This window comes from Streptomyces sp. AC555_RSS877, from assembly GCF_019049245.1.
Lineage (GTDB): Bacteria > Actinomycetota > Actinomycetes > Streptomycetales > Streptomycetaceae > Streptomyces.
On the sequence record NZ_JAGMUK010000016.1, the window covers coordinates 53938 to 111328 of the forward strand.

Sequence of the window (57391 nt, forward strand, 5' to 3'; positions counted from 1 at the left end):
GCCGTCGGCGAGCAGCCGCAGCGCGAAGCGAGTGGCGGCCTGCCAGGCGGCGCCGGAGGGATGCGTCGGCTCCGCATTGGCCAGGGCGGAGACAGCGACGGCGACAGGCAGCGCGTAACCCTCGACCCTGCGCCGCCTGACCGAGCGGCCGTGCGGCAGGACCAGCTCCACCGCCTCGGTCTCAAGGCCGGTGGGCGCCCTACTGTCTCGGGCTGCTGCCCCCGTCGGCCTCCACAGCAGCAGCCGCCCAAGGCGGGCGGGCTCACCGGGCAGGAACACCGCCGCCCAGCCGGCGCCGAGCAGCTCCCTCACGAAGGCGGATGTTTCCTGCCGGGCCAGCGGCGGCGCGCTCCTCGCGCCCGTACTCGGCTCTCGTACGACGACTCGTGCCACTGTCTTCCGCCCTGTCGCTTGCCGGACCCTCCCCTGGGCCGCGCTCACTACCGAACCCCACCAGGCAACGCCACACGCCGGCAACCGCGAGCCTTGGCTTGACTGCTGGCGACGGCGCCACGACGGATACACCGCTGCTGAACACACCGGTCCTCAACCGTACGGTGCGGCGCTACGGTGAGGCCGTGAGCACCTGGGACCCAGTCGCGCTGGAGGCGTTGATCGAAGAGGCCACCGTCGACGCCTACGGCGAGGATGAGCAGGTCACCGGCTTCTTCACGATGATCGAGGAGAGCCTTGCCGTGCCGTTCAGCACGACTGTTCTCGGCGTCGACGTGAGCGTGGTCGGTGTCGATCTGGCCGAGGACGGGCGCGTGGTCGCACGCTGCGCCCGGGGGCCGGTCCGACAGGACATCGGAATTCTGGACCTGCCGCTGCCGGAACCTGCCCCCAAGGGCTGGCAATGGATCGAGGCATACCGCTACTGGGCCCGCTGAACCGGCGCGTCGCACAACTGCCCGGCTGAGCTCCAGCTCGAACGTACAGTCGCCCCGACTGCCGCTGACCGGACCGACTGCGGGGAACAGAGAGCACGCAGCGCGCATACCGCAGTATGCTTGCCGCTATGGCTGACACCACACGCATCACGGTGACACTCCCCACCGAGCAGGTGGCGGAGCTGAAGAAGATCACGGACAACATCTCCGGCTACGTGGCCGAAGCGGTCGCCAGGCAGATCCGGCACCAGCTCCTGGGGGCCGACATGCGCAGCCACACGGACGAGCACGGGGCCTTCAGTGAGGAAGAGCTGGCCGAGGCGCGGGCGCGGATCTTCGGTACGACGTCGGCCGCCGGCGGCGCGAGCGCCGCGTGAGCGGGCACATCGAGACCGTCGTCCTGGACAGCGAGGGGCTGTCGGCCTGGGTGGCGCAGGACCGGAAGGTCCTGGCGATGTTCCAGGTGTTCCACGACATGGGAGCGGACCTTGTCGTCAGCGCCAACACCATCGTGGAGGTGAGCCACGCCAGGGTGAACCTGTCCCGACTGCAATGGGCGCTCTCCCGGGTCAAGGTGGAGCCGATCACGGAGGCAGCGGCCAAGGCGGCGGCCCAACTGCTCAAGGGCGCCGGTCTGCATGGACACAAGTACGCGATCGACGCCACCGTCGCGGAAGCGGCCTTGCGTCAGCCTGGCCCGGTCGCCATCCTCACGTCGGGTGTCGATGACATGACCCGGCTGTGCGGCAGCAAGGTCCGGATGATCGGGCTATGACCGCGACATCGTCCCGGGACCATGGACAGATCCGCGTGGATCCGCCGAGACCAGAGTCGCCGCAGGCCAACCCGTGATGGGTGAATCAGGCATCGACGGATGCTGGGGCATGACTGCGTTCGATGCCGAAGCTCCTCAGGGCGCAACACCTGCTGGCGGCTCAGGGCGGCGACTGCCTCTTCGTCTACGCCGTAGAGGACGGCCAACTCATCGTGTGGGTTCTGGCGGCCGGTAACCGTCGTGACGTATCCCGTCAGATGGTGTGGCTCCCCGCAGTCTGCGCCGGTCGACCCATAGGACGTGAGCGTGCGCCTTTCCTGCTTGAGGCAATGTCCTAAATGTCGCCTATAAATGCAACCGGAACTGCAACCAAGGCATGCCGAAGAGCCGGACCGCAATGAACGGTCCAGCTCTCCGTTTCGCCTGGTCAGGCGGCTGCGAAGGATACGAGATTCGAACTCGTGAGGGGTTGCCCCCAACACGCTTTCCAACTGTCCGCATGGCCGTTCCGGGCCGTCCGTGGACGTTCGCGTGGCAGTTGAGGCGGCTCGCCTGAACGGACGTGAACCACGGCGCATGTCCACACGCTGGACAAAGACCAGGACAACGGCCCGACCGGAGTCCGGTCAGAACTTCAGCACCTCGCGGTCGAGCGGATACCGCGCACGGTGAGGGCCCTCGTACGGCGAGGGCGTGATCGGCAGGACGCCGGTCGGCTGCAGGCCCAGGTTGTCGTCCCAGAGCCGGGGTTCGACCTGTCCGAGGACGCGGAAGTGCCGGAAGGTGAACGGCGGGCTGTCGGTCGGGAAGGGCTCGGCTGTGGTCATCACCTGGAAGTGCAGGTGTGGCGTGGAGGAGTTGCCGCTGTTGCCGATCAGCGCGAGGACCCGGCCGGATTCGACCCAGTCGCCCTCCCGGACGGTGAGCGAGCCGGGTTTCAGGTGGGCGTAGAGCAGATAGCGGCCCGGCGCGACTTCCACGGTGACGTGGTTGCCGACGGTTTCCTCGATCGGCGGGGTGGGCGGTGTGAGGGGCGGTGGTTGGTCCGGGAGTCCGTCCTGGACGTCCACTACTCTGCCGCCGGCCGAGGCCACGACCGGCTGACGGTAGCTCAGGTAGCTGGTGAGCTGTGTGGGGTCGCCTTCCCAGGTCTGCCCCCGCCTGCCGACGCGGTACCAGTCGATCGCGAAGCGCTGCGGCACGTAGAAGCGACCGTTGATCGCGGCGAGGCCGCGCCGGTGGTGGGTGTTGCCGCAGCACGACTCGCTGGAGTACCAGGTGCCGGGGCGGACCGGCGGGCTCAGGTTCAACGGCGGGGTACCGGCGATCCGGGTGGCCTGCACCGTCTCCTCGAAGGCGGCGGGGCCGGAGGGGGCCAGGATCGCACCCGAGAGGTGGTGTTCGAGGACCTTGGGCGCCATCTGACCGCGGCTGAGGATCAGGTCGAGCCAGATGATCCACTTCTGGGAGCCCTGGATGACGGTCGGCGTCGGCGCCGGGGGCGCCGGGGTGTACCCGTCCGCACCCGGCAGGGGGTCGCCCACCGGATTGGCGGCCTCGGCCAGCGCCCGCCCGCTCAGCGAGCCGATGACCCGGTGCGTGCGGGCGTCTCGGACGTCGACACGGTCGAGCCGCACCGGCGTGCTGCGGGGCAGGGAGCTCGTGGTGAGCAGTTCGTACGAGAGGTGCGTCTTCCCGTCCGTGGCGACGAACGGCGTCGGGTGGGTCATTACTGCCGCCGTCAACGGCGTGAACTGTGCGTCGGGCGCCGGAGTGGCCGCGCCGGTTCCGTATCCGGGTCCCGCTGAGGCCACCAGCATGCCGCCCGCGAGCAGGGCAGCGGCGAGCCCGCGAAGTAGCGGGCTGCGGCCTGTGCGGTTGCGAGGGTCGCGCTCTGCCATTGCGCTCTTCCATTCGTCGGATCCGGGGCCGTGAAGGCCCCGGCACGCCCCGCGCAGAGGCGCAGGCCCATGTAATCCGGCCCCGCGTCGCTCCGGGCGGAGGGCGCCGGAGTCAGGTGCCGGACTGCACCCGTCCAGCCGCATCGACCACGGAGTCCTCGCCTCACGGCAGCTTCGGGGCGTCGCACGTATGGACAACGAGGTCTGAGAAACGTCGAAGGGCCCCACCGCGAACGGTGGGGCCCTTCGACATCGTGCCCGGTGAGGCACTGGCGGAGGATACGAGATTCGAACTCGTGAGGGGTTGCCCCCAACACGCTTTCCAACTGTGGTGGTGTTTCGCTGGGCCGCGTACAGGGCCGTTCACCTGCGTTCATGGGCGGCCGGTCGCTGGAGCGGCTACGGGCTTCGGTCTCGTCTGAACGGCCGTGAACGGCGCTGAATGAGACGGAAACTGAGACGGACGGGGCTCACCAGGTTTTCGCGGCGGCCAGCAGGTGCTCGCGGACGAGTGTTACGTGTGGATTGGTGGAGCTGCCCGGGCGCTGGACGAGGTAGGAGGTGTTGATTGGCGGGTCCTCCGGCTGGTGCAGCAGACGGAGGACGCCGGAGGCGAGTTCGGTGCGGCACAGATAGCTGGGCAGGACGCTCCAGCCGGCGCCGACGGTGACGGCGGTGAGGACGCTGCGTAGGTCGGGGACTGTGATGGCGGCCTGGGCGTGCAGGCGGCGGTCGAAGACGTGGCGCCAGTAGCGGCGGGCGATGGGCAGATCCTCGGCGTAGGCGATCAGCGGGAGGCTCTCCAGGGCAGTGGGCAGCTCCTGCCCCTTGAGCCGTTCTGCCCATACCGGTGCGGCGACCAGGACGAACTCCTCGTCGCCGAGGAGTTCGGCGTGCAGCGTCCGGCCACGGGGCCGCCGGGTGGCGATGACGAGGTCGTGGCGTCCGGCCCGCAGTTCTTCGAGAAGTGATTCGGTCAGCCCGGTGGCCACCCGCAGCCGGACGCCCTTCGCGACCAGCTGGGCCAGCACCGTGAGGCCGAGAGTGCCCAGGAACTCCGCGGGTCCCGCCAAATGGACCGGCGCCACGGTGCTGCTCGGTTCCTCGCCGGTGATGACGGCCAACTGGTCGAGGGGCGCCGACAGCCGGGCGGCGAGTTCGTCCGCATGGGGCAGCGGAGTGACGCCTTGCGCCCGGCGTTCGAACAGCTCGCGACCCAGGCGCCTCTCCAGTGCCCGGATGTGCGTGGTGACGGTGGACTGCGACAGGCTCAGCTGACGCGCCGCGGCGGTGAAGGAGCCCAGGCGGTGCACCGCGAGGAAGGTGCGCAGCAGATTCAGGTCCAGCGGACCGGACCCATGAATGTCGTGATCGCTCACGGCTTCGAGCCTACGAGGTAGGCATGCCGGCCAGGTCCCGTATGTCCCCGGACCAGGCATCGGTTCTTCGATACCCGGTATCGGGCTCTTCATTGGCGCCGATACATCAACAGCTTTAGCTTCGAAACCACGGGCCGCCCAGGAGACGAGGGAAAAGTGAGACAGAAAAAGATTCTTGCGGTCGTGACCAATCAGGCCACCTATGGGGCGAGCAAGCACCAGACCGGACTGTGGCTGGGCGAGCTCGTCCATTTCTACGACAAGGCGGTGAAGGCCGGTCACACGGTGGACGTGGTGAGCCCGGCGGGCGGAGTAGTGCCGCTCGACCCCCGTAGCCTCGGTCGCTTGTTCGTTGACCGGACGGTTCGCGGGTATCTCGACGACCCGGCCTTCATGGACGCCCTGAAAGCCACCCCTTCCGTTGCCGACACAGATCCGGACGACTACTCCACGATCTTCTTCACGGGTGGTCACGGCACCATGTGGGACTTCCCCGACAGCGCCGACCTGCAGCGAACGGCCCAGGCCATCTACGCCGACGGCGGCATCGTCTCCTCGGTATGCCACGGCGCCTGCGCCCTCATCAACCTCCGCGACACCGACGGAAACCCCCTGGTAAGGAACCGCACCGTCACCGGCTTCGCGACGGTCGAGGAACGACTGGCCGGCGTGAAGAGCAGGGTGCCGTTCCTCCTGGAGGACGAACTGCGCGCGAAGGGCGCCAAGTATGTGCGCTCCACTGTCCCGATGACGCCGCACGCCGTGCGCGACGGCCGCCTGATCACGGGACAGAACCCGGTGTCCACCAAGGCCGTCAGCGACTTGATCCTCGCTGCCTTGGCCGGCACCGAATAACGACCCAGCTAAACCCGGCTCTAGGAGACCGCACCATGTCGAAGATCCTTTTCGTGATGACCGGCGCCGACCACTGGACGCTCGCCGACGGCACCAAGCACCCGACCGGCTTCTGGGCAGAGGAGGCCGTGACCCCGTACCAGGCGTTCACCGCCGCCGGCCACGAGATAGTCGTCGCCACGCCCGGCGGCGTCGTGCCGCCCCTGGACCAAGGAAGCCTGGCGCCGCAGTTCAACGGCGGCGAGGAGGGCGCGAAGAAGATGGCGGACGCCCTCGCCTCGATCAGCGAGATCCAGCACCCCATCAAGCTGGAGGACGTCGACCTCGACGACTATGCCGCCGTTTTCTACCCCGGTGGCCACGGCCCGATGGAGGACCTGGCCGTCAACGCCACCTCCGGCAAGCTCCTCATAGACACCCTCGCCTCGGGCAAGCCGCTCGGCGTGGTCTGCCACGCCCCGGCCGCGCTGCTGGCCGCCACCGAGGCCGACGGCGGCAACGCCTTCGCCGGCTACCGGCTCACCGGTTTCAGTAACGCCGAGGAGATCCAGAGCGGTCTGGCGGCCGGCGCCAAGTGGCTGCTCCAGGACCGCTTGGTCGAGATCGGCGCGGATTACCAGGAGGGCGAGCCGTGGGCCCCGAACGTGGTCGTCGACCGCAACCTGGTCACCGGTCAGAACCCCGCCTCCGCCGGACCCGCCGCAGCTGAAATGCGCAAGAAGCTAGCCTGACCCACGGCTTCGGGATGACCATCCCTGGCGCGTCCTGACTGGGCGGCGCGCCGAACAGGCGGGGGGTCTTGAGGGGTTTTCCTCAACTTAAGGCACGCAGGGGGCACGGCGCCTCAAATTGGACTAGACAATAAACAAACCCCAGGCCACTGACCTGGGGTTTCTCTCTGGAGCGAGTGACGAGAATCGAACTCGCGCTCTCAGCTTGGGAAGCTGCGATCATTTGCGGCTGGTTCTGGCGCTGACCTGCACGAATGGTTGCCCCGGAGTCGCGTCGCGCTCGGCTGCTTTCACCGTGGTTCCCCGCTGCTCCCCGCTCGATCTGGTGCGCTTGTGGTGCGGCCTAGCGTCTGCTTCGACCATGGCTCGCAGGCACGGCGTGGTCCCTTCGCCCCATCGACTTCAACATGGGGTCTCAAAGCCGGACGAGGTTACGAACACCCACTGTCAGACCCTTCGACCACAATCACCGTATGAGTGTCAGGTCAGACTTTTCATTGGAACTTCAGGTGGAGAAGGTCCTTGAGGAAGCAGCCCATCCGGAGGTGAAGGCCGCCCTCGCCTCTGCTCGCAAGCACATGAAGAGTGGGAAAGGGGGCCATCGCAGAGGCGGGCAAGTACTCATCCAACTCCTGGAAACGGCTCGCCAACGGGCGGCGGATGCCGGTGAATGGCCAGTCGTACGACTCGTACAGGATTCCCTGGATTATGCCGAAGGGCGGATCCTGCAACCTGACTTCGATGAGCGTTATCGCCTCTTTCAGGACGGTGTGCGCAGCGAGAGGCTACGGAAGCACGTCGGGAACATCCTCTCGATCAACTACAGGTACATCGCTGAGGCTGGCCGTGAGTACATGGACGAGCACCCCGAGGCGAGTGTGGACGACCTGATCGCGTACTTCGGCACACTCAGCGAGGACGCGCGGTTCCTCGATGCACCGGAGGACCGACCTGGGCGCTACCGCCTTCTTCGTGGGCGGGCGGAGAGAGCCGTGTGGCTGGAGCGTGTTCTCCAAGAACGTGTAGACGTTGAGGATGCGGCCGAAGCCGCTCACCGAATCGTCAGCACACCGGAGGCCATAGCCCTACTTGCTGCTGATACGGAAGGGCAGATGGTTCTCAGGGCGACCGAGTTGCACCGGCGGTCGACCGGCCTGGCGGCCTTGCGCAAGGTGGTCGAGGACCCCACTGCTTCGGAACTCGAACTGCAACGCGCTCTGGAGGGGCAACACTGGATCTTCGGAGGGCGGTTCGTGGGAGAGGCCGCCCACCGCAGACTGGTGCCGGGTGACGAGGTCGACATACCTCTCATCCGCGGTGACGGGGCACTCCATGTGGTTGAGCTGAAGCGTGCCGCAAGCCTTGCCGGCAATCTGGTGAAGAAGTACCGAGGGTCATGGGTGCCTACCGCCGAGGTGCACAATGCAGTCGGTCAGGCTGTGAACTACCTGGTGAACCTGGACGAGAACCGCCACCGGATCCGCAAGGAACTGGGCATAGAAACCCGCCGAGCGAGCGCAGTGGTGCTGATCGGACACCCGTCAGTCCAACCTTCCGTACCCGAGCAATCGATCAACGAGGCGCTTCGCACCCTCAACACTCACGTGAACCGTGTAGAGGTGCTCACTTATAAGGAACTGATTGACAATGCCGAGCGCTCGTTGGGGTCTGTGCCGTTGGGGTAGCCGTCACTCTGCGTGGAGCCTAGGCGCGGGGACCGATGCTCGAAGCGGGCCGCTAAAGGACCCGGACCATGATCGGTCCGGGGGCTTTTGGCTGGTGCCCCCGGCAGGATTCTTGCAGATGAGTACCGCATACTTGAGGGCGCGTGCATCCGTTGGTGACGGTTTGATCGCCGGGTGCTCGTAGACGCTGTCCGGGTAGTCGACAGCGTCGTGCAGAGGTGTAAAATATACGGTTTGCTGGTGCCTTGCATCGACGTCTGCCGGTTTACTCAAGAGTCGCACCTCAATATTTCGATGACGTCAAAGGGTCACCCACATAGTTACTCTCTAATCTTCGCCCCCGTCAGCATTTTCTTGCTTTTTTAGGTGCTCCTCCACCAATTTGAAAAAATCCCCAAAAGGAACGGCGCGGACTTCTGCCTGCCACCAGATCATAGGGCTGGGGTCAACTCCTCCCGTGGTGCAAAATCTGATTCTACGCGAATACAGAATGTAGCCGTTATCTGCGCACTCCTTCAAGATGGCATCCATGCGCTTCCTTGCGTTTCGCTGTTCTGTCATGGTTTCAATGAACTCGCTCATCTCCATCCACTCCTTAAGCTCTTCTAGCAGCCCAAGAACCTGCTCCACTTGTTCGTCTTTTTGATTCTCCTCCGAATAGCTGGGAAGGAAAGACTAGGCATCAGAAATGAGGTTCCATAGCTCTGCTCCTGAATTGATCATATAGAATTTTTCTTTTTTTGGATCAGGCCCACTCGGATCGACAGTGACGCGGAGAGGCCTGCGCGTAAGAGTCTCCGCGACCCACGTTTCGTGGTCTGCCTTGAGTTTCTTCATCCTTTCCACGGGCCAGCCATTTTCCTGGTCGTCGACTACCTTGTGATGGTTTCCGCATAACAGAACTAGATTTGAATGGTGATCCCTATTTCCGGTGAAAGGTACATTTCCTCTCGGTCCACCGGGCGACTGCGGGTAAATGTGAGCCATTTCTCCGATGACTGAATGGTCATCCAGTTCGACCTCGCGTGGAACTACGAGTGTGGTTCTGCAGATAGCACAGCAGCCGCCGCTGAGGGCCCAAAGGATCTTCATGGATTTCTCTGAAATCGCCACGGGTCAGATCATATCTGCGGCCTGAGTTGGCCGAACTCTTCCTCGTCGCCACGAAGAAGGAGGAAGAGCGCCGGGACGAGATGGTCACCCAGCTCATCCGCCTCGCCCAGCTCGGCCGCGCGGCCGGCATCTACCTGGAGGTCTGCGGACAGCGCTTCGGCGCCGAACTCGGCAAGGGCGCCACCATGCTCCGGGCCCAGCTCACCGGCCGCGTCTGCCACCGCGTCAACGACGAAGCCTCCGCCAAAATGGCACTCGGCGACATCGCCCCCGAAGCGGTCTCCGCCGCCTGCGCCATCGCACCCGAACGCCCCGGCCTCGCCGTCGCTGGTGACACCTCCGGCGGCTGGTCCCGCATCCGCACGCCCTACCTCTCCCTCGCCGATTCCGCCGAGATCTGCCACGAGTCGGCCCACCTGGCTCCCGACATGCCCGCGCTCAAGCCCTTCCGGCCCGACGTGCCCGTACGGCCGGTCGACTCCCCGGCGCCGGTCGTCCAGCCACGCCCAGTGACCGACTGAGCCGCCGTCCCTTCCTCCGGTCGGCGCGACCGCCTCGCGCCACGTCCCTACCCCTCCCACGCCTGAATCCGGAAGGAGCCGCAGCATGCGCGCCCAACTGGCCCGTATCGATGCGGTACTCGTCCAGGCCGTCATCGCCGCCGCCCTGTCCTTCGCCCACCTCCACGACATCGCCTCCGCGGCCGGACAGGACGGGTGGAAAGCGTGGGCCTACCCGATCTCGGTCGACCTGCTGCTCGTCGCCGCCTGGCGCCGACTGCGGACCGGCGACGCGAAAGCCTCCGGGTGGTGCTGGTTCGTCATCGCACTCGCCGCCTCCCTCGGCGCGAACGTCGCCACCGCCGGACTCCTCGACCTCAACGACGTACCGGCCTGGCTGCGCATCCTCGTCGCGGGCTGGCCTGCGGTCGCCTTCCTCGGCGGCACGCTGCTCGCGCACTCGGCACCCGTCCCCGCCGAGGAACCAACGGCGGACCAGGAGGACGCCGGTGACCCCGCGCCCGAACCTCCCGCTGAGCAGGACGTGAGCCCAACCCCGGCCCCGCCTGTATCGGTCCCGACCGCGCTCGTCGAACACGCCCGCAAGGTCGCCGCCGAGCACCACACCCGCACCGGCACACCCATCGACACCCCCACCCTGCGCGCCCGGCTCGGCGTCCCCGCACCCATGGCCGACGCCATCGCCGCCCACCTCTGAAAGGAGTCTGGATGACCGCCAACCGCCGCTTCCGCAACGTCACCCGCATCGGCCCCGTCCAGGTCGGCACGTCGTACGACGATCGCGGCCGCGAGAAGCACACCGCCGCCTGCACCGCCCCGCGCTGCGGCTTCTCCTGCGACTACGACAGCCGCGCCGCCGCAGAACTCGCCGCCCGCACACACCGCTGCCCCGTCCGCTGAAAGGACCCGCACACCGTGACCGTCAGCCTGCCGCTCGTCCTGGTCCTCGGCTTCTTCGCCTGGGGAGCGGTCAAGTTCCTCGGCGTCCGCACGTGGATCGTCGTCCTGGTCGCCCTCTTCGGCTTCTGGCTCTCGCACACCTTCATGGCCCCGGCCATCGAGTCCGGCACGCGCTCCGGCGTGGACGTCATAAACGGCTCACACGACTAGACGAGTAGATAAGGAGACCTCCCGTGTTCCTGCCCAAGTACCCCGACAGCCCCACCCCGCCGCCCCGGCACACCCACGCCCCGGCCGACCCGGCCCCGGTACAGCGCACGCCGTTCCCTCAGGTCTCCATCAGCACCGGCGCGATAGCGACCGTGCTCGTAGGCGGCGTCGTACTGACCGCCCTCCTGGTCGCCGTCGCCGTCACGGCCATCTCCGTAGCCGTCGCCGCCGTAGTCCTGCGCTCCATGCTCCGCGACCACCACCGGCGCTGAACGCGCCCGGCTCCCGGGGCGGCTCGACACGACCAAGCATCCGCCGCCCCGGGAGTCCGTCACTCCTGACCGAGCCAGTCAGAAGGAGAGAGCCATCCTGACCCGCACCACCCCGGCCCCACTCCCGGAACTCGCCAAGCTCGCCTCGCACGGCACCCTGCCCGGTATCCTCCGCCAGCTCTCCGGCCTCGGAGGCTGCACCAACCCCATACGCCTCGACGGCCACCGCACCGAGTACGACGTCAACACCCGCACCGGCGAGATAGGCAACGTCCTTCACCACCTCGACTCATCCGACCTCCCCGCCGGCCACCTCCTCGTGCGCTGCAACAACCGCCGTACGACTCGCTGCGCGGCCTGCTCCGAGGTCTACCGCCGCGACACCTTCCACCTGATCACCTCCGGCCTGCGCGGCGGCAAGGGCACCCCGGAACGCGTCGCCACTCACCCCCGCGTCTTCGCCACCTTCACCGCTCCCGGCTTCGGCCCGGTCCACAACCGCCCCACCGGCCCGGCCGGTTCCGTCCGCCGCTGCCGCTGCGGCACCCTCCACGACCAGGACGACGACACACTCGGCACCCCGCTCAACCCCGACACCTACGACTACGACGCCGCCGTCCTCTGGAACGCCCACGCCGGACCGCTCTGGCGCCGCTTCTCGATCTACCTGCGCCGCGAGGTCGCCAAGCGAGCTGGGCTCACTCAGCGGGCCTTCCGCCAGCACGCCCGGGTGTCCTTCGCCAAGGTCGCCGAGTACCAGAAGCGCGGCGCCGTCCACTTCCACGCCGTCATCCGCATCGACGGCCCCGAGGGCGGCGACACCCCGCCACCGGCCTGGGCCACGGCCGAACTGCTCACCGATGCCATCCGCACCGCAGCCGCCCACGTCCGCGTGGACGGCCCGGTCATCGACGGTCGCCCGTACGCCTTCACCTTCGGCCGCCAACTCGACGTACGCACCATCCGCAGCGCCGACTTCGACGGGGGCCAGGAACTCACAGAGCGCGCCGTCGCCGCCTACATCGCCAAGTACGCCACCAAGGGCGCCGAGACCGCCACGGGAGCTCTCGACCGCCCGCTGAAGTTCCTCGCCGAACTGGCCCAGCTCGACATCAGCGACCATGCCCGCCGTCTGATCCCAACGGCCTGGACCCTCGGCGCCCGCAAGGACCTCGAACACCTCCGCCTGCGCGCCTGGGCCCACATGCTCGGCTTCCGCGGCCACTTCTCCACTAAGTCCCGCCGCTACTCCACCACCCTTGGCGCCCTCCGTACCGCCCGAGCCGAATGGCGCCGAGCCCAAGCAACCACTTCCGAAATTTCGGAGGTGGTGAACACGACGCTCGTCCTCGCCCACTGGGTCTACGCCGGAACCGGCCTCACCGACGCAGAAACCTGGCTCGCCGAAACCATCGCCCCCGCCCCCGGAACGGAAGGAGAACCGACCCATGCCTGAGGCTCAGGCCACCGCCACTGAGCTGGATCCCTTCGACCCCTCCTTGGCCCTTCTGACCGTCGAGGAGGCGGCCCGGCGGCTCCGTATCGGCCGTACGACGTGCTTCCGGCTCGTGCTGGCCGGAGAGATCGAGTCGGTGACGGTCGGGCGGCTGCGAAGGGTCCCCGCCGATGCCATCCCCGCGTACGTGGCCAAGCTGCGCCACCGACCCGCCCAAGCGGCCTGAGAGGACGGGCATGCCAGAGAACAAGCGCACCCGACAGCCCAACGGGGCCTCGTCCATCTACCTCGGCAAGGACGGGAAGTGGCACGGCCGGGTGACCGTCGGCGTCCGCGATGACGGCAAGCCTGACCGCCGTCACATCGAGCGGAAGACGAAAGCCGAAGTGACCAAGGCTGTCCGCGAGATGGAGCGGGCCCGCGACGACAGGAAGCTTCGGAAGCCGGGTAAGGGCTGGACCGTCCAGAGCTGGCTGGAGCACTGGGTCGAGAACATCGCCCAGCCGTACGTCTCCGAGAACACGTACGCCGGGTACGAGGTCGACGTACGCGTTCACCTCGTCCCCGGACTGGGCGCTCACAAGCTCGACCGCCTGGAGCCCGAGCACCTCGAACGCTTCTACCGGAAGATGCAGGCGTCCGGGAGCTCCGCCGGCACCGCCCACCACGTCCACCGGACGATCCGGGTCGCCCTCGGTGAGGCCGTGCGGCGCGGGCATGTCGTCACCAACGCGGCTGAGATCGCCAAGGCTCCCCGCCTTGAAGAGGAGGACATCGAGCCCTACACGATCGAGGAGGTTCAGAGCCTGCTCGTCGAGGCGGCCAAGCTCCGCAACAGCGCGCGTTGGGTCGTCGCCCTGGCGCTCGGTCTCCGGCAGGGTGAGGCGCTCGGCCTGCACTGGGAGGACGTCGACCTTGCCTCGGGGTACGTCCGCATCCGCAGGAACCGGCTCCGCCCCAAGTACGCGCACGGCTGCGGCCCCAACCCGTGTGGCCGGAAGGCGGGCTACTGCCCCAAGCGGGAGCAGACCCGTCGCGAGCACAAGTCCACCAAGTCCCGAGCTGGGCGGCGCACCATCGGCCTGCCTGATCCGCTGATCAAGATTCTCCGCCAGCACCAAGAGGCACAGGAGCGGGAGCGAATCGCGGCCGGTGCGGACTGGGAGGGCAAGGGATACGTCTTCGCGTCGCCGATCGGCGGGCCGCTGAGTCCGAACACAGACTTCCACACCTGGAAGCGACTGCTTCGGGATGCCGGTGTCCGGAACGGCCGTCTTCATGACGCTCGCCACACCGCCGCGACCGTGCTCCTGATCCTCGGTGTCCCGGACGTCGTGATCGACTCGATCATGGGTTGGGAGCCCGGGGGAGCGGCCCGGATGCGGGCTCGGTACATGCACGTGACCGGGACCATGCTCCGCAAGGTCGCCCAGCAGGTCGGAGATGCTCTCTGGGTGCTGCCCGGCACCGACGCCGACCGCCAGGAAAAAACCAACTGAGACGGAAACTGAGACGGAAACCGTCGAAGGGCCCCACCGCGAACGGTGGGGCCCTTCGACATCGTGCCCGGTGAGGCACTGGCGGAGGATACGAGATTCGAACTCGTGAGGGGTTGCCCCCAACACGCTTTCCAAGCGTGCGCCCTAGGCCACTAGGCGAATCCTCCGCCGCAAACAATACAAGACGTTGAGGAGTGCTCGCGAACTCGTACCCCCTGGCCGGCATCGGGTACTGTTGGCGCAGCCCCTCACGCGGCGCTATCTGACTGAACTCCCCCAGGGCCGGAAGGCAGCAAGGGTAGGTTGGCTCTGGCGGGTGCGTGGGGGGCGCTTGCGTTGTCAGGGCGAGACCTGCGGGCGGGGTCCGTTGTCAGTGGGCGCCTATAACCTCGTATGCGTGTCGTCTCTCGCGTTGTACCGCCGCTATCGCCCGGAGTCGTTCGCCGAGGTCATCGGGCAGGAACATGTCACCGACCCGTTGCAGCAGGCGCTGCGGAACAACCGGGTCAATCACGCGTACCTGTTCAGCGGTCCGCGCGGATGCGGCAAGACGACCAGCGCGCGGATCCTGGCCAGGTGCCTGAACTGCGAGAAGGGGCCCACGCCGACGCCGTGCGGGGAGTGCCAGTCCTGTCAGGACCTCGCGAGGAACGGCCCGGGCTCCATCGACGTCATCGAGATCGACGCCGCTTCGCACGGTGGTGTGGACGACGCCCGTGACCTCCGGGAGAAGGCCTTCTTCGGGCCCGCCGGCAGCCGGTACAAGATCTACATCATCGACGAGGCCCACATGGTCACGTCGGCCGGCTTCAACGCACTCCTCAAGGTCGTCGAGGAGCCGCCCGAGCATCTGAAGTTCATCTTCGCCACCACCGAGCCCGAGAAGGTCATCGGGACCATCCGGTCGCGCACCCACCACTACCCGTTCCGGCTCGTGCCGCCCGGAACCCTGCGCGAGTACCTCGCCGAGGTGTGCGGGCGGGAGGGGATCCCCGTCGAGGACGGGGTGCTGCCGCTCGTCGTGCGCGCCGGTGCCGGGTCCGTGCGTGACTCGATGTCCGTCATGGACCAACTGCTCGCCGGAGCGGGGGCGGACGGTGTGACGTACGCCATGGCGACCTCCCTGCTCGGCTACACGGACCTGTCGCTTCTCGACTCCGTCGTCGAGGCTTTCGCGACCGGTGACGGCGCCGCCGCCTTCGAGGTCGTCGACCATGTCATCGAGGGGGGCAACGACCCCCGGCGGTTCGTCGCCGACCTGCTGGAGCGGCTGCGGGACCTGGTGATCCTCTCCGCCGTGCCGGACGCCGCGGAGAAGGGGCTCATCGACGCCCCCGCCGACGTCATCGATCGGATGCAGGCCCAGGCCGGCACGTTCGGCGCCGCGGAGCTCACCCGCGCCGCCGACCTCGTCAACGCGGGGCTGACCGAGATGCGCGGCGCCACCTCCCCCCGCCTCCAGCTCGAACTCATCTGCGCGCGCGTGCTGCTGCCCGCCGCGTACGGCGACGAGCGCTCGGTCATGGCCCGCCTGGACCGTATCGAGCGCGGCGTGAACTTCTCCACGGGCGGCGGCGCGCCGGCCATGGGGTACGTACCGGGGCCGGACGCGCATGCGCACGGGGGAGCGGTGGGAGGAACGGCGGCCGGGGTTGCGCCGGTTCCGCCGGGGGGCGGTCCGGCCGCGGTTCGGGCCGCCGTACGGGCTTCCGGGGCGCCCGCCGGCGCCGCGGCCGCCGTGTCGGGGGCGCCCTCTGAGCAGGGGACCCCGGCAGGAGTGGGTGGGGCTGGAGCAGCTGCCGCTCCCGTCGACCGCCCGGCCGGTCCCGACCACGCCCAGCAGCCGCCCCAGCCCGAGAACCCGCAGGCCCCGCAGGCCCAGCAGAGCCCACAGCCTCAGCGGCCCGAGCCGCAGGCCCAGACCCAGTCGCCGCCCGCGGCAACCGGCTCCGCCCCCGGCGCCTGGCCCACCGCCGCGCCCGCGGGCGGGGGTCGACGACCCGGCGGCTGGCCCACCGCGACGCCCGCCGGCGGCGGACAGCCCACGGCCGCACAGAGCAGCCCACCCGCGCCTGCCCCCGCCCTCACCCCTTCCGCACCGGCAACCCCCCAGGCTGCGGCCCCCGCCTCCGCCTACGCCCCTCCGGCCGGCGGCCTCGACCCCCGCACGCTCTGGCCGAACATCCTGGAGGCCGTCAAGAACCGCCGCCGGTTCACCTGGATCCTGCTCAGCCAGAACGCGCAGGTGACCGGCTTCGACGGCACCACCCTCCAGCTCGGCTTCATCAACGCCGGCGCCCGTGACAACTTCTCCGGCAGCGGCAGCGAGGACGTGCTGAAGCAGGCGCTGGCCGAGCAGTTCAACGTGCAGTGGAAGATCGAGGCGATCGTCGACCCGTCGGGAGGCTCGGCACCCCCGCCGGCCACCGGCGGCCCCACGGGCAGCGGTGGCGGAGGGGGCGCCGGCTACGGCGGTTCAGGAGGCGGCGGATACGGCAGCTCAGGCGGCGGTTACGGCGGTGGCGCCACGGCCCCCCAGCGCCCGGCGTCCCCCCAGCCCACGTCCGCCCAACCCACGACGGCCACCTCGCCACCCGCCTCCACCTCCCCTTCCACCGGCGCACCCGCCCCCCGGCCGTCCGCCCCGGAACCGCCCCCGGTCTCCCCCGAGGACGACACCCCGGAGGACGACGACCCCGATCTCGACGAGTCGGCCCTGTCCGGCCACCAACTCATCGTGAGAGAGCTGGGAGCGACAGTGGTGGAGGAGTTCTCGCACGAGTAGGGGGGTGTCGCTCTGGAGAAACCATCGCGTTGGAGAAACCCACAACTCACCACCTCCCACCCCTTCGGAAGCCCGCACAAACCAGCACGCCTCCCTCCGGATAGGCTGACCCCCGTGAAGGTCCTCGTCATCGGCAGCGGTGCCCGCGAACACGCCCTGTGCCGTTCTCTGTCCCTCGACCCCGACGTCAGCGCGCTGTACTGCGCTCCCGGCAACGCCGGCATCGCCGAGGTCGCCGAGCTGCACCCGGTCGACGCGCTCGACGGCGCGGCCGTGTCCGCGCTGGCCGTGGAGCTCGGCGCCGACCTGGTCGTCGTAGGCCCGGAGGCGCCGCTGGTCGCCGGGGTCGCCGACGCCGTACGGGAGGCGGGTATCCCGGTCTTCGGCCCCTCGAAGGAGGCCGCGCAGCTCGAGGGCTCGAAGGCCTTCGCCAAGGAGGTCATGGCGGGAGCCGACGTACCCACCGCGCGGTCGTACGTCTGTACGACCCCGGAAGAGGTTGCCGAAGCTCTCGACGCCTTCGGCGCCCCTTACGTCGTCAAGGACGACGGGCTCGCCGCCGGCAAGGGCGTCGTGGTGACAGGCGACATCGAGGAGGCCGCGGCGCACGCCAACGCCTGCGAGCGCGTGGTCATCGAGGAGTTCCTCGACGGCCCCGAGGTCTCCCTCTTCGCCATCACCGACGGCGTGACGGTCCTGCCCCTCCAGCCCGCCCAGGACTTCAAGCGCGCGCTGGACGGCGACGAGGGCCCGAACACCGGCGGCATGGGCGCGTACTCCCCGCTGCCCTGGGCCGACCCGAAGCTGGTGGACGAGGTCATGGAGACCGTCCTCCAGCCCACCGTCGACGAGATGCGCCGCCGCGGCACTCCCTTCTCCGGGCTGCTGTACGCCGGTCTCGCGATCACCAGCCGCGGGGTCCGGGTCATCGAGTTCAACGCCCGCTTCGGCGACCCCGAGACCCAGGTCGTGCTCGCCCGGCTGCAGACCCCGCTCGCCGGCCTGCTGATGGCCGCCGCCACCGGCAACCTCGCCGACCTGCCGCCCCTGCGCTGGAGCGACGAGGCCGCGGTCACCGTGGTCATCGCCTCGCACAACTACCCTGGCACTCCGCGCACCGGCGACCCGATCACCGGCCTGGACGAGGTGGCCGCCCAGGACGCCCCGCACGCGTACGTCCTGCACGCCGGGACCCGGCAGAAGGGCGACGCCGTCGTCAGCGCCGGCGGACGCGTCCTGTCCGTCACGGCGGTCGGCGAGGACCTCACCGAGGCCCGCGACCGCGCGTACCGGGCCGTGGCCCGCGTCAACCTCGAGGGCTCCCAGCACCGTACGGATATCGCGGCGAAGGTCGCGGGGGCGTAAGTCCCGGCATCCGGGAGTCCGGCGGTCCGGAACCCCGAGAGTCTCCGAAGCGCCCGAAAACCCCGGTATTCCCTGGCATTCCCAGACGCCGATGAACCCATCAGGCCCCGTATCCGTCTCAGGATCCGGGGCCTGATCTTTGCGGTCCGTCATCCACCTCTCCCCAAAGCCATTCCATCGAGTGACCGATGCCCCATCCGGCTGACGGGGGCCGGGGCCCCAACTAGGGTGCGGCGCAAGCGGTCCGGCACTTGGCCCACCGGCATTGCGATGTCAGGGGTCGGTGCCACAGTGGGGGAGTGAGCAACACCAGGAGAGCCGGGCGGACAGCCGGGCGGGCAGGACGGCAGGGAGGGGGCGAGGTCCGGTCATGACCGGTATGGGTGTGGAGGCGGGCGCGCAGGCAGCGCGTTCCCGAGCTCTGGCCGTGCTGCGCATCCGCAGCCGGGCGCTGGCCGTCGCGCTGCTGCCCGCGGCCGTCGCCGTCGTGCTGCTCGCCGGTGACTCCACCGGCCACCTCGTGGGCCCCGGCTGGGACGCCGCGCGGTGGACGATGTCCGTCGCCGCCGTCCTCGTCCTGCTCGCCGCCGCCGGCATCGCCCTGGTCGTCGCCCGCGCCCGGCCCGCCGTCAGCCCGACGGTCCCGATCGCCGAGGCGTCGGCCCCCGACCTCTACCGCATGGTGCGCGACCTCGCCGACCGCCTCGACGTCCCGGTGCCCTCCGCCATAGCGCTCACCCCGGACTGCGACAGCTGGCTGGAGGACCGCACCCACCCGGCCCACGGCCCGCCCGCGCGCGAGGACCACGACGAGATAGCGGGCGTCCGCGGCTCCCACCGGCGTGCCGCCACAGCGCCCGTCCTCGTCATCGGCTCCCCGTTCCTGTGGTGGATGCGCGTGGGCGAGCTGCGCGCGGTCCTCGCCCCGGTCGTCGCCGGTACAGGACCTTCGGCCCACCCGGACATAGCGGCAGCCCGACGCTTCGTACGGGGCCTGGACGCGGCGGTGGCCGTCACCTCGGCGACCGGCCGCAACGCCCTCGTGCGCCCGGTGCTCGCGGGTGTCGGCTGGGTCGCCCGTCTGCTGCTGCGCAGCTGCCGGGGCCATGCCGGCGAGATGGAGCGCGGGGTCGCCGCCGCGGCGGCCGAGCGTGCACAGGCTGTGGACTACGGCCTCCGGATCGTCGCCCAGGAACAGGTGGGCCTGGCGTACGCCGGCTGGGACCGGCTGCTGACCCGGGTCGCGCTGCCCGCCTGGCGGATGGGCCGCTGGCCCTCCCGACTGGACGCGGGCGTCGTCGCGGCCCTCACCGAACTGTCCCGGCGCGACCGGCTGGCCGAGGGCTTCGCCTCCCGCCTGGGCGAGCGCCCCGCCTGCGACCTGCTCGAAGAGCCCGGCACAGTGGACGAGGCGACCTCACTGCTGGCCGCCCGCCTCTTCCACGGCGGCCCCGCCGAGCCCGGCCGTGACTGGGCCCCGGTGGACTGGCAGGAGTACCCGGACGAGGTCGTCGACCGCAAGTGGCGCACCGACGCGGCTCGCCTCCACCGCGTCCTGGACGCCCTGGGCGTACGCCGCACCCCCGACCCCTCCTCCCCGGAGCCCGACGGCGGCCCGACCCTGGCCCGCGTCATGGACCACCTGACGGAACCCACGGCCACGACGTCGGCGCCTCAGACAGAAGCCGACCGCCAGTGGGGCGGCCTCCTGGATGACGCGCCGAGCCGAGCCGCGGACGGCAGACAGAGGCCGGCGACCTCAGACGCCCCAGACACCCCAGACGCCCCAGACACCCCAGGGGCCTTTCCCGACGAGGCCGGGCAGAGCACCGAGACCCGCCCCGACGAAGACGCCCAACGCACAGCGCCCCACCCCCACGAGCTCACCGAGCCGACCGGGACCACATGGCCGACAGGGACAGCAGGGCCGACGGCCCCGACTGACCTGACCGAGCCCACCGCCCCCCACGCCGACGCCACCCCAGCCCCCGGCACCGATCCCAGCACCGATCCTGGCTCCGGCACCGGCATCGGCACCGGCATCGACCCCGGCATCGACCCCGACGACGACCTCCCCAGCACCGAACGCAGCTCCGCCCTCGCCGCCCGCCTCAGCGCCGAGATCGCCCGCGAAGAGGCATCGGCAGCCGCGGACACCCCCACGGCCGGCGGTCCGCCCGCGCCCGGCCAGGGCAGCGTCGGCAGCCCCGACACCGCCCTCTGGGACGACGGCACGCTCCCCCTCTTCCCCCTGCAGCCGCCCCGCACCGCCCGCGAGCTGCTCACCGACCACGTCACCGCGATGGTGTGCTGCGCCGCGATGGACACCGCCGGCGCGACTCCCGGCCTCGACTGGCTGGACGGCCCGTCCCTCATGGTCAACGGCGAACGTGCGGCAGATCTGGCCCCCCGCGTGCTCAGTCTGGTGGAGGACGGCGATCCCGCCCCTCTGCAGGCGTGGCTGGTCAAGTCCGGGATACGCCCGGAGAAGCCGGTCCGCCTCGTCTGACCGCCGCCCACCCAAGCGGCGAAGGCCGGTGCGAACCGCGCCCTCTCATACCGGACTCAGTAATTCCACTTCTGGCCAATTCGCAACGAGTAGTGACCGTCTGCGTGCGTAATGTGATGTGCTGGGAACGATCGGGCACACGGCAAGGGCCTACGGCACACGACAGCCACATGGCACAAAGCCACGTGACACAGGTGGCACAGGTGACACAGGCGTACGGGGGCGTGAGGGAGGGGAGCCACCATGGGATCGGAGCAGATCCGCCGCTGGGAGTCGGGAGCACTCGCGCACGCCGTGACGGACCCCTTCGGTCAGGGCCCCGTCCCCTGGCTCCGCGGCGCTGAGACGTACTTCGACGACACCGGCCAGATGGTCCCCTGGTACGTGGACGCACCTCAGCAGCCGACGCGGAAGGATCCCCGCCTGCCCGCCCCGCGAGCGGCCGGAGGCCCCCGCTCCGCCGACGACGTCCGCCGCCAGATCAAGGGCTTCATCTCCACCGGCGCGGTCGCCCCCGGCGAGGCCGTCGACTTCCACATCACCGTCGACCCGCCCCAGGAGTTCGGCGTCGACATCTACCGCATCGGCCACTACGGCGGCGACGGTGCCGCGAAGATCACCACCAGCCCTCGCCTGTCGGGGATCGTCCAGCCCCCGCCGCTGACCGCGGAGCGTACGGTCTCCTGCCACCACTGGTGGCTGTCCTGGCGCCTGCAGATCCCGAGCTACTGGAGCATCGGCGCCTACGTCGCCGTCCTCACCACCGCCGACGGCCACCGCTCCCACATCCCGTTCACCGTCCGCGACAACCACCCGGCCGACCTGCTCCTCCTGCTGCCCGACATCACCTGGCAGGCGTACAACCTCTACCCGGAGGACGGCCGTACCGGTGCCAGCCTCTACCACGCCTGGGACGAGAACGGCCGCCTGCTCGGCGAGGCCGACGCCGCGACGACCATCTCCTTCGACCGCCCGTACGCGGGCGCCGGTCTGCCCCTTCACGTGGGCCACGCCTACGACTTCATCCGCTTCGCCGAGCGCTACGGCTACGACCTCGCCTACGCCGACGCCCGCGACCTGCACGCCGGCCACGTCGACCCCACCCGTTACCGTGGCCTGGTCTTCCCCGGACACGACGAGTACTGGTCGACGAACATGCGCCGCACCGTGGAACGCGCCCGCGAGAGGGGCACGAGCCTGGTCTTCCTCTCCGCCAACACCATGTACTGGCAGGTGGAGTTGGGCCCGTCGCCGTCCGGCGTCCCGGACCGCCTGCTCACCTGCAGAAAACGCCGGGGGCCGGGCAAGCCCGTGCTGTGGCGCGAGATCGACCGGCCCGAGCAGCAGTTGGTCGGCATCCAGTACGCCGGCCGCGTGCCCGAGCCCCACCCCCTGATCGTGCGCAACGCCGACCACTGGATGTGGGAGGCGACCGGCGCGCACGAGGGGGGCGAGATCGAGGGCCTGGTCGCGGGCGAGGCCGACCGCTACTTCCCGCGCACCCCGCTGCCCGAGCACGACGACCGCATCCTGCTCGCCCACTCCCCGTACGCCGACAGCGAGGGAGTCCTCCGCCACCAGGAGACCTCTCTCTACCGGGCCCCCTCCGGAGCCCTGGTCTTCGCATCCGGGACGTTCGCGTGGTCACCGTCACTGGGCCGCCCGGGCCACGTCGACCCCCGGGTCCAGCGCGCCACAGCAAACCTCCTGGACCGCATCTGCAAACACGACTGAGCCCCGCTCCACACACCCCGGACCAAGACCGATCCCCGGCATACGGGAGAATCGAGCCACTTGGACATCACCACGGGGAGGAACCGTGTCCGGATTCGTAGAAAAGCCCGAGCCGCTCCAGGTTCCGGGCCTGGTACACCTGCACACCGGCAAGGTGCGCGACCTGTACCAGAACGAGGCGGGCGACCTCGTGATGGTCGCCAGCGACCGCCTCTCGGCCTTCGACTGGGTGCTGCCCACCGAGATCCCCGACAAGGGGCGGGTCCTCACCCAGCTCTCCCTGTGGTGGTTCGACCAGCTCGCCGACCTGGTCCCCAACCACGTCCTGAGCACCGACCTGCCCGAGGGCGCCCCCGCCGACTGGGCCGGCCGCACCCTGATCTGCAAGTCCCTCCAGATGGTCCCGATCGAGAGCGTGGCCCGCGGCTACCTCACCGGCTCGGGCCTGCTCGAGTACAACGAGTCCCGCACGGTCTGCGGCCTCGCCCTGCCCGAAGGCCTCGTCGACGGCTCGGAACTGCCCGCCCCGATCTTCACCCCGGCCACCAAGGCCGAGGTCGGTGAGCACGACGAGAACGTCTCCTACGAGGAGGTCGCCCGGCAGGTCGGCGCCGACACCGCCGCCCAGCTGCGCCAGGCCACCCTCGCCGTCTACACGCGGGGCCGGAACATCGCGCGGGACCGCGGGATCATCCTCGCGGACACCAAGTTCGAGTTCGGCTTCGAGGGGGAGACCCTGGTCCTCGCGGACGAGGTCCTCACCCCGGACTCCTCGCGCTTCTGGCCGGCCGACCAGTGGCAGCCGGGGCGCGCGCAGCCGTCGTACGACAAGCAGTACGTCCGTGACTGGCTCACCTCGGCGGAGTCCGGCTGGGACCGCAAGAGCGAGCAGCCCCCGCCGCCGCTGCCCGAGCAGGTCGTGACCGCGACGCGCGCCAGGTACGTGGAGGCGTACGAGCGGCTGACGGGAACGAGCTGGTCGTAGCTCCCACGCGAGAAGCCCCCGGTGACAACCGGGGGCTTCTTCGAAGAGAGCGGACGACCAGGTTCGAACTGGCGACCTCAACCTTGGCAAGGTTGCGCTCTACCAACTGAGCTACGTCCGCACTGCGCCGTGGCGCGAGAGCAACTATACCCAACCTCGCTGCCGGGCGAGCCGCACCGCCGTGTGGCGGTTCTCCGCCCCGAGCTTGGAGACGGCCGACGACAGGTAGTTCCGTACGGTCCCCTGGGACAGCGCGGCCCGCTCGGCGATCTCCGCGACGGGCGCCCCGTCGGCGGCGAGCTCCAGGACCTCCGCCTCCCGCGCGGTCAGTGGCGAGTCCCCGGCGGAGATCGCGTCGGCGGCCAACTCGGGGTCGACGTAACGGTTCCCCGCGTGAACCGTGCGGATGATCTCCGCGAGCCGCTGCGCGCTGACGGTCTTCGGCACGAATCCCCGCACACCCGCCTCGAGGGCCCGCTTCAGATGTCCCGGCCGCCCGTGACTGGTCACGATCAGCACCCGGCAGTGCGGCAGTTCGGTCCGCAGAGATGTGGCGACCTTCACACCGTCCGCGCCGGGCATCTGGAGATCCAGGACGGCGACATCGGGAACGTGCGCACGGGCCATGGCCATCGCTTCGGGTCCGGTGGCGGCCTCGGCCACGACGACGAGATCGTCCTCAAGGGAGAGCAGCGCGGCGAGCGCACCCCGGATGAGGTGCTCGTCGTCGGCGAGCAGGAGTCGTACGGGAGAGGTCATGCCATGACCTCACGCGCACCTGCCGTGGCCAACGGCACCTCCGCCACCACCCGGAACAGCCCGCCGTCGGCCGGCCCCGCCTCCAGCGTCCCCTCCACCGCCGCCAGCCGTTCCCGCAGCCCGGCCAGCCCCGAACCGCCCGCACCGGAAGGGACGGACACCCCGTCCTTCCCACCGGCACCGGAGGGAACCGACGCCCCGTCGTTCTCCACCGTCAGGACCACCCACCCCTCCCTTTCCCGGACCCCGACCGCGCACCACCCGGCGTCCCCGTGCCGGAGCACGTTGGTCGTCGCCTCCCGCACCGCCCACGCGAGCGCCGACTGCACCTCGGCCGACAGCCCGGTCACCTCGCCCCCGGTCACCTCGCAGCGGATCCCCGCGGCCGTCAACACCCCGTGCGCCCCGGCGAGTTCCACGCCCAGGTCGGCCTCCCGGTACCCCCGTACGACATCCCGCACCTCGCGCTGCGACTCCTGCGCGATCCGCTGCACCTCGATCATCTGGTCGACGGCCTCGGCCCGCCCGCGCCGCGCCAACTGCACGGCCAGCTCGCTCTTCAGGGCGATCACGGCGAGGTTGCGCCCCATGACGTCGTGCAGGTCGCGCCCGAACCGCAGCCGTTCCTCGGCGACAGCGAGCCGGGCGCGGGTCTCCCGGGCCTCGTCGAGTTCGTAGAAGGCGTCGAGGAGCCAGACGGAGAACACGGAGGTGAAGGCGAAGAGCGCGGAGCCGAACAGCACGGCCAGCGTGACGACCAGCGCGGCGGCCCCGGGGGCGCCCAGGGCGAGCGACACGGCGCCGGCGCCGGCCCCGAAACCGCCGACGAGTGCGTACACGCGCCGCCGGTTGTGGACGCCGAGTGCGAGCGTGCCGGCGCCGAAGATCAGGACGACCCCGAAGACCCCGCCCGCCGCGCTGTCCACGCTCTCGCCGCCCGGCCCGTACTCCGCGATCGCGAGGGCCGCGCAGGCGACCGCGGCGGTGATCGCGCCGAGCGTCCACAGCAGCCGTACGGGCTGCTCACGCCGACCGCGCGTCCAGTCCAGCGCCCGCGACGCGGCCACCGCGCACACCGCCCCGTGGACGCCCACCATCAGCAGCAGCCAGCCCGCGAGCCACAGCTCGACCTGCCCGAACCCGGTGAGCCCGATGGCCGCGATCTCCAGCACCGCGAAGAAGTGGAACGTCGACCGTGTGTAGGTCTCCACCTTCGCCGGTGTGCTCTTGCCCCGCCACCATCTGGCCGGTCCCCGCACGTCCATGCCCCCGTTCCTCAGCGTCGGGGCTCCCACCGGAACCACCGCCGTACAGCAAACACACCCAACACTGTCCAGGCCAGCCCGGTCAGCACGGCCCCCACCGCCTCGTACGCCGACAGCTCACCGGTCCACCCGCCCCGCACGAGCGTGATCACCGGTGTCAGCGGCAGCAGTTCGAGCACCGACGCCACCCGGTCGGGCATCAACTCCAGCGGTACGGCGACCCCGGATCCCACCATCGACGCCATCACGACCGGCATGGAGGTGACCTGCGCGCTCTCCACGGTACGCGTGAAACCCGCCGTCACAGCGGCCAGCGCCGCACACAGGACCAGTCCCAACCCGACTCCGAGCACCGCCAGTTGAGGAGCCGCAGGAACGGGTACGTCGAGGAGGACCGAGCAGGCCACCGCCAGGACCAGGCACTGCACCAGTCCCGTCGTGACGGCCGGCAGCGCGGCCCCGGCGAGGATCTCCCGGTCCCGCAGCTCGCCGGTGCGCAGCCGCTTGAGGACGAGTTCCTCGCGCCGCCCGACGAAGACGCCCACGAGCGCCGAGTACACGGCGAACAGCAGCGAGAACCCGATGGCCCCGGGCAGCAGCACCAGTCCGACGCTGAGCCCGGACCCTCCGAGGTCCATGTCCTCTACCAACGACCGCACACTGACCGGCAGCACCAGCGGCACGAACACCGCCGTGACGATCATGCCCTTGCTCCGCCCGAACAGCGTCAGCTCGGCCCGCGCGAGCGCCGCGACACGCCCTGCCGGAGTGGTGACGGTTCCACTCATGACACGTACTCCTCAACAGTCCCAAGGCCCGCTTGAGTCTCAGGGCCCTCTTGTGATGCCGTCCGGGCAATCCTCAGGAACGCTTCCTCCAGCGACGCCGACCGCACATCGAGGCGGCCCAGCCCGACCCCGGCCCGCTCGGCCCACCCCAGCACCCCGGTGGCCGCCCGCTGCAGCTCCCGCGTCCGCAGCCGTACGACCTTCCCCTCGACCTCGTGCCCGCACACCCCCAGTTCACCGAGAGGCGGCAGATCCCCCAGGAAGTAGCCGTCGGGCAGCTCGAAGGAGATCCGGGACGGCTGCGCGGCGGTCACCTCGGCCGGTGTCCCCGCGGCCGCGATCCGCCCTTCGTGCAGGATGGCGAGCCGGTCGGCGAGGTCCTCGGCCTCCTCCAGGTAGTGCGTGGTCAGCAGCACGGTCGTCCCCCCGTCGCGCAGCGCGCGCACCAACTCCCAGGTCTCCCGGCGCCCTTCGGCGTCCAGGCCGGTCGTCGGCTCGTCCAGGAACAGCACCTCGGGCCTGCCGAGCAGCGCGAGCGCGAGGTCCAGGCGCCGCCGCTCACCCCCGGACAGCTGCTTCACCCGTACGCCCGTCCTGCGCTCCAGCCCGACCAGCGTGAGCGCTTCTCCCTCGGGCCGGGCCCCGCTCACGCACCCGGCCCACATCCGCGCGGTCTCGGCGACGGTCAGCTCGGACGGAAAGCCGCCCTCCTGCAACATCACGCCCGTCCGGGGCCGTACGACGGCCCGCTCGGCGTAGGGATCATGGCCGAGGACCCGCACCCGCCCCGCGGCCGGCCGCGCGAGCCCTTCCAGCAGTTCCACCGTGGATGTCTTGCCCGCCCCGTTGGTGCCCAGCAGGGCGAAGATCTCGCCGCGGCGCACGGAGAAGGAGATTCCGCGTACTGCTTCGAACCCGCCCCCGTACACACGCCGCAGGTCAGTGACCTCAATCACGTGTTCGTGTCCGTCGGTTTCCATGCCTTCAGCCTTCCGCCGACACGGGCCCGGCAGCAGTGCGGGCTGTCATCAGTCGGCATGACAAATGTCAGAAGACCGCGCGCCGCGCACACGCACCGGGCGCAGGAGGAGCACGAAAAGGACCCCGGTCAATGACCGGGGTCCTTTTCATGGAGCGGACGACCAGGTTCGAACTGGCGACCTCAACCTTGGCAAGGTTGCGCTCTACCAACTGAGCTACGTCCGCATTGCCTCCGACCGGCTCTCACCGATCGGCGCGAGCACCATCCTACCTGATCCACAAGAGTGGTCGAGCTGGTGGTGCAGAGCGGGTGACAGGAATTGCACACTGCGCCTTCCCCCTGGAAGGGGGATGTTCTACTACTGAACTACACCCGCGTGTACTTCGGAGCCGGGCCTTTCGGCCTTGCCCCTCGGCGTGCTTCAGACTCTAGCTGACCAGGAGGGGTGCTGCGCAAGTCGGCTGTCCTCAGGGCCCGGTGACGGACCCTGAGCAGCAACCGAGGCGGCTGTCACTGCGCGGCGGCGAATGCCTCGTAGACCTTCTTGGGGATCCGCCCGCGCGCCGGGACGTCCATCTTGTTGGCCTGGGCCCAGGCCCGGACGGCCGCCGGGTCGGGTGCGATCTCCGTCTGCCGGTAGGCCTTGCCCGACCTCGACCGCTTGCGGCCGGCCTCCACGTACGGCTCGAGCGTCTCACGCAGTTTCTTGGCATTGATCTGGTTCAGGTCGATCTCGTACGACTTGCCGTCGAGTCCGAAGGCGATCGTTTCCGCCGCTTCCGAGCCGTCGATGTCGTCAAAGAGAGTGACCACGACACGCTGCGCCACGAATATCGGTCCCTTCGTGCGGCATCTCCGCGATGACGTGCCAGGACGTCCTGGAGATGCCGACTGTCCGCCTGTTATTGGGCAAAGTATCGGCTATTACCAATTCATTTGTACAGTGCTCGGCATTGCATTGTGAAGCTCGACTAAATCTGCCCGCGTGTCTCGGGCGCAATAGGCGTGGTGCATCGATTCGGGATCTTTCCCTGAACTTTTCGTGAAGGCGCCCTCCCGATACCGGATCGTGACAGCCGTCACGTAGTTTCCTACAACTCTACCCGCGTAGAAATTTTGTGCGGGTAGTCTGAAGACACCTGCAGGAACCTGCTCAGCACCACAACACCGGGAGTGCCAGTGGCACGCGTCGTAGTCGACGTCATGCTCAAGCCGGAGATCCTCGACCCCCAGGGCCAGGCGGTGCAGCGCGCACTGCCGCGGCTGGGTTTCGAAGGCATCTCGGACGTACGTCAGGGAAAGCGATTCGAACTGGAAGTTGACGGGCCGGTCGACGAGGCCACGCTCGCCCGCATCCACGATCTCGCGGAATCCTTCCTCGCCAACACCGTGATCGAGGACTTCACCGTCAAGGTGGAGGAAGTCGCGGAGGCCGCGAAGTGACCGCTCGTATTGGCGTCGTCACTTTCCCGGGCAGCCTCGACGACCGGGACACCCAGCGCGCGATCCGCCTCGCGGGCGCCGAGCCGGTCGCCCTGTGGCACAAGGACAAGGACCTCCACCAGGTCGACGCCGTGGTGCTGTGCGGCGGTTTCTCCTACGGCGACTACCTGCGGGCCGGCGCCATCGCCCGCTTCTCGCCGGTGATGGAGCCCCTCATCGAGCAGGCCAAGGCCGGACTGCCGGTCCTCGGTATCTGCAACGGCTTCCAGATCCTCACCGAGGCCCACCTGCTCCCGGGCGGGATGCTCGGCAACGACCACCTCCACTTCATCTGCCGCGACCAGAAGCTGCGGGTGGAGAACGCGGACACCGCCTGGACGACCGACTACACGGCCGGCCAGGAGATCAACATTCCGCTGAAGAACATGGACGGCCGGTACGTCGCCGACGAGTACACGCTCGACAAGCTGGAGGGCGAGGGCCGCGTCGCGTTCCGCTACGTCGACTTCAACCCGAACGGCTCCCTGCGGGACATCGCCGGCATCAGCAACGAGGCCGGCAACGTCGTGGGCCTGATGCCGCACCCGGAGCACGCCGTGGAGCCGCTGATCGGCACCGGCCGCACCGACGGCCTCCCCTTCTTCACCTCGATCCTCAAGAAGCTGGTCAACGCATGAGCCGGACGCCTCTGGACACGGTCGAGCACGCGACCGCGACCCCCGACGTCGAGCTGCCCTGGGCCGAACTCGGTCTGAAGAAGGACGAGTACGAGCGGGTCGTGGAGATCCTGGGCCGCCGGCCCACCGGTGCCGAGCTCGCCATGTACTCCGTCATGTGGTCCGAGCACTGCTCGTACAAGTCGTCGAAGGTGCACCTGCGCCAGTTCGGCGAGAAGGCCCCGCAGTCCGACGCCCTGCTGGTCGGCATCGGTGAGAACGCCGGTGTCGTCGACGTCGGCCAGGGCTACGCGGTCACCTTCAAGGTCGAGTCGCACAACCACCCGTCGTACGTGGAGCCGTACCAGGGTGCCGCGACCGGTGTCGGCGGCATCGTCCGCGACATCATCGCGATGGGCGCCCGCCCGGTCGCCGTCGTGGACCCCCTCCGTTTCGGTGCTGCCGACCACCCCGACACCAAGCGCGTGCTGCCCGGTGTCGTCGCCGGCATCGGCGGCTACGGCAACTGCCTGGGCCTGCCGAACATCGGCGGCGAGGTCGTCTTCGACGCCTGCTACCAGGGCAACCCGCTGGTCAACGCCGGTGCCATCGGTGTGATGCGGCACGAGGACATCCACCTCGCGAAGGCGTCCGGCGCGGGCAACAAGGTCATCCTGTACGGGGCCCGCACGGGCGGCGACGGCATCGGCGGCGCGTCGATCCTCGCCTCGGAGACCTTCGACGACGCCAAGCCGTCGAAGCGTCCGGCCGTCCAGGTGGGCGACCCCTTCCAGGAGAAGCTGCTCATCGAGTGCACCCTGGAGGCGTTCAAGGAGAAGCTGGTCGTCGGCATCCAGGACCTGGGTGCGGCGGGACTGTCCTGCGCCACCAGCGAGCTGGCGTCCAACGGCTCCGGCGGCATGCGCGTCACCCTGGACGACGTACCGCTGCGCGACTCCACCCTCTCGCCCGAGGAAATCCTCATGAGCGAGTCGCAGGAGCGCATGTGCGCGGTCGTCGAGCCGGGCAAGGTCGACCGCTTCCTGGAGATCTGCGACAAGTGGGACGTCATCGCCACCGTCATCGGTGAGGTGACCGACGGCGACCGCCTGGAGATCTACTGGCACGGCGGCAAGATCGTCGACGTCGACCCGCGGACCGTCGCCCACGACGGCCCGGTCTACGAGCGTCCCTACGCCCGCCCGTCCTGGCAGGACGCGCTCCAGGCGGACGACGCGAACAAGCTGCCCCGCCCGCAGACGAGCGAGGAGCTGAGGGACCAGGTCCTGCAGCTGGTGTCGTCCCCGAACCAGGCCTCCAAGTCCTGGATCACCTCCCAGTACGATCACTTCGTGCAGGGCAACACGGTGCTGGCCCAGCCCGAGGACTCGGGCATGATCCGCATCGACGAGGAGACCGGGCTCGGCGTCGCCATCGCGACCGACGGCAACGGCCGCTACGCCAAGCTCGACCCGTACGCGGGCGCGCAGCTGGCGCTCTCGGAGGCGTACCGGAACGTGGCGACGACCGGTGCCAAGCCGCTCGCCGTCTCCGACTGCCTGAACTTCGGTTCGCCCGAGGACCCGGCGGTCATGTGGCAGTTCGCGGAGGCCATCCGTGGTCTCGCCGACGCCTGCCAGCAGCTCGGCACCCCGGTGACCGGCGGCAACGTCTCCCTTTACAACCAGACGGGCGAGGTGGCCATCCACCCCACCCCGGTGGTCGCGGTCCTGGGCGTCATCGACGACGTCGCCCGCCGCACGCCGGTCGCCTTCCAGGAAGAGGGGCAGCTGCTCTACCTCCTCGGCGACACGCGTGAGGAGTTCGGCGGCTCGGCCTGGTCGCAGGTCGTGCACGACCACCTCGGCGGGCTGCCGCCGAAGGTCGACCTGGAGCGGGAGCGGCTGCTGGCCGAGATCCTGATCTCCGCCTCCCGCGACGGCATGATCGACTCCGCGCACGACCTGTCCGACGGCGGCCTGATCCAGGCCGTGGTCGAGTCGGCGCTGCTCGGACGCAAGGGCGCGCGTCTGGTCGTACCGGACGGGCTCGACGCCTTCACCTTCCTCTTCTCGGAGTCGGCCGGCCGCGCGGTCGTCGCCGTGCCCCGCTCGGAAGAGCTCCGCTTCAACGACATGTGCGGCGCGCGCGGTCTGCCCGTCACCCGCATCGGTGTCGTGGACGGGGAGACGGTCGAGCTTCAGGGCGAGTTCGAGCTGTCGCTGGAGGAGCTGCGCGAGGTGCACGAGCGGACGATTCCGGCGCTGCTCGCGTAAGTACGCCTACGGAAGGCCCCGTCCGGACCCTGGGTTCCAGGAGGAGGACGGGGCCTTTGCGCGCGTTGTCAGTGGCGGCTGTTGATTTCGGCAGTCCGTGGGTGGTGGGGGACGGGGGAGCGGGTGCGGAAGTACGTCAACGTGTTGCTGTGTCTGGTTGCTGTCGCCGGCGCCGGGTGGAGCGGGCCGGTGCTGTGGGACGAGTGGCAGACGTATCGGGCGGTGGGCGCCGGGTGCGCGGACCTCGTGCCGGTCGGCGACGTGAGGGGCATGGACCACGCCAGTACGGTCCTGCGCAACCGTGCCTCCCTCGACCCGGACGCCCTGCCGTCCGACTGCCTGATACAGAACGCGGGCGAGGACGGCGACGCCTACGGCGCGCTCCTCTTCCAGGCACGGGTCGACGCGGGTCCCGGCAGCGGCCGTGACGTGATCGTCTCCGCCCCGGGCTCCGAGCTCGCCGAGCGGTTCGCCCGCGCCGACGTGCCCATCGGGGACGGGGCGTCGGGCCTCGCCGGGCCGAGTGAGGCCACCGTGCGGCTGAACTGCTCCGACGGCAGGTACCGGGGCAGGGCGGCGGAGCGCATCGAGGTCACCGCCTCGGCGGCGTACACCGGTACGCCGCCGTACTACCCGAAGCCCGCCACCTCCGGCGACCGCGACCGCATGGCCTCCGTCGCCGTCACCGCGGCCAACCGCCTCGCCGACCGCCTCGGCTGCTCCGACCGCCTGCCCGAGCCCTCCGCCGACCTTCCGGCGGTCCCCGAATTCACGGCCGCCGGCCGGGCCGACGGCACCTGCGCCTGGTACGCACGTACGGAGTGGCCCTCACGCGAGCAACTCTGGCTGCCGGACGAGGCGATGGGCGCCCCTGCCGACGCGCACGCCTGGCGTGAGCGCTGCGCCCTGCGGCTGTCCACCGACCGGGCCCGCACCCTGTTCGACGCGGCCCACGCCGGCACCGAGGGCGTCGACGAAGGCGACGCGCCCACCGGTGACCGGGACGAGGCGTGGTGGGCCGACGTCCAGACCTTCTACGACCAGGCCACCCCGGACGTCTTCGTCGGCGACACCGGCTCCGCCAAGGCCACCGACTCCCCGATCGAGCCCGGCACCGCGGGCCGGCACGAGGACACGGGCCTGTGGTGGGCCTCCTCGGTGTGTGACGGCTCCCCCGCCGTCCACGTCCTGCGCGTCCACTACGGCTACGACTCGTGGTCCTCGCGCGCGGCTCCCCACCTCATGCCGCTCTTCCGGGGGTACGTCACCGATGTCGCCGCCCGCCGCGGCTGCACGGACCTGAAGTTCCCGGGCACGGACTGATGCAGCCCGCCTAGGCTGACCCCCATGCCACCGGCCAAGAAGCGCCCCCGCGCCTATGACCCCGCCAGGATCCGCACGGCCGTGCTCGCCCAGTTCGGGAATGTCCGAGACGCCGTACTCGCTCTCAGCCCCGACCAGCTCGCCGCCCCCACCCGGCTCGGCGACTGGACCGTGCGGGACCTGGCCGCGCACCTCACGATGGCCGTCGAGACGGTCAGCCGGAACCTGCGGCGCCCGGAGCCCCCCAAGGCGGAACTCGCGCTGCTGGACTGGCCCTTCGCGACCGCCGTACGCGCCGCCGACATCGCCGAGGACACGAAGGAGCTGGCCAGGGCCAACCCCGACCTCGACGTCCTCTACGCCGGTACGGAACAGCGGCTCAGGGAAGCCCTCGCGAGCGCACCCGGTGCCCGCCTCCTCGCCACCCGGACCGGTGCCATCAGCCTCGCGGACTACCTGGTCACCCGTACCGTCGAACTAGTCGTCCACACCGACGACCTGAACGTCGCCGTCCCCGGCCTCGACATCCCCCACGACCGCCAGGCCCTCGCCGCAGCCACCCGCCTCCTCGCCGACGCGCTCGCCGCCAAGGCCCCCGGCGGCTCCACCGAGGTACGGATCCCGCCGTACGCCGTCGTCCAGTGCGTCGAGGGGCCCCGGCACACCCGCGGCACCCCGCCGAACGTCGTCGAGACCGACCCGCTGACCTGGATCCGCCTCGCCACCGGGCGCCTGACCTGGAAGGACGCGCTCGACGAGGCGAAGGTCAGGGCGAGCGGGGAGCGGGCGGACCTCGGCGGACTGCTGCCGCTGCTGAGCTGACGGCGGCGGAACGGCGGCAGAGGGGAACCAACCACCCCACCCGCCCCGTCGAATCGGCATGTACAAGCAGACGGACACGCAGAAGGACAGGCAGAAGGACAGGCCGCACGTCACGCCGGGGGACACACGGCAGCACCGGCCGAAACAGCGACTGGCCCTCACCGCGGCCGTGGCCCTCGTCCCGCTCGCCGCGGCCTGCGGCAGCGAGAAGGCCGCCGGCGGCTCCGTGAGCGCCGCACCGGCCGTCACCGGCGTTCACTGGAGCATCGACAGCGTCACGGTCGACGGCACCACCCATACCGCCCCCTCGGACGCGCACGTCGAGATCGCCGACGGCAAGGCGGCAGGCAACTACGGCTGCAACCACTTCAACGCCAAGGCCGCGATGGACGGCGACAGCCTGAGGCTCAGCGACGCCATGACCACCGAGATGGCCTGCGAGGACAAGCCCATGGACTTCGAGCGGACCCTGTCCCGCACGCTCGTGGACGGCGCCCTGAAGACCGAGGTCGAGGACGGACACCTGACCCTCACCACCGAGGCCGGCGACCGCGTCAACCTCACCAGGACGACGGATGCCTCCTTCTACGGCACGAAGTGGCAGGTCACCTCCCCCGCTGCCAAGAGCAAGGCCCACCTCACCTTCGACAAGAAGGCCGGCAAGGTCTCCGGCAGCCTCGGCTGCAACAAGGTGAACGCCCCGGCGACCGTCCGCGACGGACATATCACCCTCGGCGCTCCGTCCACCACCCGAATGATGTGCGACGCCTCACTCATGAACGTCGAGAAGGAGCTGCTGCGCCTCTTCGACAGCACCGTGAGCTACGAAGTGGATCACCGGACCCTCACGCTGACCAGCGCAAACGACGAGATCGTCACCGCAGTCGTCGGCAAGTGATCCTTTACCGCAGCTCAGCGCCGGACGTTCCCCAATTCGGACCAGTGGACGACCTCGCCTACACTCGGGAACGTGCCACGTGGTGACGGACGACTCAACCACGACCTGCTCCCCGGTGAGAAGGGCCCCCAGGACGCTTGCGGCGTCTTCGGTGTCTGGGCTCCGGGCGAAGAGGTCGCCAAGCTCTCCTACTTCGGGCTCTACGCCCTCCAGCATCGAGGCCAGGAATCCGCGGGAATCGCGGTCAGCAACGGCTCCCAGATCCTCGTCTTCAAGGACATGGGCCTTGTTTCCCAGGTCTTCGACGAGACCTCGCTCGGATCGCTCCAGGGTCATATCGCGGTCGGTCACGCCCGCTACTCGACCACCGGTGCCTCGGTGTGGGAGAACGCCCAGCCGACGTTCCGTGCCACCGCGCACGGCTCCATCGCGCTCGGCCACAACGGCAACCTGGTCAACACGGCGCAGCTCGCCGAGATGGTCGCCGACCTCCCCAAGGACACCAACGGCCGGTCCACCCGGGTGGCCGCCACCAACGACACCGACCTGCTCACCGCGCTCCTCGCGGCCCAGGTCGACGACGACGGCAAGCCGCTGACCATCGAAGAGGCCTCCATCCGGATCCTCCCGCAGGTCCAGGGCGCCTTCTCGCTCGTCTACATGGACGAGCACACCCTGTACGCAGCCCGTGACCCGCAGGGCATCCGCCCGCTGGTCCTCGGCCGCCTGGAGCGTGGCTGGGTCGTCGCCTCCGAGTCCGCCGCCCTCGACATCTGCGGCGCGGCCTACGTCCGCGAGATCGAGCCGGGCGAGTTCATCGCGATCGACGAGAACGGTCTGCGCACGTCCCGATTCGCGGAAGCGAAGCCCAAGGGCTGCGTCTTCGAGTACGTGTACCTGGCCCGCCCCGACACCGACATCGCGGGCCGGAACGTGTACCTCTCCCGCGTGGAGATGGGCCGCAAGCTCGCCAAGGAAGCCCCGGTCGACGCCGACCTGGTCATAGCGACTCCGGAGTCCGGCACCCCCGCCGCCATCGGCTACGCGGAGGCCTCCGGCATCCCCTTCGGCGCGGGTCTGGTGAAGAACGCGTACGTCGGCCGTACGTTCATCCAGCCCTCCCAGACGATCCGTCAGCTCGGCATCCGCCTGAAGCTGAACCCGCTGAAGGAAGTCATCAGGGGCAAGCGACTGATCGTCGTCGACGACTCGATCGTGCGCGGCAACACCCAGCGCGCCCTGGTCCGCATGCTCCGCGAGGCGGGCGCCGCGGAGGTCCACATCCGGATCTCGTCGCCGCCCGTGAAGTGGCCCTGCTTCTTCGGCATAGATTTCGCCACCCGCGCCGAGCTCATCGCCAACGGCATGACGATCGACGAGATCGGCACCTCGCTGGGCGCCGACTCCCTCTCGTACATCTCCATCGACGGCATGATCGAGGCGACCACCATCGCCAAGCCGAACCTCTGCCGCGCCTGCTTCGACGGCGAGTACCCGATGGATCTCCCGGACCCCGAGCTCCTCGGCAAGCAACTCCTGGAGACCGAGCTGGCCGCCGGGCCCGCCGCGACGGCCGCGTCCGACGCGATCCGCCGCCCGTAGACAGCCCGTCAAGCCCAGTCCGTAAAAGCCCAGCCCGTCAAGCCGTTTCACCTGCTCACCTGCAGTACGACACGAAAGTTCTCACCGTCATGTCTGAGACAACTGGTGCCAGCTACGCAGCGGCGGGCGTCGACATCGAAGCGGGCGACCGCGCCGTCGAGCTGATGAAGGAGTGGGTGAAGAAGACGCAGCGCCCCGAGGTCCTCGGCGGCCTCGGCGGTTTCGCCGGCCTCTTCGACGCCTCCGCCCTCAAGCGCTACGAGCGCCCCCTCCTCGCCTCCGCCACGGACGGCGTCGGCACGAAGGTCGACATCGCGCGCCAGCTGGGCGTCTACGACACCATCGGCCACGACCTGGTCGCGATGGTCATGGACGACATCGTGGTGTGCGGCGCCGAGCCGCTGTTCATGACCGACTACATCTGCGTCGGCAAGGTCCACCCCGAGCGGGTCGCCGCCATCGTCAAGGGCATCGCCGAGGGCTGTGTCCTCGCCGGCTGCGCCCTGGTGGGCGGCGAGACGGCCGAGCACCCCGGTCTCCTGGGCCCCGACGACTTCGACGTCGCCGGCGCCGGTACCGGCGTGGTGGAGGCCGACCGCCTGCTCGGCCCGGATCGCATCCGTACGGGTGACGCGGTCATCGCCATGGCGGCCTCCGGTCTTCACTCGAACGGGTACTCGCTCGTCCGGCACGTCCTGCTGAACCAGGCCGGTCTGTCGCTGGACGCGCGGATCGAGGAGCTCGGCCGCACGCTGGGCGAGGAGCTCCTGGAGCCCACCAAGATCTACTCGCTGGACTGCCTGGCCCTGACCCGCACGACCGACGTGCACGCCTTCTCGCACGTCACCGGCGGCGGACTCGCCGCCAACCTGGCCCGCGTCATCCCCGACGGGCTGCACGCGATCGTCGACCGCTCCACCTGGACCCCGGCACCGGTGTTCGACCTCGTCGGCCGGACCGGCTCCGTCGAGCGGCTGGAGCTGGAGAAGACCCTGAACATGGGCGTCGGCATGATCGCGATCGTGCCGGAGGAGTCGGCGGACGTGGCCCTGGCCACCCTCGCCGACCGCGGGGTCGAGGCATGGGTCGCGGGTGAGATCACGGACCGCGGCGAGCACGCCACGGGCGCGGAGATGGTCGGCGACTACGCCGTCTGATACCTACGGACCCCCACGACGTCCGATCCTGACGAGGGCAGAGCAAAACCCGGTCCGGCGGTGTAAGCCGCTGGACCGGGTCACGCAGAGCTGAATCGTCAAGCGCCGCGGCGTTGCGACGCGGGACCGGACTCGTCGTCCTCGTCCTCATCGTCGTCGTTGTACAGATCCGCGTACTGGGCGTACGGGTCGTCTTCGTCTTCGTCATCCTCGAACGGCTCGCCGTTCGGAGGTTGATTCGAAGTCGAAGCGCCCAGCTCGCTGGCCAGACGCGACAGGTCAGTCCCGCCGCTGTTGTACTTCAGCTGGCGGGCGACCTTCGTCTGCTTGGCCTTGGCCCGGCCGCGCCCCATGGCTCGACCCCCTCGGTGACGGGGCTCGACGGCCCCAGAGTCTTGACACGCGTTCATGATCTGGAACGGACTCTCCGTGGAGAGACCGGTCCGTAGGGCATCCACGGTACCTGAGCCCACGCCCATACGGTACGTCGCCCACAGGACGTGCCCGGACCCAGAACCCGCGAGGTGCCCCTTCCTCGCTGGTCAACCGCGATTTTAACCACCTTTTCGCGGCCGACCCGCCGACGAACGTGAGAGTTCTCTCTAAGAGTGCGCCGACGGGTACCGGTCAAACCCGCGAGATGGCCGCGCGCGTCATCTCATCGCGCCCGGCGGGCCGCGGCGGCCTCGTGCATCCGCTGCTCGGCGATCCGGTCGGCCGCGGCGGCCGGCGGGATACCGTCATCCTTCGCACGTGCGAATATGGCCAGCGTGGTGTCGAAGATCCGCGCGGCCTTCGCCCTGCACCGCTCGAAGTCGAACCCGTGCAGCTCGTCGGCGACCTGGATGACACCGCCGGCGTTCACCACGTAGTCCGGCGCGTAGAGGATCCCGCGGTCGGCGAGGTCCTTCTCGATGCCCGGGTGGGCGAGCTGGTTGTTGGCCGCGCCGCACACGATCCTCGCGGTGAGCACCGGCACGGAGTCGTCGTTCAGCGCCCCGCCCAGTGCGCACGGGGCGTAGACGTCGAGCCCTTCGAGCCGGATCAGCGTCTCGGTGTCGGTGACGGCCGTCACTCCCGACGCGTGCCGGTCGAGGATCCGCCGTACGGCCTCCTCGCGCACATCGGTGATCACGACCTCGGCACCCTCGGCGCGCAGGTGCTCCACCAGGTGGTGCCCGACCTTGCCGACGCCTGCGACGCCGATCCGGCGGTCGCGCAGCGAGGGGTCGCCCCACAGGTGCTGCGCGGAGGCGCGCATGCCCTGGTAGACGCCGAAGGCGGTGAGGACGGAGGAGTCGCCGGCGCCACCCTGCTCGGGCGAGCGGCCGGTCGTCCAGCGGCACTCCCGGGCGACGACGTCCATGTCGGCGACATACGTACCGACGTCGCACGCGGTGACGTACCGGCCGCCGAGCGAGGCGACGAACCGGCCGTACGCGAGCAGCAGCTCCTCGCTCTTGTGCCGGTCCGGGTCGCCGATGATCACGGCCTTTCCGCCGCCGTGGTCGAGACCGGCCATGGCGTTCTTGTACGACATCCCGCGGGCGAGGTTCAGCGCGTCGGCGACGGCCTCCGCCTCGCTCGCGTACGGGTAGAAGCGCGTACCGCCGAGCGCGGGGCCCAGGGCGGTGGAGTGGATCGCGATGACGGCCTTGAGACCGCTGGCACGGTCCTGGCAGAGCACGACTTGCTCATGACCACCCTGGTCCGAGTGGAACAGGGTGTGCAGTACATCAGCAGGTGCGCCGGTTACGTCGGTCACTGTGGTGACTCCTGAAGTAAAGAGCGGCGGTCGGAGGCAGCTCCCGTACGGGTGGCGGGGGCTGTGAGCATGAGATTAGGGCCTGGATGTCCCCGGGCGCCGCGCACTGCTCGACAAGACCTCCTCCTGGAGTACGTCCGTGCGACGATTTGCATGATTTTCCCGCTCGTACATGTGCGGGTTTCGCAGGTTTTCCCGGCAGACGGAGGGGGAGGGAGCAGGCGTGCCCAAGGTGTCCTCGGTGATCGTCCCGTACGCGACCTATCTGCGCGTGTACGAGCCGCTGGCCGCCTTCCCGGAACCGGAACGCGACCACTGGGCGCGCTACGCCCGCCGCCCCGACCGTCCCTCGTACCAGGACGAACTCCGCCGCTCCCTGGCCGACCTGGTGCCCACCCCGCCCATCGCGGTGCCGGTGCACGAGAGCGGCGACGCGTTCGTGCTGGAGGTCGACGGGGTGGTGTGCGTGTGCCCGTGGCGCACCCGGCTGCGCGGCTGGCAGGCCTTGGGCGAGCTCGGCGAGGAGCTGCCCAGGCCGGTCCTGGAAGCGGTGCTGCCAGAGGTCGTACGGCGGCAGGCGGCCCTGGACTACGAGCGCTGGCTGACCCGCAACCCGGACGCGCGGCCCTGGATCCGTACGGCGACCTGGCAGGTGCCGCTGAGCTGGTTCGTGCTGGTCTCCGACGAGGAGCGGCGCTTCGACAAGGGCTCCGGCGAGGTCCCCCCGGCGCTGCGGTACCGGACGCCGATGGTGGAGGCCCGGCGGCGCGTGGCCCGGGCCCTGCGGGCGCTCAAGGAGGCCATGGACGAGGGGCCGCTGATCGACGGCCTGGTGGACGTCGGGCGCTGGCTGGAGGAGTTCCACCCGCGCTCGCTGGTGGAGCTGGACTACGGCGGCCTGGTGCACACGCTGCCGGCCGGCGAGCTGGAGGAGGACCACTCGGCGGCCGACGTGGCCGAGGGCATCGCGGCGCTGCGCAGCGGTGACGGGGTCGCGGCGGGCGAGGCGTACGCGCGGCTCGTGGAGCGGTGGCGGTCGGTGCGGAACCGCCGTTCGGCGAACTGAACGTGCCGTAGGTCACGAACTGACGTTTGACCTGACGCCCGTTTTGGGGTTTCGTCCTCGGACCGAGGTTTGTCCTCGGTGTCCTGAGGTTTCGTCAACAAGGGACGTTGGTCCCGATCCGGGGCCTTTACCGCCAAGCGTGACGGACCGCACGTACGCGGCCCTTGCGTCCCTTGCCCCTCCTCATGCCAAAATAGGACAAGGAGTCCGGGGGAACTCCGTCCGTCCCGTTCTATCTCAGTACGGGGCGGAATCTCAGCATTGCACGCTTTGGGGGGTCTGATGACTCCTGATCGTCCTGTGACTGATCGTCACAGTGTCGTGACTGTCCGCTATGGCATGGTCCATCGGCTTCCGTCGCTGATGAACACCTGGAGGGGCAATTCCATCGGTTTGGCCGACGCGGCTGGACAGATGGTGTAGTTGTAGTGCCGAGGACAAGCCGTTCGTCCTATAACCGACTCGACTCGCGTCCGCCATTTCGGGCAACGCGGGTCAAGGTGCAGAATTTAGAGGAAAGAACCGAGAAGGTTCGGTTCTCCCGAGGAGGCCGCTCATGACCGCTCGCACCCCTGATGCCGAGCCGCTGCTGACCCCGGCTGAGGTCGCCACGATGTTCCGCGTCGACCCCAAGACGGTCACGCGGTGGGCGAAGGCCGGCAAGCTCACTTCGATCCGCACGCTCGGCGGGCATCGCCGTTACCGCGAGGCCGAGGTCCGTGCGCTGCTCGCGGGTATCCCGCAGCAGCGCAGCGAGGCCTGAACAACTGAATATCCGGGCAAAACCGGCAGGAACCCCAACTTGCCGCGGCGTCCGGGCCCCTAGCTCCAAGCGACGCGGGCTCTGCCCCAACAGAGCCCACGCCCAAGCCCCTCCAGGCTTCGCAAGCAGTGACAGGGTGCGTCGTCGATCGCGCTGGACTCCGCCGGGTCCAGCGCGATCTTTTTTGTGTTCATGGCGTGGTCGGCGGGGCGGGTCTGTGAGCGGGCTTGTCGGAGTCTGGGGAGGGGTGTCGGATCTCCTGTGGGCGTCCGCTGCCACTGGTGCAATTGCACATATTAAATTGACCAGTTGTAGGTGAGGGGTAAGTACCGCAGTTTCAAAAACTCATGCGGTGACACCCGTCACATGCCAGAGTCCTTGTCGCCCGTGCCTCACGTGCGCTAGAGGAGGCATGCCTTCCGTCCCTGCCACCGTCCCACGGCGGAGCGGGCGTTGGGCCGGGCGACACTCACGCGTTCGCGGGCCGCTCGCCCTCGACGCTCTCCTCCGGCGTCTGCGCGGTCCGTGGAGCGCCGTCCATCGCCAGCCGCAGCAGGCGATGGCAGATCGGGCAGTGGCGCGTCAGATGGCGGTAGGAGGAAGCGGCCGACAGATGCGCACGGAGCAACGCCCGGGTCTCGTGCCTGACCGATGCCGTCATACCCCACCTCCAGGGGGCCGCACGGAAGCGAGCCCTGGTTTCTGGGTACCGAGCGAAAGTGACGGCGTCAAGACCGCAGGGGGCGCGAGGAGCCGCAGAGAGCCGCGGGGACGCAAGAGAGCCCGGGTCCGAAGACCCGGGCTCTCTCTTCTTCTACTGCGGTCCTGACGGGATTTGAACCCGCGGCCTCCACCTTGACAGGGTGGCGAGCACTCCAAGCTGCTCCACAGGACCAGGTTTCGCAGTGCGATTCTTGCGTTGCGCTGCGAGAAGAGACTCTACAGGAGGGTGAGCCCGCTGGTCGAACTCACCCGGTGTGCAGGTGCCGTTACGGCACGGCGGCGTCGATCGCCTTCACGATCCGCTTGTCGGAGACCGGGTACGCCGTGCCGAGCGCATGGGCGAAATAGCTGACGCGGAGTTCCTCGATCATCCAGCGGATGTCCAGGACCGAGGACGGGACCGGGCGGCCCTGGGGCATCTGCTCGAGCAGCCAGGCGTACTCGTCCTGCATCTCGTGGACCTTCTCCATGCGGGTGGTGTCCCGCTGGACGCCGGTCGGCATCTGCTGGAGGCGGCGGTCCGCGGCGACGAGGTAGCGCATGAGGTCGGGGAGACGCCGTATGCCCGCCTCCGTCACGAAGCCGGGCTTCACGAGGGCGTCCAGCTGTCTGCGTACGTCCTGGAGGTTCGCCAGCAGCACAGGGCTCCGTACGGACTTCAGGCGGCGCTCACAGGCCTGCCAGGCGGCGAGGACCTGTTCCACCTGGCCGACCGCGCGGACCGTCGTGTCGACGATCTCCGCCCGCACCTTGTCGTACAGCTTGCGGTACGACTCCTCGTCCCACACCGGCCCCCCGAAGTCGCCGATCAGCTTGTCCGCGGCCGCCATCGCGCAGTCGTCGAACAGCGCCTGGACCGAGCCGTGCGGATTCGCGGACAGGGCGAGCTTCTGGGCGTTCGTCAGACGATCACTCGCGAACTTCGCCGGGTTGACCGGGATGTTGCGCAGGATGAGCCGCCGCATGCCCTTCCACATCGCCTCCGCCTGCTCGGCCTCCGTGTCGAAGAGCCGTACGGAGACGGTGTTCGCCGTCGGCCCGTCGTCGACCAGCGCCGGGTACGCCTTGACCGGCTGGCCGGCGCGGCGGGTCTCGAAGACGCGGGTGAGGGAGCCGATCGTCCAGTCGGTGAGGCCCTTGCGCTCCAGGGACTCGCCGCCCTGCCGCTCGGCGGTGGCGGCCGCGGCCTGCGAGAGGGCCTGCCGCGCCTTCGGTTTCAGCTGGAGCTTCAGCGCCTCCAGGTCCTTGTCCTCGGCCAGGTTGCGGCGGCGCTCGTCGACGATCCGGAAGGTGATGCGCAGGTGCTCGGGGACCCTGGACCAGTCGAAGTCGTCCGCGGTGAAGGGGATCCCGACCATGCGCTTGAGTTCACGCGCCATGGTGGTGGTGAGCGGTTCCTGGAGAGGGGCCGCCGTGTCCAGGAACCGTTTCGCGAAGTTCGGCGCCGGCACGTAGTTGCGGCGGATCGGCTTCGGGAGGGACCGGATCAGCTCCGTGACCAGCTCTTCCCGCAGGCCCGGGATCTGCCAGTCGAAGCCCTCGTCGGTGACCTGGTTGAGGACCTGGAGCGGGATGTGGACGGTCACCCCGTCGGCGTCCGCGCCGGGCTCGAACTGGTACGTCACCCGGAACTTGAGCGGCCCCTGCCGCCACGAGTCCGGATAGTCGTCCTTCGTGACCGCCTCCGCCGACTCCCGGATGAGCATCTCGCGCTCGAAGTCGAGGAAGTCGCCCTGCTCGTGCCGCTTGTGCTTCCACCAGGAGTCGAAGTGGGCGCCGGACACGACGTGTTCGGGCACCCGCTCGTCGTAGAAGTCGAAGAGCGTGTCGTCGTCGACCACGATGTCCCGGCGCCGCGCGCGGTGCTCCAACTCCTCGACCTCGCTGAGGAGTTTGCGGTTGTCGGCGAAGAACTTGTGATGCGTGCGCCAGTCGCCCTCGACCAGGGCGTTGCGGATGAAAAGCTCGCGGGAGGTCTCCGGATCGATCCGGCCGTAGTTGACCTTGCGCTGGGCGACGATCGGGACGCCGTAGAGCGTGACCTTCTCGTACGCCATCACCGCGGCCTGGTCCTTCTCCCAGTGCGGTTCGCTGTACGTCCGCTTGAGCAGGTGCTCGGCCAGGGGTTCGACCCACTCGGGCTCGATCTTGGCGTTGACGCGGGCCCAGAGGCGGGAGGTCTCCACGAGTTCGGCGGACATCACGAAGCGCGGCTGCTTCTTGAAGAGGGCGGAGCCCGGGAAGATCGCGAACTTGGCGCTCCGCGCGCCCAGGTACTCGTTCTTGTTGCCGTCCTTCACGTCCTTCATGCCGACGTGCGAGAGCAGACCGGCGAGGAGGGAGACGTGGACGCTCTGCTCGGCCGCGTCCTCCTCGTTCGGATGGATGCCCATCTGCTTGGCGACGGTCCGCAGCTGCGAGTAGATGTCCTGCCACTCGCGGATGCGCAGGAAGTTCAGGTACTCCTGCTTGCACATGCGCCGGAAGGAGGAGGAGCCTCGCTCCTTCTGCTGCTCACGGACGTACCGCCACAGGTTGAGATAGGCGAGGAAGTCGCTCGTCTCGTCCCGGAACCGGGCGTGCTGCTGGTCGGCCTGGGTCTGCTTGTCGGCGGGGCGCTCGCGCGGGTCCTGGATGGACAGCGCGGCCGCTATGACCATGACCTCGCGGACACAGCCGTTCTTTTCCGCCTCCAGGACCATGCGCGCCAGGCGCGGGTCGACGGGCAGCTGTGCGAGCTTGCGGCCGGTGTCCGTGAGCCGCTTGCGTACGTCTTTCTGCGCCGGGTCCAATGCCCCCAGTTCCTGCAGGAGCTGGACGCCGTCGCGGATGTTGCGGTGGTCCGGCGGGTCGATGAAGGGGAACTTCTCGATGTCGCCGAGGCCGGCGGCGGTCATCTGCAGGATGACGGAGGCCAGGTTCGTACGGAGGATCTCGGCGTCCGTGAACTCCGGGCGCGCCTCGAAGTCCCCCTCGCTGTAGAGGCGGATGCAGATGCCGTCGCTGGTGCGCCCGCAGCGGCCCTTGCGCTGGTTGGCGCTGGCCTGCGAGATCGCCTCGATGGGGAGCCGCTGGACCTTGGTGCGGTGGCTGTAGCGGGAGATGCGGGCGAAGCCGGGGTCGATGACGTACTTGATGCCCGGGACGGTGAGGGAGGTCTCGGCGACGTTGGTGGCCAGAACGATCCTGCGCCCGGTGTGTTGCTGGAAGACGCGATGCTGCTCGGCGTGCGAGAGCCGGGCGTAGAGGGGAAGCACCTCGGTGAACCGGTACTTCTTCTTCTCCAGCGCGTCCGCGGTGTCTCGGATCTCCCGCTCCCCCGAGAGGAAGACGAGGATGTCGCCCTTGCCCTCGGCCTGGAGCTCCTCGACGGCGTCACAGATCGCGGTGATCTGGTCGCGGTCGGAGTCCTCGGCGTCGTCCTCGAGCAGGGGCCGGTATCGCACCTCCACGGGATACGTCCGCCCGCTGACCTCGACGATCGGGGCGTCGCCGAAGTGCCGGGAGAAGCGCTCGGGATCGATGGTCGCCGAGGTGATGACGACTTTCAGGTCCGGCCGCTTGGGCAGCAGCTGGGCCAGGTACCCCAGCAGGAAGTCGATGTTGAGGGACCGCTCGTGGGCCTCGTCGATGATGATCGTGTCGTAGGCGCGCAGCTCGCGGTCGGTCTGGATCTCGGCGAGCAGGATGCCGTCCGTCATCAGCTTGACGAAGGTGGCCTGCGGGTTCACCTGGTCGGTGAACCGCACCTTCCAGCCGACGGCTTCGCCGAGAGGCGTGTCGAGCTCTTCCGCGACCCGCTCGGCGACGGTTCGGGCGGCGATCCGGCGGGGCTGGGTGTGCCCGATCATGCCCTTGACGCCCCGCCCGAGCTCCAGGCAGATCTTGGGGATCTGGGTCGTCTTCCCGGAGCCGGTCTCTCCGGCGACGATCACGACCTGGTGATCACGGATGGCCGCCGCGATGTCGTCCTTCTTCTGGCTGACCGGCAGCTGCTCGGGGTAGCTGACGGCGGGCACGCGTCCGCGCCGGGCGCTCATCCGCTCCTCGGCGTTCGCCACTTCCGCCTCGATCTCGGCGAGAACGGCGGCACGAGCCTCCGGCTTACGGATCCGGCGCGCGCCTTCGAGCCTGCGCCCGAGCCGGTGCGCGTCGCGCAGGGCCAGCTCGGTCAGGCGGGGGGCGAGGGCGCCGAGGTCGGGGGTGCCCGGAGCGGAGGCGCCGGGGGCGGGGTGCGTAGACATACGCGGTCCAGGATCTCATCCCGGGGAAAATCGTGGCGAACGCTTTTGCGGAGGGGCGTACGACATACAAGAAAGCCCCGATCCGAAGATCGGGGCCTTGCCTGTGGCTGGGGCCGGGATCGAACCGGCGACCTATCGCTTTTCAGGCGATCGCTCGTACCAACTGAGCTACCCAGCCACGAGGTTTCCGAGGAAACCTCAGCGGTCCTGACGGGATTTGAACCCGCGGCCTCCACCTTGACAGGGTGGCGAGCACTCCAAACTGCTCCACAGGACCTTGCTGTTGTGTGAACCGGTGAACCCAGTGTCCCACAAGGTTTCGCGTGTCCCCACCGAGTTTCCGCCGCTCTCACTGGTGAGTGCGGAGGGGCTCGTCAGCTGGGGTGACGTCGCTGCAGCAGCGTATCAGAGGATGCGCTGGGCTCTGAAAACGAGCTGGGTGCGGGGGGCTGGAGGGCGGCTGGAGGCTCGCTCGGGGCGTGGTCCAGGGGCGTCGCCCGTGGGGGCGGGGTCTGGAACGCTCGGCCAGGAGATCTCGAATGTCTCGACACTCGTGACGGGGAGTTCCGCATGCCCGATGCCGCATGTTCCACCGTGCCTTCCGCCGAATCCCACGCCGGGCCCTTCCGCGAAGCCGGCACCGCGACCCTTCTCCGGCAACTGGTGCTGGCGGCCGGGCCGCTCAACGTGCTCCAGGCCGGCTGTCCGGACGAGTCGTCCACCGCGTGGATCGCGGCGGCGCTGCGGGAGAACGGGAGGGGCCGGGTCGTGTGCTGCGAGCCGGACACCGTACGGGCCGAGGTGGCCGCGGCGGCGGTCGAGAAGGCCGGGCTCGGACGGTACGCGCAGGTGCGGGCGGGCAGTCCCGAGCGGTTGCTGCCGGCTGTTCCCGGGCCGGTCGACCTGCTGGTGCTCGGCGGTCCGCCGGAGTCCTTCCTGACGCTGCTGAAGCTGGTGGAGCCCAGGATGCTGCCGGGAGCGGTGGTGGTGGCGTACGGCATCCGTGACATTCCGGCGCGGGGCGCGGAGTTCCTGACCCACATCCGGGTTCCCGGCAGCGGTTATGTCTCGCTGCCGCTGCCCTTCGGCGGCGGCGTGGAGATGGCCGTCTGCGCGGCCTGACCCGTCCCCAGGACTCAGGACTCAGGACCCAGGACCCAGAACTCACACCGAGGAGCGTCGTGTCCCTTCGTCCGTTCGATCCCGCATTCCTGCCCGACGGGCATCCTGACAAGGAGGACCGCGGCACCGTGCTGGGCGCCGTGTGGCGGGGGCTGGTGCGTTACTGCCTGCGGCCGGCGTACCGGGCTCTGGTCGCGCTCGGCTCCACGCACGTGGCCGGCCTGTGGCATCCGGAGTTCGGGCCCCTGTGCCGTCCTCCCGAGGACGGGCCGCCCAGCTACAGGGCGTCTCGAGCGCGTCTCCAGAGCGGGCCGGAAGCCTGGCCGGACCATCCCACTTCCCGAGGAGAACTGTGATGAGCGACGCACGTCTGATCGGTACCTGGACCACGCAGCTGGACGACGACGGAAAGGCCGTTCCCGGACTTGTCTCCTTCTCGTCGGACGGCTCGGTCGTCTCCACCCAGCTCAACACCAAGAACATCGGCCTCGGCACCTGGCGCTCCACGGGCCCCGACACCTTCGAGTACGGCTTCCACATCCTGGCCGCCGACCCCGAGGGCAAGCACGTCGGGGAGGCCCATGTCCGGGTGTCGGGGGAGTTCGTCTCGGACACCGAGTGGCAGGGCACCGGCGGCGCGGAGTTCTTCGACCCGCAGGGCACCAAGCTGCGCGGCCACGCGGGCTCCAAGGTGACCGCCGGCAAGTTCGGCATCGACGACTGATGCGGGCGGCGGCGCTGCGGGACCGTATCGGCGGCGAACTGGTCCTGCCGGACGATGCGGGCTTCGCCCTGGCCAGACAGATCCAGAACACCGAGTACGACACGATCGAGCCGCACGCCGTCGCGTACTGCGCCTCCGAGCGGGACATCGCGCTGTGTGTGCGCCATGCCCGGGACCAGGGGCTGCGGTTGCACGTCCGGGGCGGCGGCCACAGCTTCAACGGCTGGTCGACGGGCGAGGGACTGGTCGTCGACCTGTCCCGGATGAACCACGCCGTGGCCGAGGGGCCCGTGGTGCGGCTCGGGGCGGGCGTCCAGTCGATGGACGCGCTGGACGCCCTGCGGACCCAGGGCCGGCAGATCGTCACCGGGACGTTTCCGACGGTCGGTGCGGGCGGGTTTCTGACCGGCGGCGGGATCGGCTGGCAGACGAGGAGCTTCGGGCTGGGCAGCGACCGGGTCACCGCGGCGCGTGTGGTGCTCGCGGACGGCAGGACCGTGCGCTGCTCGGCCGTCGAGGAGCCCGATCTCTACTGGGCGCTGCGCGGCGGTGGAGGGGGCACCTTCGGGGTCGTCACCGAGTTCGACCTGTCCCCGGTCGACGCGGCCGTGCTGACCGGGTTCGAGACGCTCTGGGCGTACGAGGACGCCGTGGACGTGCTGACGGCCTGGCAGGAGTGGGCCGCCGACGGGCCGGACGAGCTCGGCACCTCACTGGTGGTGCTGCCCGGCATGTTCGGGCCCGGCGGGCGTCCCGTGGTCCGGGTCTGGGGCGTGCACCTGGGGACGGCCGAGGAGGTGCGGGCCGGCCTGGACGAACTGGCGGAACGGGCCGGGAGCAAGCCGCTGAGCAGGACGGTCGGCCCGCCGGGCGACTACGCCGAGGTGATGCACGAGGCGCTGTGCGGCTCGAAGACCGTGGCCCAGTGCCATCGCACCGGTACCGGACCCGAGGCCGAGGGGCACCGGCATCCGTACACCCGGCAGAGCTACCGGCTGACCGGTCGGGCCGCGACCCGTGCGGAGTCGGCGGCGCTGCTCGACGCGTGGGATCCCACGCTGGACGCCTCCGGCCAGGAGCGCTACCTGCTGTGCATCGCGCTCGGCGGCGCGGCGAACCGGGTGCCGAGGACGGCGACCGCCTACGCCCACCGGGACGCGCGGTTCCTGATCGGCTATCAGTTCGCCTGCCGTGACGCGGCGACGGATGCGGCGGCCCCGGCGCGGCTGAGCGCCCTGGCCGACCGTGCGGCGGCGGCCCTGGCGCCGCTCGCCTGCGGCTCGTACATCAATTTCCCCAGTTCCCGGGTGGGCGAGGACTGGGAAACGGAGTACTTCGGTGAGAACCGGGCCCGGCTGCGCGAGGTGAAGCGGGCCTACGACCCGGAGGACTTCTTCCGGCACGCCCAGAGCATCGGCCACAGTGCCCCGACGACCGAGGTGGAGTCATGAGGACGGATCTGCGGAACAAGGTGGTGCTGGTCACCGGGGCGTCCTCGGGCATCGGCCGGGCGACGGCTGTGGCGTACGGGGAGGAGGGTGCCCGGGTCGCGATCACGTACCACTCGAACCAGGACGGTGCCCGGGAGACGGCGCGGCTGGTGACCGAGGCGGGTGGCACGCCGCTGGTGGTGCGCTACGACCTCGCGGACGAGCGGTGCATGCGGGAGGCGGTGGAGCGGGTCGCTGAGGAGTGGGGCGGCATCGACGTGCTGGTGGCCAACGCGGTGGTGTGGAGCGAGGCGATTCCGCGTCCCGGCAGGCCGGTGCCGCGCTTCGAGGACGTGCCGGCGAAGCAGTGGCAGGAGGTGCTGCGCAACTCCGTCGAGGCGGTGTTCCACACCCTGCAGGCGGTGCTGCCGTGGATGCGCGGGCGCGCGTGGGGCCGGGTCGTGCTGGTCGGCGCGGGCCTCGCGGACACCGGCAAGGCGGGCGCGGGAGCGTATGGCGCGGGCAAGTCCGCGCTGTTCGGGCTGATGCGGAGTCTGGCCTGGGAACTGGGGCCCGAGGGCATCCTGGTCAACATGGTGGTGCCGGGCCAGACCAGCACCGAGACCGTCCGCGCGCACGTGCCGCCCGGCTTTCTGGAGGAGAAGGGCAAGAGCCTGCCGTCGGGGCGGATGTCGGCACCCGAGGACGTGGCGAACGCCGTTGTCTTCCTCGGCTCCGCCGCCAACGGCAACACCAACGGCGAGACGCTGCGGGTGACGGGCGGAGCCTGACAGGTCCGTCCCCGCGCCGCTGCACCGGGCCCCGTGGCTCTCCTGGGACGTCGATCTCCCGGAGGGCGGCGGGGCTCACCGCTGCCCGCCCGTCGCCCGTGCCAGGTGTCGAGTTGTCCTCGACGGTGCTTCGAGAGCAGCGGGACACCGTGTGCCGCATGGAGATTCGTAGCCTCGACGGCGATGAGCCGTCGACCATCGCCGCCCTGCTTCCCGGGTTCCGGGAGACCATGAGCCGGGAACTGCCCGGCGATCCGCCGGTGACCGAGGCGCTGCTCGCGCGGCTGTTCCAGCGGCGGCACGGGACGGAGCGGATCGTGCTCGGCGCGTTCGACGGGGACGTTCCGGCCGGTGTGCTGAAGCTCGGTCTCGATCTGGGGGATCCGGACGGGCCGGGGCACGGTTCGCTGTGGGTGTTCCCCGGCTTCCGGCGGCGCGGGGCCGGGCGGGCCCTGGCGGCCGCGGGGCTGGCGGCTCTGCGGGAGCGGGGACGGCCGTTGTTGCTGGCCGACGCTCCCAGGGCGGCGGCCGGTGAGCGCTTCGCGGCGGAGCTCGGGGCGGACCTCGTCGGCGAGAGCGTGCGCAACCGGCTGCGGTTGGTCGGCCCCGCCCGGGCGGTGCTGGAGGCCGCGGTGGCCCGGCCGGTGCCCGGGTACCGGCTGGTGTCGTGGCGCGGGCCCTGCCCCGACGATCTCGTGGAGCCCTACGCGCGGGCCTGGAGCGCCCTGGAGGAGCGGGTCAACGGCCGGCCCCGGGTGCGGCGTCCGTCCGCCGGCGACGTACGGGCGCGCGAGGCCGAGGCGGAGCGGGCCGGGCACCTGCCGCACGTGGTGGTGGCGCTGCCCGAGCACGGCACCGTGATCGTCGCGTACAGCACCTTGTTCGTGCGGGACAGCCCGATGGCGGACGCCGGCGAGACGCTGGTGCTGCCGCAGCACCGGCGGCGGGGCCTGGCCACCTGGCTGAAGGCCGACGTGCTGCTGGAGGCGGCCCGGGAGAACGGCCGCCTCGCCCTGGTCCAGGTCTTCAACGACACCGCCAACACGGCCGTGGTCGCGCTGAACAAGAAGCTCGGCTTCGAGACCGACTCCTCCTGGTCGACGTACGCGCTCAAGGCCTGAGCGCCCGAGGGCCGTCGTCTCAGGCCGTCCCCCGCTGATCCGATCCGAGCCGATCCGAGCCGATCCGAGAGGAACCCATGACCACTGTGAGCCCCGCCGGCCGGCGCACACGCAACGCCGAGCTGGTCCGCGATCTGTACGGCACGCTCTACCGCGAGCACCGTTTCGAGGAGGCCGGCCGTTTCTTCCACGCCGACTTCACCGAGCACGACCCTACGGACTGGAAGACGCCGGACCGTGAGTTCCGGGGCCTGCGCGCCGACATCGACCACCTGGTGGCCGACAACGACCGGGTGATGCTGTTCGCCACGTGGACCGGGCGCACCCGGGCGGGAGCCGAGCTCAGGCTGCACACCGCCGAGCTGTACCGCCTGCGGGACGGCCGGGTCGCCGAGCACTGGAACGTGGTCGACCGGGACGTGCTCGCCGCGCACGGCGTGGCCTACGGGCCGTCGCAGAGCGGTCAGCCGGCCGCTCCCGGGCTGCACGGACAGCACAGCGACACGGAGAGGGCCAACGCGGAGCTGGTGCTCGGCGCGTACCGCGACGTCTTCAGCGAACACCGGCTGGACCTCGCCGAGCGCTACTACCACCAGGACTACCGGCACCACAACATGCGCACGGACGCGGTGCCGGACGGGCTCGACGCCTTCAAGGCGTTCTTCGCGGACAACATCGCGGCCTTCCCCGACCTGGTCACCACCGTGGACCACCTCGTCGCCGCCGACGACCGGGTGATGGTCTTCGTGACCTGGACCGGCACGCTCACCGGCGCCTGGAGCGGTGGCGGCCCCTCCGGTCTGCCCCTCGAGATGCGCACCTGCGACCAGTTCCGGATCGAGAACGGGAAGGTGGCCGAGCACTGGGAGGTCGTCGACTACCTCGCGCTCGGCAAGGCCGGACTGCCGACTCCGTGAGCGGGCCCGGCATCCGTACCGACAGCCGAATGACCTGGGCGAAGAGCCCGGCCGAGAGCCAGTCCAGAGCCGAGAGAGGGACTCCGCGATGACTTCCCACGACGACAGCGCACCCGTATCGAACGCGCCCGTCCTGATCGTCGGCGGCAGCCTGGTCGGGCTGTCCGCCGCCGTGTTCCTCGCCCGTCACGGGGTCCGCTGCACCCTGGTGGAGCGGCATCCGGGCACCTCCATCCACCCCAGGGCCGTCGGTTACTACCCCCGGACCGGGGAGCTGCTGCGTCAGGCCGGGGTCGAGGAGGCGGCCGTACGGGAGGCCGCGGGCTTCGCGACGCACCGTACCCGGGCCGGGGTGACCTCCCTGGCGGGCGAGGTGCTGTTCAGCAAGGAGGAGCTGGAGGGCGACGACGAGCTCGGCGACCTCACCCCGTCCCGGTTGCTCCTGCTGCCGCAGGACCGGCTGGAGCCGCTGCTGCGGGACCGTGCCGTCGAACTCGGCGCCGACCTCCGGTTCGGTACCGAACTGCTGTCCTTCGCGGAGGACCCGGACGGGGTCACCGCCGTCCTCGGTGACGGAGCCGGCACCAGCACCTTCCGCAGCTCCTACCTGGTCGCCTGCGACGGGCCGCGCAGCACCGTGCGGGAGGCGCTGAAGGTGCCCCGGCAGGGGCGCGGGGTGCTGTCCCGCCATGTGAGCATCGCGTTCGGCGCGGATCTGCGGCCCGTGCTGGGGGAGCGCCGTTACAGCGTGGTCCACGTGAAGAATCCCCAGGTCACCGGGATCCTCGTCCATGACGACACGCTGACCGGGGGCACGCTGATCGTCGGGTACCGGCCCGAGGACAAAGAGAGCTTGGAGGACTTCACCGACGCCCGCTGCGCCGAGCTGGTGGGTGCCGCGATCGGAGCGCCCGGGGTCGAGGTGACGATCCGTTCCCGCTTCCCCTGGGACATGGCGGAGCAGGTCGCCGAGGGGTTCGTGCACGGGCGGGTGCTGCTCGCCGGGGACGCGGCCCATGTCGTGCCGCCGACCGGCGGTTACGGAGCCAACACCGGTATCGCCGACGCCCACAACCTCGCCTGGAAGCTCGCTCTGGTGGTCGACGGCGTCGCGGGGGCCGGCCTCGTCGAGACGTACGACGCCGAGCGGCGGCCCGTGGCGGTCTACACGGCCGAGCAGGGTTCCCTGCAGCTCGCCGTGCGGTCCGGCACCGCCACCCCGGAGCAGCAGGCCGCCGCGGCGGACGCGGTGACCGTGACGACGGGGCAGGCGTACCGGTCCGCCGCGGTCGTCGGGGAACCGGGGAGCGCGGACCTTCCGGTCGCCTCCGACCCACGGGCGCTGCGCGGCGCGCCGGGGACCCGGGCGCCGTACGCGGAGCTGTCGCGCGGCGGCGAACCCGTCTCCACGCTGGATCTGTTCGGGCGGGAGTTCGTGCTGCTGGCCGGGGAGCGCGGCCGGGAGTGGATGTCGGCCGCCGTGGCCGCCTCCGCCGAGCTGGGGGTGAAGCTCGCCGCGCGCCGCGTGGTGCCTGGCACGGGCGGCGGCGCGGGCACCCTGTCCGACCCGGACGGCCGCTGGTCCGAGCGCTACGGCGGGGTGCGCCCCGAGGGCGCGGTACTGGTCCGCCCGGACGGGTTCGTCGCCTGGCGCTCGACGGGCGCCGACCCCGGCGGTGAGGAGACCGCGAAGCTGACGGCGGTACTGCGGAGGATCCTCGCACGAGGGTGAGGAGGCGGAGCAGGGCCCCGGCCGCGTGCCGGGGCCCGCTCAGTCGTTCAGGGGGTTCAGGCTGCGCCCGGGCCGTTCTGCAACTCGCCCACGGAGTCGACGTACTTGATGAGCAGGCGGGCGAACTCGAGGCGTTCCTGCTCCGGCCAGTCCTGGGTGATGCGCTCGAAGGCCGCTCGCTGGTGACGGCGGAAACGGGCGAGCGTCTCGTGGCCCTCCGGGGTGAGCTGGAGGATCGTACGGCGGCCGTCGCGCTGTGAGGCCGCGCGGATCAGGTAGCCGGCGGAGATGCAGTCGGAGACCATCCGGCTGGCCACGGAGGGGTCGACGGCCAGCCGTTCGCCCACCACGCCGACGGTGATCTCCTGGCCCTCCTCGTCCGGACCGTCCTGAACGATGTTGAGGACCAGGGTCCTGGTGAAGTCCTTGCGGGACACCTGCTTCTCGACGTTCAGCGCCTGCGCACGCCGCAGTCGAGAGAAGGCGGGGCCGACGGCGTCGAGCAGTTCCGCTGCCCGCGGCGGGGGCTGGGTCGAAGTGTCCATGTCCGCATTCTAAGCGAGTTGATTACGGCAGACGAGCATCTGTATGCTCTCAATCGACTGCATGACGTAAAGCATATACCTGTTGACGCACATATACCTCCGAGAGGAATCCACCCATGTCCACCGAGACATCCGATCGCGACGTCGAGATCGCCTACGACCCCGACGTCGAGTTCGACGTGCTCATCGTCGGCGGCGGCCCCGTCGGCATGCTGCTCGCCGCCGAACTCCGCATCTCCCGCGTCCGGGCCGTGGTGCTCGAGCGGCTGCCCGAGCGCACCCCGCACTCCAAGGCCTTCGGCCTGCACGCCCGCTCCCTCGAGTCGCTCGACCGGCGCGGCCTGCTCAAACGGTTCCGCGAGGGCGCCCGCTCCTGGAACAACGGCCACTTCGCCGGCCTCGACGAGTGGGTCGACTTCTCCACCCTCGACAGCGCGCACGGCTACGCCCTGCTCTCCGAGCAGACCAGGACCGAACGGCTCCTCGAGGAGCGCGCCACCGAGTTCGGTGCCGAGATCCGCCGGGGCCACGAGGTCACCGCGATACGCCAGGACGCCGACGGCGTCGAGGCCGAGGTGACCGGTCCTGACGGCGCCTACACCCTGCGCGCCCGCTACGCCGTGGGCTGCGACGGCGGGCGCAGCCTGGTCCGCCGGGAAGCCGGCATCGCCTTCCCGGGCACCGGCGGCCGGGTCACCGCCCGGCTCGGCGACGTGATCCTCGCCGACCGCGAGAACGCCCCCATGGGCATGGAGCGCACCGAGCGCGGCCTGCTGTTCTGCGTGCCGCTGGACGACACCTACCACCGGGTGTCCACGTTCGACTTCCAGGCCGAGCGGGAGCCGGGCGCGGAACTCACCCTGGACGAGCTGACCGCGAGCCTGCGCGAGATCTGGGGCAGCGACCTCGGAGCGCACTCGCCGCGCTGGCTCTCCGTCTTCACCGACTCCGCGTGCCAGGCCGACCGCTACCGCGAGGGCAGGCTGCTGATCGCGGGCGACGCCGCGCACACCCACTTCCCGGTGGGCGGCCAGGGTGTCAACCTCGGCCTCCAGGACGTCTTCAACCTCGGCTGGAAGCTCGCCGCGACCGTGCACGGCTGGGCTCCCGAGGGCCTGCTCGACAGCTACGACCGCGAGCGCCAGGCACCGGCCCGCAAGGTACTGGCCAACACCCGCGCGCAGATCGCGCTGATGAACCCGGACCCGTACGTCACGCCGCTGCGTGAGCTCTTCACCGACCTCATGCGCACGGAGCAGGTGAACCGGTACCTCGCCGAGATGCTCAGCGGCGTCACCGTCCGCTACCCGATCGACGGCCCCGAGCACCCGCTGCTCGGCGACTTCGCCCGTGACCTGGAGCTGGACACCGAGGAGGGTACGAAGGCCCTGCCCAGGTTCCTGAAGCGCGGCACCGGTCTGCTGCTCGACCTGGGCGGCGGCCCGGAGATCGGCCAGGTGTACGAGAAGTGGGCCGCGGGCGTCTCCTGGGCCGGACGGCTCCAGCACGTCCGGGCCACGTGCGCCCAGGAACCTCAGCTGACCGGCCTGTTGGTCCGCCCCGACGGCTATGTCGCCTGGGCCGCCGACCGGGACATGCCGGAGGCGGATCTGCGCGAGTCGCTGAACACCGCCATCACCACCTGGTTCGGCACCGTCTGACGACGGGCCCCCGGTTCGTCGCGCCCCCCACTCCCCCCCACAAGTCCCGTTCCCGTAGTGAGAGGACGCAGTGAGCAGTTCCCCCACCACCACGGCCGGCGGTACCCCCACCAGTCCCCCGTGGTCGCAGGAGTTACTGAGGAAGAGCGATCTGATCACCCCCATGGCGATCCGAGTGGCCGCCACGCTCGGACTCTCGGACCACATGGCGGCCGGAGCGGTCACGGTCGAGACGCTGGCCCACCAGGCGGACGTGGACCCCGTCGCGCTGGGCCGGCTCCTCGGTCACCTGGTGAACGCCGGGATCTACCGCCCGCTCCCCGACGGGGGGTACGAACCGACCGAGCTCGGTGCCCTGCTGCGCGACGACGTCCCGGCCTCGGGCCGTGACTGGCTCCGGCTGGACGGTCCGACCGGACGGGGCGAGGTCGCGGTGTTCCGGCTGCTCGACGCCGTGCGCTCCGGCGCCCCCGTCTACTCCGCGCTGTACGGCCAGGAGTTCTGGACGGACGTCGAGTCGGACGCCGCCCTCGCGGAGTCCTTCGCCCGGCGGATGGCGGCGAGCATGCGGTGGGTGATCCCCGAGCTGCTGGCGCAGGGCGACTGGCAGGCCGTACGGCATGTCGTCGACGTGGGCGGCGGCAGCGGCGACCTGCTCGCGGCCGTGGTCGGCGGTACCGCGGGCGCGCGAGGAACGCTCCTCGACCTGGAGGGGCCCGCGGCGGCGGCCGAGCGGGACTTCGCGGCCGCCGGGCTCCAGGAGCGCTGCCGCGCGGTGGCCGGCAGCTTCTTCGATCCTCTGCCCGCCGGCGGCGATGTGTATCTGCTGGCCAACGTCCTGCTGAACTGGCCCGACGAGCGGGCGGCCGAGATCCTTCGGCGCTGTGCCGAGGCCGTCCGCGCGGGCGGCCGGGTCATGGTCCTCGAAGGGCTGCTCGACGTGCAGACCGACCAGACCGATCTGGACCTGCGGATGCTCGTCTACCTGGGCGGGCGTATGCGCACCACCGATCAGCTGCGCGAGCTGGCGGCCAAGGCCGGGCTCTTTCTGCGCCGGGTGGCCGCCCTGAGTCCGGTGCGCTCCCTCGTCGAGTTCGAAGCGGCGTGACCTCGGCGCCCCTCGGCGACGACAGCCGGCTTCCCTCTCCGCGCAACCCCATCCCCGATACGTAGGACAAAGAGGAGTACTTCCATGCGCATCGTCCGTCATCACGAGTTCGGCGTCCCTTCGGTGCTGCACGTCGAAGAGGC

54 protein-coding genes, 7 tRNA genes, 1 other RNA gene and 1 pseudogene (2 of these 63 running past the window's edge) are annotated in these 57391 nt (G+C 69.9%); 41 read left to right on the forward strand and 22 right to left on the reverse strand.

The window, feature by feature from the left end; all coding sequences use genetic code 11:
- Positions 1-312, reverse strand: the start of a protein-coding gene (locus KUM49_RS07510) for a DEAD/DEAH box helicase (protein ID WP_217235928.1). It extends 2496 nt beyond the left edge of the window; only the first 312 of its 2808 coding nucleotides appear in the window; its start codon is at positions 310-312; the stop codon falls past the left edge of the window.
- A gap of 266 nt (positions 313-578) precedes the next feature.
- Here KUM49_RS07510 and KUM49_RS07515 point away from each other — a divergent pair, with 266 nt between their 5' ends.
- From KUM49_RS07515 to KUM49_RS07525, 3 genes are all read left to right on the forward strand, one after another.
- Positions 579-890, forward strand: coding sequence for a hypothetical protein (locus KUM49_RS07515; RefSeq protein ID WP_307675888.1), 312 nt, complete (start codon positions 579-581; stop codon positions 888-890).
- 128 nt (positions 891-1018) lie between these two features.
- Positions 1019-1267: a type II toxin-antitoxin system CcdA family antitoxin gene (locus tag KUM49_RS07520; protein ID WP_217235930.1), complete on the forward strand. Its 249-nt coding sequence runs from the start codon at positions 1019-1021 to the stop codon at positions 1265-1267.
- A complete protein-coding gene (locus KUM49_RS07525; protein ID WP_217235931.1) occupies positions 1264-1665 on the forward strand; it encodes a DNA-binding protein in 402 nt (133 codons plus the stop codon). The genes KUM49_RS07520 and KUM49_RS07525 overlap by 4 nt, the downstream gene beginning before the upstream one ends.
- A gap of 626 nt (positions 1666-2291) precedes the next feature.
- On the opposite strand, the gene KUM49_RS07530 is transcribed toward KUM49_RS07525, so the two are convergent.
- Positions 2292-3566 carry a M23 family metallopeptidase gene (locus KUM49_RS07530; protein ID WP_217235932.1) on the reverse strand — a complete coding sequence of 425 codons (1275 nt, stop codon included), beginning with the start codon at positions 3564-3566 and terminating at the stop codon, positions 2292-2294.
- A gap of 470 nt (positions 3567-4036) precedes the next feature.
- Complete coding sequence (locus tag KUM49_RS07535; RefSeq protein WP_308406562.1) at positions 4037-4945, reverse strand: LysR family transcriptional regulator; 909 nt, start codon at positions 4943-4945, stop codon at positions 4037-4039.
- 183 nt (positions 4946-5128) lie between these two features.
- Here KUM49_RS07535 and KUM49_RS07540 point away from each other — a divergent pair, with 183 nt between their 5' ends.
- The 3 genes from KUM49_RS07540 (at position 5129) to KUM49_RS07550 (ending at position 8216) form a co-directional block, all read left to right on the forward strand.
- Entirely contained in the window at positions 5129-5800 is a 672-nt protein-coding gene (locus KUM49_RS07540; protein ID WP_217235934.1) for a type 1 glutamine amidotransferase domain-containing protein, read from the forward strand.
- A 35-nt stretch (positions 5801-5835) separates the two neighbouring features.
- Entirely contained in the window at positions 5836-6531 is a 696-nt protein-coding gene (locus KUM49_RS07545; protein ID WP_217235935.1) for a type 1 glutamine amidotransferase domain-containing protein, read from the forward strand.
- A 509-nt stretch (positions 6532-7040) separates the two neighbouring features.
- The gene (locus KUM49_RS07550) at positions 7041-8216 is read left to right on the forward strand and encodes a Shedu anti-phage system protein SduA domain-containing protein (RefSeq protein WP_308406563.1); all 1176 of its coding nucleotides are present in this window, start codon (positions 7041-7043) and stop codon (positions 8214-8216) included.
- A 327-nt stretch (positions 8217-8543) separates the two neighbouring features.
- Here KUM49_RS07550 and KUM49_RS07555 read toward each other — a convergent pair whose 3' ends face one another.
- Both KUM49_RS07555 and KUM49_RS07560 read right to left on the reverse strand, forming a co-directional pair.
- A complete protein-coding gene (locus KUM49_RS07555; RefSeq protein WP_217235937.1) occupies positions 8544-8798 on the reverse strand; it encodes a hypothetical protein in 255 nt (84 codons plus the stop codon).
- A gap of 93 nt (positions 8799-8891) precedes the next feature.
- Positions 8892-9329: an HNH endonuclease gene (locus tag KUM49_RS07560; RefSeq protein WP_217235938.1), complete on the reverse strand. Its 438-nt coding sequence runs from the start codon at positions 9327-9329 to the stop codon at positions 8892-8894.
- A 23-nt stretch (positions 9330-9352) separates the two neighbouring features.
- Here KUM49_RS07560 and KUM49_RS07565 point away from each other — a divergent pair.
- The 8 genes and pseudogenes from KUM49_RS07565 to KUM49_RS07600 form a co-directional block, all read left to right on the forward strand.
- Positions 9353-9850, forward strand: a pseudogene (locus KUM49_RS07565) (FtsK/SpoIIIE domain-containing protein); the annotation flags it as partial.
- Positions 9851-9935: 85 nt separating this feature from the next.
- The gene (locus KUM49_RS07570; RefSeq protein WP_217235939.1) at positions 9936-10547 is read left to right on the forward strand and encodes a DUF2637 domain-containing protein; all 612 of its coding nucleotides are present in this window, start codon (positions 9936-9938) and stop codon (positions 10545-10547) included.
- Positions 10548-10558: 11 nt separating this feature from the next.
- Positions 10559-10750 carry a mobile element transfer protein gene (locus tag KUM49_RS07575; protein ID WP_217235940.1) on the forward strand — a complete coding sequence of 64 codons (192 nt, stop codon included), beginning with the start codon at positions 10559-10561 and terminating at the stop codon, positions 10748-10750.
- A 15-nt stretch (positions 10751-10765) separates the two neighbouring features.
- Complete coding sequence (locus KUM49_RS07580) at positions 10766-10960, forward strand: hypothetical protein (RefSeq protein ID WP_030673585.1); 195 nt, start codon at positions 10766-10768, stop codon at positions 10958-10960.
- 23 nt (positions 10961-10983) lie between these two features.
- Positions 10984-11232, forward strand: coding sequence for a SpdD protein (locus KUM49_RS07585; RefSeq protein WP_217235941.1), 249 nt, complete (start codon positions 10984-10986; stop codon positions 11230-11232).
- 157 nt (positions 11233-11389) lie between these two features.
- Complete coding sequence (locus tag KUM49_RS07590; RefSeq protein WP_217236016.1) at positions 11390-12688, forward strand: replication initiator; 1299 nt, start codon at positions 11390-11392, stop codon at positions 12686-12688.
- Positions 12681-12914 carry an excisionase family DNA-binding protein gene (locus KUM49_RS07595; RefSeq protein WP_217235942.1) on the forward strand — a complete coding sequence of 78 codons (234 nt, stop codon included), beginning with the start codon at positions 12681-12683 and terminating at the stop codon, positions 12912-12914. The genes KUM49_RS07590 and KUM49_RS07595 overlap by 8 nt, the downstream gene beginning before the upstream one ends.
- 10 nt (positions 12915-12924) lie before the next feature.
- On the forward strand, positions 12925-14187 hold the full coding sequence (locus KUM49_RS07600) for a tyrosine-type recombinase/integrase (protein ID WP_217235943.1): 1263 nt from the start codon (positions 12925-12927) through the stop codon (positions 14185-14187).
- Positions 14188-14266: 79 nt separating this feature from the next.
- On the opposite strand, the gene KUM49_RS07605 is transcribed toward KUM49_RS07600, so the two are convergent.
- A tRNA-Ser gene (locus KUM49_RS07605) sits at positions 14267-14354 on the reverse strand.
- 72 nt (positions 14355-14426) lie between these two features.
- On the opposite strand from KUM49_RS07605, the gene ffs reads away from it, so the two are divergent.
- The 6 genes from ffs (at position 14427) to KUM49_RS07635 (ending at position 23565) form a co-directional block, all read left to right on the forward strand.
- An RNA gene (ffs, locus tag KUM49_RS07610) (signal recognition particle sRNA small type) lies at positions 14427-14525 on the forward strand.
- 59 nt (positions 14526-14584) lie between these two features.
- Complete coding sequence (locus KUM49_RS07615) at positions 14585-16972, forward strand: DNA polymerase III subunit gamma and tau (RefSeq protein WP_217235944.1); 2388 nt, start codon at positions 14585-14587, stop codon at positions 16970-16972.
- Positions 16973-17086: 114 nt separating this feature from the next.
- Positions 17087-18337, forward strand: coding sequence for a phosphoribosylamine--glycine ligase (gene purD, locus KUM49_RS07620; protein ID WP_217235945.1), 1251 nt, complete (start codon positions 17087-17089; stop codon positions 18335-18337).
- 370 nt (positions 18338-18707) lie between these two features.
- Positions 18708-20846 (forward strand): hypothetical protein, encoded by a 2139-nt coding sequence (locus tag KUM49_RS07625; protein ID WP_217235946.1) that lies wholly within the window; start codon positions 18708-18710, stop codon positions 20844-20846.
- A gap of 243 nt (positions 20847-21089) precedes the next feature.
- Positions 21090-22580, forward strand: a complete 1491-nt coding sequence (locus tag KUM49_RS07630; protein ID WP_217235947.1) for a N,N-dimethylformamidase beta subunit family domain-containing protein — start codon at positions 21090-21092, stop codon at positions 22578-22580.
- 85 nt (positions 22581-22665) lie between these two features.
- A complete protein-coding gene (locus tag KUM49_RS07635; RefSeq protein ID WP_217235948.1) occupies positions 22666-23565 on the forward strand; it encodes a phosphoribosylaminoimidazolesuccinocarboxamide synthase in 900 nt (299 codons plus the stop codon).
- 48 nt (positions 23566-23613) lie between these two features.
- On the opposite strand, the gene KUM49_RS07640 is transcribed toward KUM49_RS07635, so the two are convergent.
- The 8 genes from KUM49_RS07640 to KUM49_RS07675 all read right to left on the reverse strand — a co-directional run bounded on the left by KUM49_RS07640 (position 23614) and on the right by KUM49_RS07675 (position 28187).
- Positions 23614-23686, reverse strand: a tRNA-Gly gene (locus tag KUM49_RS07640).
- 23 nt (positions 23687-23709) lie between these two features.
- Positions 23710-24324 (reverse strand): response regulator transcription factor, encoded by a 615-nt coding sequence (locus tag KUM49_RS07645; protein ID WP_217235949.1) that lies wholly within the window; start codon positions 24322-24324, stop codon positions 23710-23712.
- Positions 24321-25583, reverse strand: a complete 1263-nt coding sequence (locus tag KUM49_RS07650; protein WP_374200138.1) for a sensor histidine kinase — start codon at positions 25581-25583, stop codon at positions 24321-24323. Before KUM49_RS07650 ends, KUM49_RS07645 begins: the two co-directional genes overlap by 4 nt.
- Before the next feature lie 17 nt (positions 25584-25600).
- Positions 25601-26377, reverse strand: coding sequence for an ABC transporter permease (locus KUM49_RS07655; RefSeq protein ID WP_217235951.1), 777 nt, complete (start codon positions 26375-26377; stop codon positions 25601-25603).
- Positions 26374-27357, reverse strand: coding sequence for an ABC transporter ATP-binding protein (locus KUM49_RS07660; RefSeq protein ID WP_217235952.1), 984 nt, complete (start codon positions 27355-27357; stop codon positions 26374-26376). Before KUM49_RS07660 ends, KUM49_RS07655 begins: the two co-directional genes overlap by 4 nt.
- A gap of 150 nt (positions 27358-27507) precedes the next feature.
- A tRNA-Gly gene (locus KUM49_RS07665) sits at positions 27508-27583 on the reverse strand.
- An 80-nt stretch (positions 27584-27663) separates the two neighbouring features.
- Positions 27664-27735: transfer RNA gene (locus tag KUM49_RS07670), tRNA-Gly, on the reverse strand.
- Positions 27736-27869: 134 nt separating this feature from the next.
- Positions 27870-28187: an Lsr2 family protein gene (locus KUM49_RS07675; protein WP_217235953.1), complete on the reverse strand. Its 318-nt coding sequence runs from the start codon at positions 28185-28187 to the stop codon at positions 27870-27872.
- Positions 28188-28538: 351 nt separating this feature from the next.
- Here KUM49_RS07675 and purS point away from each other — a divergent pair, with 351 nt between their 5' ends.
- The 8 genes from purS to purM all read left to right on the forward strand — a co-directional run bounded on the left by purS (position 28539) and on the right by purM (position 37536).
- The gene (gene purS, locus KUM49_RS07680; protein WP_217235954.1) at positions 28539-28802 is read left to right on the forward strand and encodes a phosphoribosylformylglycinamidine synthase subunit PurS; all 264 of its coding nucleotides are present in this window, start codon (positions 28539-28541) and stop codon (positions 28800-28802) included.
- The gene (purQ, locus tag KUM49_RS07685; protein ID WP_217235955.1) at positions 28799-29479 is read left to right on the forward strand and encodes a phosphoribosylformylglycinamidine synthase subunit PurQ; all 681 of its coding nucleotides are present in this window, start codon (positions 28799-28801) and stop codon (positions 29477-29479) included. Before purS ends, purQ begins: the two co-directional genes overlap by 4 nt.
- Positions 29476-31734 (forward strand): phosphoribosylformylglycinamidine synthase subunit PurL, encoded by a 2259-nt coding sequence (purL, locus tag KUM49_RS07690; RefSeq protein ID WP_217235956.1) that lies wholly within the window; start codon positions 29476-29478, stop codon positions 31732-31734. The genes purQ and purL overlap by 4 nt, the downstream gene beginning before the upstream one ends.
- A gap of 123 nt (positions 31735-31857) precedes the next feature.
- Positions 31858-33057, forward strand: coding sequence for a hypothetical protein (locus KUM49_RS07695; protein WP_217235957.1), 1200 nt, complete (start codon positions 31858-31860; stop codon positions 33055-33057).
- Positions 33058-33081: 24 nt separating this feature from the next.
- Positions 33082-33879, forward strand: coding sequence for a maleylpyruvate isomerase family mycothiol-dependent enzyme (locus tag KUM49_RS07700; RefSeq protein ID WP_217235958.1), 798 nt, complete (start codon positions 33082-33084; stop codon positions 33877-33879).
- 58 nt (positions 33880-33937) lie between these two features.
- Positions 33938-34777: an META domain-containing protein gene (locus KUM49_RS07705; protein ID WP_217235959.1), complete on the forward strand. Its 840-nt coding sequence runs from the start codon at positions 33938-33940 to the stop codon at positions 34775-34777.
- A gap of 72 nt (positions 34778-34849) precedes the next feature.
- Positions 34850-36379 carry an amidophosphoribosyltransferase gene (purF, locus tag KUM49_RS07710; RefSeq protein WP_217235960.1) on the forward strand — a complete coding sequence of 510 codons (1530 nt, stop codon included), beginning with the start codon at positions 34850-34852 and terminating at the stop codon, positions 36377-36379.
- An 89-nt stretch (positions 36380-36468) separates the two neighbouring features.
- Positions 36469-37536, forward strand: coding sequence for a phosphoribosylformylglycinamidine cyclo-ligase (gene purM, locus KUM49_RS07715; protein WP_217235961.1), 1068 nt, complete (start codon positions 36469-36471; stop codon positions 37534-37536).
- Between the two features lie 98 nt (positions 37537-37634).
- Here purM and KUM49_RS07720 read toward each other — a convergent pair whose 3' ends face one another.
- Positions 37635-37889 (reverse strand): DUF3073 domain-containing protein, encoded by a 255-nt coding sequence (locus KUM49_RS07720; RefSeq protein WP_217235962.1) that lies wholly within the window; start codon positions 37887-37889, stop codon positions 37635-37637.
- Between the two features lie 305 nt (positions 37890-38194).
- Entirely contained in the window at positions 38195-39301 is a 1107-nt protein-coding gene (locus KUM49_RS07725; RefSeq protein ID WP_217235963.1) for a Glu/Leu/Phe/Val dehydrogenase dimerization domain-containing protein, read from the reverse strand.
- Positions 39302-39524: 223 nt separating this feature from the next.
- Here KUM49_RS07725 and KUM49_RS07730 point away from each other — a divergent pair, with 223 nt between their 5' ends.
- Positions 39525-40367 (forward strand): hypothetical protein, encoded by an 843-nt coding sequence (locus KUM49_RS07730; protein WP_217235964.1) that lies wholly within the window; start codon positions 39525-39527, stop codon positions 40365-40367.
- Between the two features lie 556 nt (positions 40368-40923).
- Entirely contained in the window at positions 40924-41130 is a 207-nt protein-coding gene (bldC, locus tag KUM49_RS07735; protein ID WP_003949541.1) for a developmental transcriptional regulator BldC, read from the forward strand.
- A gap of 469 nt (positions 41131-41599) precedes the next feature.
- Here the strand turns inward: bldC and KUM49_RS07740 are convergent, their stop codons facing one another.
- The 5 genes from KUM49_RS07740 to KUM49_RS07760 all read right to left on the reverse strand — a co-directional run bounded on the left by KUM49_RS07740 (position 41600) and on the right by KUM49_RS07760 (position 46374).
- A complete protein-coding gene (locus tag KUM49_RS07740; RefSeq protein ID WP_217235965.1) occupies positions 41600-41791 on the reverse strand; it encodes a DUF6274 family protein in 192 nt (63 codons plus the stop codon).
- Between the two features lie 159 nt (positions 41792-41950).
- Positions 41951-42025, reverse strand: a tRNA-Asp gene (locus KUM49_RS07745).
- A 94-nt stretch (positions 42026-42119) separates the two neighbouring features.
- Positions 42120-46097 carry an ATP-dependent RNA helicase HrpA gene (gene hrpA / locus KUM49_RS07750; protein WP_217235966.1) on the reverse strand — a complete coding sequence of 1326 codons (3978 nt, stop codon included), beginning with the start codon at positions 46095-46097 and terminating at the stop codon, positions 42120-42122.
- Between the two features lie 104 nt (positions 46098-46201).
- Positions 46202-46275 (reverse strand) — tRNA-Phe (locus tag KUM49_RS07755).
- Positions 46276-46299: 24 nt separating this feature from the next.
- Positions 46300-46374, reverse strand: a tRNA-Asp gene (locus KUM49_RS07760).
- A 293-nt stretch (positions 46375-46667) separates the two neighbouring features.
- On the opposite strand from KUM49_RS07760, the gene KUM49_RS07765 reads away from it, so the two are divergent.
- The 8 genes from KUM49_RS07765 to KUM49_RS07800 all read left to right on the forward strand — a co-directional run bounded on the left by KUM49_RS07765 (position 46668) and on the right by KUM49_RS07800 (position 53934).
- Entirely contained in the window at positions 46668-47219 is a 552-nt protein-coding gene (locus tag KUM49_RS07765) for an O-methyltransferase (protein WP_217235967.1), read from the forward strand.
- Between the two features lie 59 nt (positions 47220-47278).
- Positions 47279-47575: a hypothetical protein gene (locus tag KUM49_RS07770; protein WP_217235968.1), complete on the forward strand. Its 297-nt coding sequence runs from the start codon at positions 47279-47281 to the stop codon at positions 47573-47575.
- A complete protein-coding gene (locus KUM49_RS07775; RefSeq protein ID WP_217235969.1) occupies positions 47575-47943 on the forward strand; it encodes a hypothetical protein in 369 nt (122 codons plus the stop codon). The genes KUM49_RS07770 and KUM49_RS07775 overlap by 1 nt, the downstream gene beginning before the upstream one ends.
- On the forward strand, positions 47943-49394 hold the full coding sequence (locus KUM49_RS49750) for an FAD-binding oxidoreductase (RefSeq protein WP_217235970.1): 1452 nt from the start codon (positions 47943-47945) through the stop codon (positions 49392-49394). Before KUM49_RS07775 ends, KUM49_RS49750 begins: the two co-directional genes overlap by 1 nt.
- A complete protein-coding gene (locus tag KUM49_RS07785; protein WP_217235971.1) occupies positions 49391-50164 on the forward strand; it encodes an SDR family NAD(P)-dependent oxidoreductase in 774 nt (257 codons plus the stop codon). The genes KUM49_RS49750 and KUM49_RS07785 overlap by 4 nt, the downstream gene beginning before the upstream one ends.
- Positions 50165-50322: 158 nt before the next feature.
- Positions 50323-51285 (forward strand): GNAT family N-acetyltransferase, encoded by a 963-nt coding sequence (locus tag KUM49_RS07790; protein ID WP_217235972.1) that lies wholly within the window; start codon positions 50323-50325, stop codon positions 51283-51285.
- A 77-nt stretch (positions 51286-51362) separates the two neighbouring features.
- Positions 51363-52202, forward strand: coding sequence for an ester cyclase family protein (locus KUM49_RS07795; RefSeq protein ID WP_217235973.1), 840 nt, complete (start codon positions 51363-51365; stop codon positions 52200-52202).
- 88 nt (positions 52203-52290) lie between these two features.
- The gene (locus KUM49_RS07800) at positions 52291-53934 is read left to right on the forward strand and encodes an FAD-dependent oxidoreductase (protein ID WP_217235974.1); all 1644 of its coding nucleotides are present in this window, start codon (positions 52291-52293) and stop codon (positions 53932-53934) included.
- A gap of 56 nt (positions 53935-53990) precedes the next feature.
- Here the strand turns inward: KUM49_RS07800 and KUM49_RS07805 are convergent, their stop codons facing one another.
- On the reverse strand, positions 53991-54479 hold the full coding sequence (locus KUM49_RS07805) for a MarR family winged helix-turn-helix transcriptional regulator (RefSeq protein ID WP_217235975.1): 489 nt from the start codon (positions 54477-54479) through the stop codon (positions 53991-53993).
- Positions 54480-54595: 116 nt separating this feature from the next.
- Between KUM49_RS07805 and KUM49_RS07810 the strand changes: the two genes are divergently transcribed.
- The 3 genes from KUM49_RS07810 to KUM49_RS07820 form a co-directional block, all read left to right on the forward strand.
- Complete coding sequence (locus tag KUM49_RS07810; protein ID WP_217235976.1) at positions 54596-56140, forward strand: FAD-dependent monooxygenase; 1545 nt, start codon at positions 54596-54598, stop codon at positions 56138-56140.
- A gap of 70 nt (positions 56141-56210) precedes the next feature.
- Positions 56211-57248 (forward strand): methyltransferase, encoded by a 1038-nt coding sequence (locus tag KUM49_RS07815; protein WP_217235977.1) that lies wholly within the window; start codon positions 56211-56213, stop codon positions 57246-57248.
- A gap of 84 nt (positions 57249-57332) precedes the next feature.
- Positions 57333-57391 carry the beginning of a zinc-binding dehydrogenase gene (locus tag KUM49_RS07820; protein ID WP_217235978.1) on the forward strand. Its footprint extends 919 nt past the window's final position, so 59 of the gene's 978 nt are visible here — the first part of the coding sequence; it begins with the start codon at positions 57333-57335; the stop codon falls past the right edge of the window.

Coding starts and splice junctions, on each gene's coding strand:
- KUM49_RS07520 (WP_217235930.1), top strand. CDS start 1,019: ATGGCTGACACCACACGCATCACGGTGACACTCCCCACCGAGCAGGTG.
- KUM49_RS07530 (WP_217235932.1), bottom strand. CDS start 3,566: ATGGCAGAGCGCGACCCTCGCAACCGCACAGGCCGCAGCCCGCTACTT.
- KUM49_RS07545 (WP_217235935.1), top strand. CDS start 5,836: ATGTCGAAGATCCTTTTCGTGATGACCGGCGCCGACCACTGGACGCTC.
- KUM49_RS07555 (WP_217235937.1), bottom strand. CDS start 8,798: ATGAGCGAGTTCATTGAAACCATGACAGAACAGCGAAACGCAAGGAAG.
- KUM49_RS07570 (WP_217235939.1), top strand. CDS start 9,936: ATGCGCGCCCAACTGGCCCGTATCGATGCGGTACTCGTCCAGGCCGTC.
- KUM49_RS07575 (WP_217235940.1), top strand. CDS start 10,559: ATGACCGCCAACCGCCGCTTCCGCAACGTCACCCGCATCGGCCCCGTC.
- KUM49_RS07595 (WP_217235942.1), top strand. CDS start 12,681: ATGCCTGAGGCTCAGGCCACCGCCACTGAGCTGGATCCCTTCGACCCC.
- KUM49_RS07600 (WP_217235943.1), top strand. CDS start 12,925: ATGCCAGAGAACAAGCGCACCCGACAGCCCAACGGGGCCTCGTCCATC.
- KUM49_RS07625 (WP_217235946.1), top strand. CDS start 18,708: ATGACCGGTATGGGTGTGGAGGCGGGCGCGCAGGCAGCGCGTTCCCGA.
- KUM49_RS07630 (WP_217235947.1), top strand. CDS start 21,090: ATGGGATCGGAGCAGATCCGCCGCTGGGAGTCGGGAGCACTCGCGCAC.
- KUM49_RS07645 (WP_217235949.1), bottom strand. CDS start 24,324: ATGACCTCTCCCGTACGACTCCTGCTCGCCGACGACGAGCACCTCATC.
- KUM49_RS07655 (WP_217235951.1), bottom strand. CDS start 26,377: ATGAGTGGAACCGTCACCACTCCGGCAGGGCGTGTCGCGGCGCTCGCG.
- KUM49_RS07660 (WP_217235952.1), bottom strand. CDS start 27,357: ATGGAAACCGACGGACACGAACACGTGATTGAGGTCACTGACCTGCGG.
- purL (WP_217235956.1), top strand. CDS start 29,476: ATGAGCCGGACGCCTCTGGACACGGTCGAGCACGCGACCGCGACCCCC.
- KUM49_RS07700 (WP_217235958.1), top strand. CDS start 33,082: ATGCCACCGGCCAAGAAGCGCCCCCGCGCCTATGACCCCGCCAGGATC.
- KUM49_RS07705 (WP_217235959.1), top strand. CDS start 33,938: ATGTACAAGCAGACGGACACGCAGAAGGACAGGCAGAAGGACAGGCCG.
- purM (WP_217235961.1), top strand. CDS start 36,469: ATGTCTGAGACAACTGGTGCCAGCTACGCAGCGGCGGGCGTCGACATC.
- KUM49_RS07720 (WP_217235962.1), bottom strand. CDS start 37,889: ATGGGGCGCGGCCGGGCCAAGGCCAAGCAGACGAAGGTCGCCCGCCAG.
- bldC (WP_003949541.1), top strand. CDS start 40,924: ATGACCGCTCGCACCCCTGATGCCGAGCCGCTGCTGACCCCGGCTGAG.
- KUM49_RS07740 (WP_217235965.1), bottom strand. CDS start 41,791: ATGACGGCATCGGTCAGGCACGAGACCCGGGCGTTGCTCCGTGCGCAT.
- hrpA (WP_217235966.1), bottom strand. CDS start 46,097: ATGTCTACGCACCCCGCCCCCGGCGCCTCCGCTCCGGGCACCCCCGAC.
- KUM49_RS07765 (WP_217235967.1), top strand. CDS start 46,668: ATGCCCGATGCCGCATGTTCCACCGTGCCTTCCGCCGAATCCCACGCC.
- KUM49_RS07775 (WP_217235969.1), top strand. CDS start 47,575: ATGAGCGACGCACGTCTGATCGGTACCTGGACCACGCAGCTGGACGAC.
- KUM49_RS49750 (WP_217235970.1), top strand. CDS start 47,943: ATGCGGGCGGCGGCGCTGCGGGACCGTATCGGCGGCGAACTGGTCCTG.
- KUM49_RS07785 (WP_217235971.1), top strand. CDS start 49,391: ATGAGGACGGATCTGCGGAACAAGGTGGTGCTGGTCACCGGGGCGTCC.
- KUM49_RS07790 (WP_217235972.1), top strand. CDS start 50,323: ATGGAGATTCGTAGCCTCGACGGCGATGAGCCGTCGACCATCGCCGCC.
- KUM49_RS07795 (WP_217235973.1), top strand. CDS start 51,363: ATGACCACTGTGAGCCCCGCCGGCCGGCGCACACGCAACGCCGAGCTG.
- KUM49_RS07800 (WP_217235974.1), top strand. CDS start 52,291: ATGACTTCCCACGACGACAGCGCACCCGTATCGAACGCGCCCGTCCTG.
- KUM49_RS07805 (WP_217235975.1), bottom strand. CDS start 54,479: ATGGACACTTCGACCCAGCCCCCGCCGCGGGCAGCGGAACTGCTCGAC.
- KUM49_RS07810 (WP_217235976.1), top strand. CDS start 54,596: ATGTCCACCGAGACATCCGATCGCGACGTCGAGATCGCCTACGACCCC.